This window comes from Rhodococcus jostii RHA1, assembly GCF_000014565.1.
In the GTDB taxonomy this organism is placed as follows: domain Bacteria; phylum Actinomycetota; class Actinomycetes; order Mycobacteriales; family Mycobacteriaceae; genus Rhodococcus_F; species Rhodococcus_F jostii_A.
Genome location: NC_008268.1, coordinates 4878511 through 4934688 on the forward strand (window position 1 = coordinate 4878511; position 56178 = coordinate 4934688).

Annotated in this window: 55 protein-coding genes (2 of these 55 cut by a window edge); 28 read left to right on the forward strand and 27 right to left on the reverse strand. The window is 67.7% G+C overall.

The window, feature by feature from the left end:
• Positions 1-576: the 3' portion of a TetR/AcrR family transcriptional regulator gene (locus RHA1_RS22580; RefSeq protein WP_009477700.1), read on the forward strand. Its footprint begins 9 nt before the window's first position; the window shows 576 of its 585 coding nt (coding positions 10-585); its start codon lies beyond the left edge, outside the window; it ends in the stop codon at positions 574-576.
• A 75-nt stretch (positions 577-651) separates the two neighbouring features.
• Positions 652-1434, forward strand: coding sequence for a class II aldolase/adducin family protein (locus tag RHA1_RS22585; protein WP_011596987.1), 783 nt, complete (start codon positions 652-654; stop codon positions 1432-1434).
• A 24-nt stretch (positions 1435-1458) separates the two neighbouring features.
• On the opposite strand, the gene RHA1_RS22590 is transcribed toward RHA1_RS22585, so the two are convergent.
• Genes RHA1_RS22590 through RHA1_RS22600 form a run of 3 tightly spaced genes read right to left on the reverse strand, consistent with a single transcriptional unit; the run spans position 1459 to position 4568 of the window.
• A complete protein-coding gene (locus RHA1_RS22590; RefSeq protein ID WP_011596988.1) occupies positions 1459-2418 on the reverse strand; it encodes a C-terminal binding protein in 960 nt (319 codons plus the stop codon).
• Positions 2415-3050, reverse strand: a complete 636-nt coding sequence (locus RHA1_RS22595; protein WP_050787361.1) for a TetR/AcrR family transcriptional regulator — start codon at positions 3048-3050, stop codon at positions 2415-2417. The genes RHA1_RS22590 and RHA1_RS22595 overlap by 4 nt, the downstream gene beginning before the upstream one ends.
• A gap of 42 nt (positions 3051-3092) precedes the next feature.
• Positions 3093-4568 (reverse strand): sodium:solute symporter family protein, encoded by a 1476-nt coding sequence (locus tag RHA1_RS22600; RefSeq protein ID WP_011596990.1) that lies wholly within the window; start codon positions 4566-4568, stop codon positions 3093-3095.
• A gap of 205 nt (positions 4569-4773) precedes the next feature.
• Between RHA1_RS22600 and RHA1_RS22605 the strand changes: the two genes are divergently transcribed.
• Entirely contained in the window at positions 4774-5664 is an 891-nt protein-coding gene (locus RHA1_RS22605; protein ID WP_011596991.1) for a LysR family transcriptional regulator, read from the forward strand.
• Positions 5665-5671: 7 nt separating this feature from the next.
• Here RHA1_RS22605 and RHA1_RS22610 read toward each other — a convergent pair whose 3' ends face one another.
• Genes RHA1_RS22610 through RHA1_RS22620 form a run of 3 tightly spaced genes read right to left on the reverse strand, consistent with a single transcriptional unit; the run spans position 5672 to position 8683 of the window.
• Complete coding sequence (locus RHA1_RS22610; protein WP_009477706.1) at positions 5672-6334, reverse strand: IclR family transcriptional regulator; 663 nt, start codon at positions 6332-6334, stop codon at positions 5672-5674.
• Between the two features lie 37 nt (positions 6335-6371).
• Complete coding sequence (locus RHA1_RS22615; RefSeq protein WP_011596993.1) at positions 6372-7520, reverse strand: CaiB/BaiF CoA transferase family protein; 1149 nt, start codon at positions 7518-7520, stop codon at positions 6372-6374.
• Between the two features lie 11 nt (positions 7521-7531).
• Positions 7532-8683 carry an acyl-CoA dehydrogenase family protein gene (locus RHA1_RS22620; RefSeq protein ID WP_011596994.1) on the reverse strand — a complete coding sequence of 384 codons (1152 nt, stop codon included), beginning with the start codon at positions 8681-8683 and terminating at the stop codon, positions 7532-7534.
• Positions 8684-8866: 183 nt separating this feature from the next.
• On the opposite strand from RHA1_RS22620, the gene RHA1_RS22625 reads away from it, so the two are divergent.
• Complete coding sequence (locus RHA1_RS22625) at positions 8867-9241, forward strand: hypothetical protein (protein WP_011596995.1); 375 nt, start codon at positions 8867-8869, stop codon at positions 9239-9241.
• Positions 9242-9339: 98 nt separating this feature from the next.
• Here the strand turns inward: RHA1_RS22625 and cspE are convergent, their stop codons facing one another.
• Positions 9340-9543: a transcription antiterminator/RNA stability regulator CspE gene (gene cspE, locus RHA1_RS22630; protein WP_005244612.1), complete on the reverse strand. Its 204-nt coding sequence runs from the start codon at positions 9541-9543 to the stop codon at positions 9340-9342.
• Positions 9544-9775: 232 nt separating this feature from the next.
• Between cspE and RHA1_RS22635 the strand changes: the two genes are divergently transcribed.
• The gene (locus tag RHA1_RS22635) at positions 9776-10609 is read left to right on the forward strand and encodes an alpha/beta fold hydrolase (RefSeq protein ID WP_011596996.1); all 834 of its coding nucleotides are present in this window, start codon (positions 9776-9778) and stop codon (positions 10607-10609) included.
• A gap of 21 nt (positions 10610-10630) precedes the next feature.
• On the opposite strand, the gene hutG is transcribed toward RHA1_RS22635, so the two are convergent.
• Genes hutG through RHA1_RS22655 form a run of 4 tightly spaced genes read right to left on the reverse strand, consistent with a single transcriptional unit; the run spans position 10631 to position 16033 of the window.
• Positions 10631-11593, reverse strand: coding sequence for a formimidoylglutamase (gene hutG, locus RHA1_RS22640; RefSeq protein WP_009477711.1), 963 nt, complete (start codon positions 11591-11593; stop codon positions 10631-10633).
• Positions 11590-12813: an imidazolonepropionase gene (gene hutI, locus RHA1_RS22645; RefSeq protein ID WP_011596997.1), complete on the reverse strand. Its 1224-nt coding sequence runs from the start codon at positions 12811-12813 to the stop codon at positions 11590-11592. Before hutI ends, hutG begins: the two co-directional genes overlap by 4 nt.
• Positions 12814-12860: 47 nt before the next feature.
• Complete coding sequence (gene hutU / locus RHA1_RS22650; protein WP_009477713.1) at positions 12861-14537, reverse strand: urocanate hydratase; 1677 nt, start codon at positions 14535-14537, stop codon at positions 12861-12863.
• Positions 14538-14596: 59 nt separating this feature from the next.
• Positions 14597-16033 (reverse strand): purine-cytosine permease family protein, encoded by a 1437-nt coding sequence (locus RHA1_RS22655; RefSeq protein ID WP_009477714.1) that lies wholly within the window; start codon positions 16031-16033, stop codon positions 14597-14599.
• Positions 16034-16263: 230 nt separating this feature from the next.
• Here RHA1_RS22655 and RHA1_RS22660 point away from each other — a divergent pair, with 230 nt between their 5' ends.
• Positions 16264-20958: an NAD-glutamate dehydrogenase gene (locus RHA1_RS22660; RefSeq protein ID WP_041811874.1), complete on the forward strand. Its 4695-nt coding sequence runs from the start codon at positions 16264-16266 to the stop codon at positions 20956-20958.
• Positions 20959-21057: 99 nt separating this feature from the next.
• The gene (gene hutC, locus RHA1_RS22665; protein WP_011596999.1) at positions 21058-21825 is read left to right on the forward strand and encodes a histidine utilization transcriptional repressor HutC; all 768 of its coding nucleotides are present in this window, start codon (positions 21058-21060) and stop codon (positions 21823-21825) included.
• Between the two features lie 24 nt (positions 21826-21849).
• Here the strand turns inward: hutC and RHA1_RS22670 are convergent, their stop codons facing one another.
• Complete coding sequence (locus tag RHA1_RS22670; protein WP_011597000.1) at positions 21850-22443, reverse strand: PadR family transcriptional regulator; 594 nt, start codon at positions 22441-22443, stop codon at positions 21850-21852.
• A 137-nt stretch (positions 22444-22580) separates the two neighbouring features.
• Between RHA1_RS22670 and RHA1_RS22675 the strand changes: the two genes are divergently transcribed.
• Positions 22581-23807 (forward strand): glycosyltransferase family 87 protein, encoded by a 1227-nt coding sequence (locus RHA1_RS22675; protein WP_011597001.1) that lies wholly within the window; start codon positions 22581-22583, stop codon positions 23805-23807.
• 116 nt (positions 23808-23923) lie between these two features.
• A complete protein-coding gene (locus RHA1_RS22680) occupies positions 23924-24205 on the forward strand; it encodes a DUF2277 domain-containing protein (protein ID WP_011597002.1) in 282 nt (93 codons plus the stop codon).
• Positions 24206-24311: 106 nt separating this feature from the next.
• On the opposite strand, the gene ipdC is transcribed toward RHA1_RS22680, so the two are convergent.
• The 4 genes from ipdC to echA20 are packed head-to-tail and all read right to left on the reverse strand — an operon-like array spanning position 24312 to position 27800.
• Positions 24312-25373, reverse strand: a complete 1062-nt coding sequence (gene ipdC / locus RHA1_RS22685) for a (3aS,4S,5R,7aS)-5-hydroxy-7a-methyl-1-oxo-octahydro-1H-indene-4-carboxyl-CoA dehydrogenase (RefSeq protein ID WP_011597003.1) — start codon at positions 25371-25373, stop codon at positions 24312-24314.
• A complete protein-coding gene (ipdB, locus tag RHA1_RS22690; protein WP_011597004.1) occupies positions 25370-26131 on the reverse strand; it encodes a cholesterol ring-cleaving hydrolase subunit IpdB in 762 nt (253 codons plus the stop codon). The genes ipdC and ipdB overlap by 4 nt, the downstream gene beginning before the upstream one ends.
• Positions 26128-27018 carry a cholesterol ring-cleaving hydrolase subunit IpdA gene (gene ipdA / locus RHA1_RS22695; protein ID WP_011597005.1) on the reverse strand — a complete coding sequence of 297 codons (891 nt, stop codon included), beginning with the start codon at positions 27016-27018 and terminating at the stop codon, positions 26128-26130. The genes ipdB and ipdA overlap by 4 nt, the downstream gene beginning before the upstream one ends.
• Positions 27019-27023: 5 nt before the next feature.
• A complete protein-coding gene (gene echA20 / locus RHA1_RS22700) occupies positions 27024-27800 on the reverse strand; it encodes a (7aS)-7a-methyl-1,5-dioxo-2,3,5,6,7,7a-hexahydro-1H-indene-carboxyl-CoA hydrolase (RefSeq protein ID WP_007300903.1) in 777 nt (258 codons plus the stop codon).
• 114 nt (positions 27801-27914) lie between these two features.
• Here echA20 and RHA1_RS22705 point away from each other — a divergent pair, with 114 nt between their 5' ends.
• From RHA1_RS22705 to RHA1_RS22730, 6 genes are all read left to right on the forward strand, one after another.
• Positions 27915-28697: an SDR family oxidoreductase gene (locus RHA1_RS22705; protein WP_011597006.1), complete on the forward strand. Its 783-nt coding sequence runs from the start codon at positions 27915-27917 to the stop codon at positions 28695-28697.
• Positions 28694-29608, forward strand: a complete 915-nt coding sequence (locus RHA1_RS22710) for an SDR family oxidoreductase (RefSeq protein WP_011597007.1) — start codon at positions 28694-28696, stop codon at positions 29606-29608. Before RHA1_RS22705 ends, RHA1_RS22710 begins: the two co-directional genes overlap by 4 nt.
• Positions 29609-29753: 145 nt before the next feature.
• Positions 29754-30617 carry an LLM class F420-dependent oxidoreductase gene (locus RHA1_RS22715; protein ID WP_009477723.1) on the forward strand — a complete coding sequence of 288 codons (864 nt, stop codon included), beginning with the start codon at positions 29754-29756 and terminating at the stop codon, positions 30615-30617.
• Positions 30618-30706: 89 nt separating this feature from the next.
• Complete coding sequence (locus RHA1_RS22720; protein WP_011597009.1) at positions 30707-31954, forward strand: glycosyltransferase family 4 protein; 1248 nt, start codon at positions 30707-30709, stop codon at positions 31952-31954.
• Positions 31948-32688 (forward strand): class I SAM-dependent methyltransferase, encoded by a 741-nt coding sequence (locus tag RHA1_RS22725; protein WP_011597010.1) that lies wholly within the window; start codon positions 31948-31950, stop codon positions 32686-32688. Before RHA1_RS22720 ends, RHA1_RS22725 begins: the two co-directional genes overlap by 7 nt.
• The gene (locus tag RHA1_RS22730) at positions 32685-33773 is read left to right on the forward strand and encodes a prenyltransferase/squalene oxidase repeat-containing protein (RefSeq protein WP_011597011.1); all 1089 of its coding nucleotides are present in this window, start codon (positions 32685-32687) and stop codon (positions 33771-33773) included. Before RHA1_RS22725 ends, RHA1_RS22730 begins: the two co-directional genes overlap by 4 nt.
• Here the strand turns inward: RHA1_RS22730 and RHA1_RS22735 are convergent.
• From RHA1_RS22735 to RHA1_RS22755, 5 genes are read right to left on the reverse strand one after another with little or no spacing between them, the layout of a single operon-like run.
• Positions 33749-34411, reverse strand: coding sequence for a class I SAM-dependent methyltransferase (locus RHA1_RS22735; protein ID WP_009477727.1), 663 nt, complete (start codon positions 34409-34411; stop codon positions 33749-33751). The two genes, RHA1_RS22730 and RHA1_RS22735, sit on opposite strands and share 25 nt — an antisense overlap.
• A complete protein-coding gene (locus tag RHA1_RS22740) occupies positions 34408-34800 on the reverse strand; it encodes a carboxymuconolactone decarboxylase family protein (protein ID WP_005244588.1) in 393 nt (130 codons plus the stop codon). The genes RHA1_RS22735 and RHA1_RS22740 overlap by 4 nt, the downstream gene beginning before the upstream one ends.
• Entirely contained in the window at positions 34797-35672 is an 876-nt protein-coding gene (locus RHA1_RS22745; RefSeq protein WP_011597012.1) for an NAD(P)-dependent oxidoreductase, read from the reverse strand. Before RHA1_RS22745 ends, RHA1_RS22740 begins: the two co-directional genes overlap by 4 nt.
• Positions 35669-36421, reverse strand: coding sequence for an SDR family oxidoreductase (locus tag RHA1_RS22750; protein WP_009477729.1), 753 nt, complete (start codon positions 36419-36421; stop codon positions 35669-35671). The genes RHA1_RS22745 and RHA1_RS22750 overlap by 4 nt, the downstream gene beginning before the upstream one ends.
• A 16-nt stretch (positions 36422-36437) precedes the next feature.
• Positions 36438-37907, reverse strand: a complete 1470-nt coding sequence (locus RHA1_RS22755) for an aldehyde dehydrogenase (RefSeq protein WP_011597013.1) — start codon at positions 37905-37907, stop codon at positions 36438-36440.
• 113 nt (positions 37908-38020) lie between these two features.
• Here RHA1_RS22755 and RHA1_RS22760 point away from each other — a divergent pair, with 113 nt between their 5' ends.
• Both RHA1_RS22760 and RHA1_RS22765 read left to right on the forward strand, forming a co-directional pair.
• Positions 38021-38911 (forward strand): SDR family NAD(P)-dependent oxidoreductase, encoded by an 891-nt coding sequence (locus RHA1_RS22760; protein WP_011597014.1) that lies wholly within the window; start codon positions 38021-38023, stop codon positions 38909-38911.
• A gap of 547 nt (positions 38912-39458) precedes the next feature.
• Positions 39459-39923: a PAS domain-containing protein gene (locus RHA1_RS22765; protein ID WP_237727021.1), complete on the forward strand. Its 465-nt coding sequence runs from the start codon at positions 39459-39461 to the stop codon at positions 39921-39923.
• A gap of 278 nt (positions 39924-40201) precedes the next feature.
• Here the strand turns inward: RHA1_RS22765 and RHA1_RS22770 are convergent, their stop codons facing one another.
• On the reverse strand, positions 40202-40804 hold the full coding sequence (locus tag RHA1_RS22770) for a TetR/AcrR family transcriptional regulator (RefSeq protein ID WP_011597016.1): 603 nt from the start codon (positions 40802-40804) through the stop codon (positions 40202-40204).
• An 84-nt stretch (positions 40805-40888) separates the two neighbouring features.
• Here RHA1_RS22770 and RHA1_RS22775 point away from each other — a divergent pair, with 84 nt between their 5' ends.
• The 9 genes from RHA1_RS22775 (at position 40889) to RHA1_RS22815 (ending at position 49759) form a co-directional block, all read left to right on the forward strand.
• Positions 40889-42106, forward strand: coding sequence for a cytochrome P450 (locus RHA1_RS22775; protein WP_011597017.1), 1218 nt, complete (start codon positions 40889-40891; stop codon positions 42104-42106).
• 63 nt (positions 42107-42169) lie between these two features.
• The gene (locus RHA1_RS22780) at positions 42170-42730 is read left to right on the forward strand and encodes a TetR/AcrR family transcriptional regulator (RefSeq protein ID WP_011597018.1); all 561 of its coding nucleotides are present in this window, start codon (positions 42170-42172) and stop codon (positions 42728-42730) included.
• A gap of 5 nt (positions 42731-42735) precedes the next feature.
• Positions 42736-43962: a cytochrome P450 gene (locus RHA1_RS22785; protein WP_009477737.1), complete on the forward strand. Its 1227-nt coding sequence runs from the start codon at positions 42736-42738 to the stop codon at positions 43960-43962.
• Positions 43955-44737, forward strand: coding sequence for an SDR family oxidoreductase (locus tag RHA1_RS22790; protein ID WP_011597019.1), 783 nt, complete (start codon positions 43955-43957; stop codon positions 44735-44737). The genes RHA1_RS22785 and RHA1_RS22790 overlap by 8 nt, the downstream gene beginning before the upstream one ends.
• The gene (gene cyp51 / locus RHA1_RS22795) at positions 44737-46089 is read left to right on the forward strand and encodes a lanosterol 14-alpha demethylase (RefSeq protein ID WP_005244575.1); all 1353 of its coding nucleotides are present in this window, start codon (positions 44737-44739) and stop codon (positions 46087-46089) included. Before RHA1_RS22790 ends, cyp51 begins: the two co-directional genes overlap by 1 nt.
• Entirely contained in the window at positions 46089-46304 is a 216-nt protein-coding gene (locus tag RHA1_RS22800) for a ferredoxin (protein ID WP_005244574.1), read from the forward strand. Before cyp51 ends, RHA1_RS22800 begins: the two co-directional genes overlap by 1 nt.
• Positions 46304-46882 (forward strand): hypothetical protein, encoded by a 579-nt coding sequence (locus tag RHA1_RS22805; RefSeq protein WP_011597020.1) that lies wholly within the window; start codon positions 46304-46306, stop codon positions 46880-46882. Before RHA1_RS22800 ends, RHA1_RS22805 begins: the two co-directional genes overlap by 1 nt.
• Positions 46876-48132 (forward strand): hypothetical protein, encoded by a 1257-nt coding sequence (locus tag RHA1_RS22810; RefSeq protein WP_041811879.1) that lies wholly within the window; start codon positions 46876-46878, stop codon positions 48130-48132. Before RHA1_RS22805 ends, RHA1_RS22810 begins: the two co-directional genes overlap by 7 nt.
• Before the next feature lie 16 nt (positions 48133-48148).
• Positions 48149-49759: an acyl-CoA synthetase gene (locus tag RHA1_RS22815; protein WP_011597022.1), complete on the forward strand. Its 1611-nt coding sequence runs from the start codon at positions 48149-48151 to the stop codon at positions 49757-49759.
• Between the two features lie 43 nt (positions 49760-49802).
• Here RHA1_RS22815 and RHA1_RS22820 read toward each other — a convergent pair whose 3' ends face one another.
• The 3 genes from RHA1_RS22820 to RHA1_RS22830 form a co-directional block, all read right to left on the reverse strand.
• Positions 49803-50468: a GNAT family N-acetyltransferase gene (locus tag RHA1_RS22820; RefSeq protein WP_011597023.1), complete on the reverse strand. Its 666-nt coding sequence runs from the start codon at positions 50466-50468 to the stop codon at positions 49803-49805.
• A 102-nt stretch (positions 50469-50570) separates the two neighbouring features.
• Positions 50571-51056, reverse strand: a complete 486-nt coding sequence (locus RHA1_RS22825; protein WP_011597024.1) for a nitroreductase family deazaflavin-dependent oxidoreductase — start codon at positions 51054-51056, stop codon at positions 50571-50573.
• A gap of 9 nt (positions 51057-51065) precedes the next feature.
• Entirely contained in the window at positions 51066-52229 is a 1164-nt protein-coding gene (locus RHA1_RS22830; RefSeq protein WP_011597025.1) for a steroid 3-ketoacyl-CoA thiolase, read from the reverse strand.
• Positions 52230-52389: 160 nt separating this feature from the next.
• Between RHA1_RS22830 and RHA1_RS22835 the strand changes: the two genes are divergently transcribed.
• Positions 52390-53646 carry a cytochrome P450 gene (locus RHA1_RS22835; RefSeq protein ID WP_009477746.1) on the forward strand — a complete coding sequence of 419 codons (1257 nt, stop codon included), beginning with the start codon at positions 52390-52392 and terminating at the stop codon, positions 53644-53646.
• Between the two features lie 86 nt (positions 53647-53732).
• Complete coding sequence (locus RHA1_RS22840) at positions 53733-54989, forward strand: erythromycin esterase family protein (protein ID WP_011597027.1); 1257 nt, start codon at positions 53733-53735, stop codon at positions 54987-54989.
• Positions 54990-54999: 10 nt separating this feature from the next.
• On the opposite strand, the gene RHA1_RS22845 is transcribed toward RHA1_RS22840, so the two are convergent.
• Together RHA1_RS22845 and RHA1_RS22850 are read right to left on the reverse strand one after the other, a co-directional pair.
• Positions 55000-55413: a nuclear transport factor 2 family protein gene (locus RHA1_RS22845; RefSeq protein ID WP_011597028.1), complete on the reverse strand. Its 414-nt coding sequence runs from the start codon at positions 55411-55413 to the stop codon at positions 55000-55002.
• 10 nt (positions 55414-55423) lie between these two features.
• Positions 55424-56178 carry the 3' portion of a TIGR03619 family F420-dependent LLM class oxidoreductase gene (locus RHA1_RS22850; protein WP_011597029.1) on the reverse strand. Its footprint extends 109 nt past the window's final position, so 755 of the gene's 864 nt are visible here — the last part of the coding sequence; the start codon falls outside the window, past its right edge; its stop codon occupies positions 55424-55426.

Consider the following 56178-nt stretch of genomic DNA (forward strand, 5'->3'; position numbering starts at 1 on the left):
GCCCGCCGACGACTCGCCCCGGAACAGCGGCGCGCGCAGTTGCTCGACATCGGCGCGCGGCTGTTCGCGGACCGCCCCTACGAGGACGTGTGGATCGAGGAGGTAGCCGAACTCGCCGAGGTGTCGCGCGGATTGATGTACCACTATTTCCCGACGAAGCGGGATTTCTTCGCCGCGATCGTCGAACGCGAATCCGAACGACTGCTCGACGTGACGGCCCCCGACTCCACTCTCCCCGTCGAGGAACAGGTCGCGGCCGGCCTCGACGCGTACTTCGAGCACGTCGCGAGCCACCGGCACGGAGTCCGGGCCATCAACCACGGCGCGCTGTCGGCCGACGCCGACATCCGGGCCATCGTCGAGCGGGAACTCGACGCCCAGCAGCGCCGCATAGTCGACGCGCTCGATCCCCCCGACGGTGAGCGGGAACTCGTCGGCGTCGCGGTGCGCGGATGGATCGCCTTCGTCCGTGCCGTCTGCATGGACTGGCTCGACCACCCGTCGATCGCCGAGGGCGAGCTACGTGAACTCTGCCTGCGCTCGCTGCGGGGCATGCTGGGTGGGCGGCTCGACTGATCCGAGGGCTGGCACTTAAATAAATCGCTTGATATATTTAAGCCGAAATCCCTTCGGTGATCAAGGAGATCCCGCATGAGTGCACCCACCGTTACGTCGCAGGGCCGAACGAGCCCGGCGAAGACCGAGGCGGAACTGCGTCGTGAACTGGCGGCGGTGTACCGCCTGCTCGCGCATTTCAAGATGACCGACCTCATCTTCACGCACGTCTCGGTCCGGATTCCCGGGCCCGAACATCATTTCCTCATCAACCCGTACGGCCTGCTCTTCGAGGAGATCACCGCCTCCAGCCTGGTGAAGATCGGTCTCGACGGCGAACTCGTCGAACCGTCCGAATATCACGTCAACCCTGCGGGATTCGTGATCCACGGCGCGATTCACGAGGCCCGGCCGGACGCGCAGTGCGTGCTGCACACCCACACGAAGGCCGGGTGTGCAGTGGCCGCGCAGGAGCAGGGACTGCTGCCGCTGAACCAGATCTCGATGGAGTTCTACAACCGGGTCGGCTACCACGACTACGAGGGCATCGCCCTCAACACGGCCGAACGCGTGCGGTTGGTCGAGGATCTCCGCGACCACCCCGCGATGATCCTGCGCAATCACGGACTGCTCACCGTGGGTGAATCCGCCGCCGAGGCGTTTCTGCGAATGTTCTATCTGGAGAAGGCGTGTGACATCCAGATCGCCGCCCAGGCGTCGGGTGAACTGCGCGTTCCGTCGCCCGAGATCGCCGAGCACACCGCGCGGCAGTTCGCCGGCGAGGCCACGGACGACTACGCCGACGATCAGGCTTACGAGATGGCGTGGGCGGCGCTTCTGCGGATGCTGGACCGCACCGCCCCCGACTACAAGGACTGACAGCGGCTTTACAAGGACGGGCGATCACATCCCCGGTGCGGCGACGACGCCCACCGGTGATGCGCCCGTCAGGACCGCCGCGACATTGCGGGCCGACTGCTGCGCCAGGGTGCGCGCGACCTGCGGTGAGTACCACGCGGCGTGCGGGGTGATCACGAGGTTCGGGATCTGCAGGATCGGATCGTCCTGTGCGGGCGGTTCGTTCGGAAGAACATCGACGGCCGCACCGGCGAGGTGTCCACTGCGCAGCGCGGCGCCGAGCGCGTCGTGATCGACGAGCCCGCCGCGGGAGACGTTCACCAGATATCCGCCGCGCTTCATCGCGGCCAGCGCACGCTCGCCGATCAGACCCCGCGTCTCGGAAGTCAGGGGGACGTGCAGGCTCAGCACGTCGGAGCGGCGCAGCAGTTCCTCGAACCCGACCACCTCGATGCCCTCGGCCGCCAGTTCCCCGGCGCGGTCGCCCAGCCCGCGGCCGCTGACGAGGACGGTCATCCCGAGGGCTCGGGCGCGCAGAGCAAAAGCGCCGGCGATCCGGCCGAATCCGTAGAGGCCCAGCACGGTTCCCGCGATCCGCCGCGGCGGCGCGGCGGTGACGTCCCACCCGCCGGCATGCACGGAGCGGTCGAGGGCGTGGGTGGATCGAAGCAGTCCGAGGGTGAGCGTGAGCGCGTGATCCGCGACCTCCTCGGTGCAGTAGTCCACCGCCCGCGTGACCCAGAGGCCGCGTTCGTGGGCCGCCGACACCGGCAGGTGGTCGTACCCGGCGGACGTGGCCGACAGCAGTCGCAGGTCCGGGAGATCCGCCAGGTGACGGGGCCCCAGGCCGGTGTTCTCCGGGCCCACGAGCAGGGCGATGACGCCCGGGCCGGACGGGAACTCGGACTGGTGCACGACGTCCGCGGAAATACCCGCGGCGGCAAGCGAATCGGACAGCGCTTCGGCCGGAATGAAGTCGTCGAGGACGACGACGCGGTCGGTCATCTACCTACTGCTCCCGCTTCTTCGGTGGTCCGTCGCACGGCGGCGTCCACGCAGCGCGCGGCCGCGTCCTCCGCGCTGATCGCCTTCATGACAACGGGATCCAGGATGGCCTGCAATGCAAGACCGTCGGTCAGTGCCACCAGCGCGACGGTGACGGCGTCCGCGTCGAGGTCGGTGGAGACGGTGCCCTCCCGCTGTGCGGCGACGACCGACTCGCGCACGACGCCCCGCCAGCGGGCGAGGAAGGCCGCGATCTCACCGCGCGCCGTTTCCTCGGCCGCACCCTCCGCGTAGAAGAACAGGAACACGCGGGTCATCGCCAGTCGGCGTTCGTCGAGCGGCAGGATGCTGGCGGTGATGTTCCGCAGCTTCTCGATCGGGCCGGCGCCCTCCTCGTCGAGGATCGTGCGGTACCGGTCGCCCTGGATGTCGCCGGCCCGGCGCAGCGCCGCGAGGAGCAGTTCGTGCCGGGATCCGAAGTAGTGGTTCAACACTCCGGTCGACCACCCGCTCTCCTCCGCCACCGCTCGCGTGGTGACGGCGGAGATCCCCTCCCGGGCGATCAACGCGAGAACGGCGTCGGCGAGCGCCCGTCTCCGCTCGTCGTGGTCGACGATCTTCGGCACGATCATTCCTCCCGTTCGTGCGCACTCACTTTCGTGCGCTGATGCCACTCAGGCTATCGGTGCCGGGACCGGAACCGGGTCTTCCTCGTCCTTTCCCGACACTCGCGCGTTCCACACGGACATCACATTCGCCGGGGTGGGTTCGGTGATCAGGCTGGTGGCCACGAACACCACCAGAGCGCTGACGAGTCCGACGTACACCGGTTCGTTCGCCATGACGTCACCGACGACGAACATCGTCGCGATGGTCGCCACGGTACCCACCGCCATGGCCGCCATGGCCGCGGTTCCGGTGGCGCGCTTCCAGACCAGGCCACCGAGGATCGGGACGAGGAGCCCGCCGACCAGGATGTCGTAGGCGATCGTGAGCGCGGAGACGATGTCGTTGATGAGCGCGGCGATCACGATGCTGACGAGGCCGATCACGATCACGTAGAGGCGGTTGCCGCGCACGTCGGCTTCCGGATCGGACGTGTCCAGCTCGGGGCGGGTGCGGCCGAAGATCTGGGCGACCAGCGGAAGGACGTCCTGCCGGGCGACGGTGGCGGTGGCGATCAGTGCGCCGGACGCGGTCGACATCATCGCGGCCACCGCGGCGGCGAGGACGATGCCGCTGAGGCCGACGGGCAGGACGTGGACGGCGACGTCGGCGTACACGTCGTCGGACGACCCGATGTCGGGCATGAGGGCCGACGCGGCCAGGCCGATCAGTGCGCCCGCGACGCCGTACAGCAGGCAGTAGATGCCGGCGGTGACGCCGCCCCACCGTGCGACCTCCGGCGACTTCGCGGTGAACACCCGCTGCCAGATGTCCTGTCCGATGAGGATGCCGAGCGTATAGACGACGAAGAACGTGATGATGGTGCCGGTGCCGATGGTGCCGAGCCCGAGTGCCTGTTCGCCCACGCGCTCCTTGATGCCGGCGTACCCGCCCGCCTTGCTCCACGTGAACGGGAGGAGCAGGACGAAGACGCCGATGGTCTTGATGACGAACTGGACGACGTCGGTGAGCGTGATCGACCACATGCCGCCCATGGCGGAGTAGGCCACGACGATGAGGCCGCCGAGGACCACCGACAGGGTCCGGTCGAAGCCGAACAGCACGTTGAAGATGGTGGCGTAGGCGATCGTGGAGGTGACGGTGAGCATGAGGGTGTAGGCCATCATCACGAGACCGGACGCGCCGGTGGCGTCGATGCCGTACCGGAGTTTCAGCATCCCGGAGACGGTGTAGACCTTCAGGCGCTGGATCCGCGCGGCGAAGAGCAGGCTGAGCAGGAGAACGCCGGCGGCGATCGACACGACCAGCCACATTCCGGAGATGCCGTACGTGTAGCCGAGGCCGACGCCGCCGACGGTGGAGGCGCCGCCGATGACGACCGCCGCCATCGTGCTGGTGTAGAGGAATCCGCCGAGGCGGCGGCCGGCGACGAGGTATTCGCTGGAGTTGCTCGCCCGGCGTTTGCCCCACCAGCCGAACGCGAGCATCGCGCCCAGGTAGATCAGGATGATGGTGATGTCCATGGTGCGTCCTTCACGTGTCCTAGCGGATCGGTGATGACGGGCGCGGTGGTCCCGTCGGTGCCGGTCTCGTCAGACCGTTGCCCTAGACGGTAGGAGAACATTGACGTGAAATAAATCACTTGATACAAATAATCACTTCAGAAAATCGTGAAGTAATGGTGCGAGCCAGCTCACACCCTGTTTTCGACCCCGCCGGAGGAGTGCGATGCGCAGCTCGCTGCCCGATCTGAAGCTCCTCCAGATCTTCGCGGCCGTCGTCCGTCACCAGGGGTTCGCGCCCGCGCAGCAGGAACTCGGACTGTCCGCCTCCGCGATCAGCACCTACATGAGCCAGCTCGAACGGCACCTCGGCATCGTCCTGTGTCACCGCGGCCGGGCCGGATTCGGTCTCACCAGCAAGGGCGAGCTCTACCACAAGGAATGCCTGCGCATCCTCGGCGAACTCGAGGGCTTCGAACGCTACGGCGCCGCGCTGCAGGGGGAGCTCCGGGGAACCCTCACCATCGGCGTTCTCGATTCCACCGTCACCGACGCCACGCTGCCGCTCGCCGACGTGATCGGCGTGTTCAGCAAGGACCACCCCGCCGTCTACCTCGACCTGAAGATCCAGACCCCGCACGAATTGCAGGTCGGCGTGCTCGACGACCGGATCGACGTCGCGGTCGGCGCGTTCGCCTCACCGATGAACGGTCTCGTCTCCCAGGCGCTGCACCGGGAGCAGCACTGGCTGTACTGCAGCGACAAGCATCCGCTGTTCGGCAGGAAGCGGGTGCCGCCGGAGGTCATCACGCAACAGCGGATGGTGACCCGCGGCTACTGGTCCGAGCAGGAACTCGCCCGCCAGGGGTTCCCCCAACCCTCGGCGACGGTGGAGAACATGGAGGCGCAGCTCATCCTCGTGCTGTCCGGCGCGTACATCGGATACCTGCCCGAGCACTACGCGGAGTACTGGGTGGACCGGAACCGGCTCCGCCCGATCCTGCCGGCATCGTTCGGCTATCAAGCGCCGTTTTCGCTGATCTACCGGCGGGGCCGGGCCCGCGAACCGATGGTCCTCACGTTCCGCGAGTTCGTCCGGACCAGCATGAGTAGCTGACCGCCGCTCACCGGGTCGGGGAGCCCAGTTCGGCCGACAGCGCACGGCAACGCTCGACGAGAACCTGACCGTGCTGGGCGCAGAGTGCGTCGTCGAGGCGGAACGTCGGCCCGATGATGCTGAGCGCGCCCACGATCCGCCCCACCGCGTCGTAGATCGGGGCCGCCACACCCGTCGACTGGTCCTCGATGGTGTCGTGGGCGATCGCGTATCCCTCGCTCTGCAGGTCGCCCCGCAGCGCGGCGCCGACGGCCGTGCCCTCGAGCGGCACCGTCTGCCCCACCCATCCCATGTGCCGGATCGCGTGGGTGCCCTCGATCTGCGCGAGATACAGGGCTGTGCCCTTCGGGCCGTGGGTCGACAGGTACGTGGATTCGCGGGTTCCCTCCGCGATCGCGACCATCGCGGGCCGGGCCCGGGACAGCAGCTGGTTGTCGCTGATCGCCCGGGCGCCGATCTGGAGAAGTCGCGGCCCGGCCCGGTAGACGTTGTCGTCGCCGCGGACCAGGAATTCGCTCTGCTCCATGCTGCGGATCAGGCGGAGTGCGGTACTCGTGGCGAGGCCGGCGGCTTTCGCGGCGTCGCCGAGCGTCAAGCCGCCCTGCTCGGTGATCGCGCCGAGCAGTTCGAAGGTGCGGCTCGCGCTGCGGGTCACATCTCCGGGGGCCATGGGTTCTCTCCTGACGGTCGCGGGTGTCGGCGTGAATCTACCGCGACGCGATCTCGGACAGCAGGGGCTGCCGGTGTTCGTCGAGCAGCGGGCTGCGGCGGACCCCGGGGCGCGCGCTGTCGCCGAACACGACCGGCTGCCGGACGTAGTCGATCGTTCCCGCGACCGGATGATCGAACGACTCCACGAGTCCCCGGTGTCTGCTCTGCTCGGACGACAACGCCTGTTCCACGTTCCAGATCTCGGAGCTCGCCAGTCCGGCCGCGCCGAGGACGGCGACCACCTCGGCGACCGTCTTGTCCTTCGCCCAGATCTCGATCTCCGCGCGCAGGGCCGGTTCGTGATCGGTGCGGGACGTGTCGTCGGCGAAACGGTTGTCGCCGAGAAGGTCTGCGCGATCCATGGTGCGGGCGAGCTTCTCGAATCCGGACTGGCTGGCGACGGCCAGGACGAACAGGCCGTCCGACGCCCGGTACGTGTCGAACGGGGTGGAGACGGGATGGCGATTGCCCACTCCCACCGGTGCGACCCCCGACGCCTGCAACTGGCTGTGCGCGGTGGGGAGCATGGCCAGCATGCTGTCGAACATGGCGACGTCGAGGTGTTGCCCCACACCCGACTCCCGCGTACCGACCAGGGCGGAGCTGATGCCCCACGCCGCGAACAGTCCCGCGACGAGGTCGCCGAACGATTCGCCGAGCCGGGTCGGCCCGGATTCGGGGGAACCGGTGATGCTCATGATCCCCGACATCGCCTGCACGACGAGGTCGTAGGCGGCCGAACCCGCGAGCGGCCCGTCCTGCCCGAAACCGGAAATGGACGCGTAGACGAGCCGGGGGTTGCGGGTGTGGACGGTGTCGTAGTCGATGCCGAGGCGGGCGGTCACGCCGGGCCGGAAATTCTCGACGAGAACATCCGCCGTGTCGAGCAGGTCGAACAGCACCTTCCGGTCCGAGTCGTCCTTGAGATTCAGTGCCAGCGAGCGTTTTCCGCGGTTCAGCACGTTGAAATAGATGCTCTCGCCGTCGCGGAACGGGCCCAGGTGCCGCGAGTCCTCGCCGGCAGCGGGCTCGATCTTGACGACGTCGGCGCCGGCGTCTGCGAGCAGCGCCGTGCAATACGGTCCGGCGAGGACGCGGGAGAGATCGACGACGCGGACGCCGTCCAGGGGAGGCAGGGGAGGCATGACAGGCCCTCTCAGAATTCGGTCGAGCGCGGGGACGGCGCGTTGGAGGCGATGGTGAGCAGCTGGATCTGCGAGGTGCCCTCGAAGATCCGGAGGATCCGGCAGTCGCGGTAGAGGCGTTCGATCTCGGATTCGCGCATGAAACCGGCGCCGCCGTGAATCTGCACGGTCTGGTCGACGATCGAGAAGCAGGCCTCCGTGGCCACGTACTTCGACACGGACGCGGCGCGGCGCAGGTCGGCCCCGGCATCCTTCACGTCCGCCGCCCAGTCCGCGGTGACGCGGGAGGCGACGAGCTGCGCGTCGCACGCGCCCAGCAGCAGCTGAATCGCCTGGAATTCGGCGATGGGGTGTCCGAACTGCTTGCGCTCGGCCGCGTAGGAGCGTCCCAGTTCCCAAGCGCGCAGGGCGATTCCGTTGGCCATCGCGGCCACGTCGATGCGGGCGCGGTTGAGGGCGGTGAGCGCGATGTTGCCGCCGCGGCCCTCCGTTCCCACCACGGCGTCGGGGGGAAGCACCACGTCGTCGAGGAAGACGGTGTAGGTGGGGGCGGACCGGATGCCCAGCTTGTCCTGGGGCTCGGAGTAACTCACGCCGGGGGTGCCCTGGGGGAGGACGAAGGCGGTGATGCCGCGGAAGCCAGCGGACGGATCGGTCTTGGCGAAGAGGACGACCAGGTCGGCCTCCTTGGCGTTGGAGATGTACGTCTTCGAACCGGACAGGTGCCACCCGTCGTCCTCGCGCCGCGCCGTCGTGCGCATCGAGGCGATGTCGGAGCCGGCGTCCGGTTCGGTGAGGGCGAACCCGGCGAGCAGCTCACCGGACGCGAGCCGGGGCAGCCACCGGCGCTTCTGCTCCTCGGTTCCGCCGACGAGGATCGGCTCGAGCCCCAGGTAGTGCGCGGTGTATATCGAGGCGAGGGCGGCGTCGGTGCGGGCTACCTCTTCGATCGCGATCAGCTGTGTCTTGGTGGACAGGCCCAGTCCGCCGAACTCCTCGGGCACCGAGATGCCCATCAGGTCCTGTTCGCCCAGTCGCTTCACCAACTCCGCCGGGAACTCCCGCGTCTCGTCACGGAACGCCGCGCCGGGGTGGATCTCACGGTTGGCGAATGCACGCACTGCGCCGCGGAACTCGGCGGAGTCGAGCAGCTGATCGGTCACGGAAACTCCTGTCGGAAGATCGAGATTGCCACCTAATGAAATGGCAATGCCACTTGGTGGCATATCGACTATGAAGGAGACCGGCGAATTTGTCCAGGGGTGCCGGTGTCCACGGCACGGAAGCGGGTACTCGACCACGGACGCACAGCGCACACTCCGTGCGGCACGGCAGAGGGAGGCTTCATGCGCACGATCACACGAGGGATCGTCACCGCGGGAACGATGATCGGCGCGGTTTTCGCCGGCGCGGGGACGGGCGTGGCGGAACCCGCCGTGCCGTCCGGCACGTATCAGGGAACGACCACCGCGCCGGCGGGTGAGTTGATCTGGAAGGGCAAGACGTTCCAGGGCGGCACGGTCGTCAACAACTTCGCGTTCGGTCTGACCGGTCTCGCGGGCACGACCTCGCAGGACGGGAACGGAAACACCGTCATCGACTACAGCCCATCGGGTCTGGGGTTCCTGACCGACAGGATGTCCCCCAACGCAGACGGGACCTACACCGGGGCCGTGTACGTGGGCGGCAACCAGGTGGGAAGCTTCGGCCTCGCGAGATAGCTGTCCCGGGGCCTGTCACGACAACGAGGCCGCACCGCTCGGGTGCGACCTCGTCACAGTGTCATCTGCGACCTCGTCGCAGTGTCATGGGGCGTCGGTCAGACGGCCCGGACATTCTGGGCCTGCGGGCCCTTCTGGCCCTGTCCGACCTCGAATTCCACCCGCTGGTTCTCCTCCAGCGACTTGTAGCCGCTGCCCGAGATCTCGGAGTAGTGAACGAACACGTCCGCGCTGCCGTCGTCCGGCGCTATGAATCCGAAGCCCTTCTCGCTGTTGAACCACTTCACAACACCCTGCGCCATACCGTTCACTCCCTGCAGTTGCCGCCCGGGACCTCACATCGAGATCCCGTTCGCGTGGATATCATCCTGTCATCAAGGCGCGCGTGCTTCCAGTGGTACGCCCACGATTCCTGCGAATCCTGGGCGCTGTACCAGGTCTGCGGAAGAAATTTCCCCCCTCGACCGATGATTCTGCCCCTCGGGGGCGGTCCTACCTGCGACCGAGAATCACCATCCCGAACGAGGAGAACCGATGAATTCCACATCGACCGCCACCGCCGACGCCCGGATCCTCGACGTCCCCGGTGCCGGGCTGTACTACGAAGTGCGGGGCACGGGTCCCGTCGTGGTGCTCGTCGGCGCCCCGATGGACGCCGACTCCTTCGCGCCCGCGGCGGATCTGCTCTCGTCCGACTACACCGTGCTCACGACGGACCCGCGGGGCATCCACCGCAGCCCGGTCGACGACCGGGATCGCGATTCGACCCCGGAGATGCGCGCGGACGACCTCGCCCGGCTCCTGATGCACCTCGACGCGGGCCCTGCCGTGGTGTCAGGCTCCAGCGGCGGCGCCGTCAGTGCGCTCGCGCTGGTGCAGGCGCACCCCGAGCTGGTCCACACCGTGATCGCCCACGAGCCGCCGCTGGACGAGTTACTCGACGACCGCGAGCAGCTGCGCGTGAAGACCGACGAGATCATCGACACCCACCTGACCGGGGATGTCGTGGGGGCGTGGAGGAAGTTCCTGGCCCTGGCGAACATCCACCTGCCCGAGGAAGCGTTCCAGCAGATGTTCGCGGGCGAACGGGATGCGCAGACGGAGGCGGACGACTACTTCCAGCACGCGCACATGCTGCGCCCCACCACCCGCTGGTGCCCGGACGTCACCGCCCTGAGCTCGGCGCCCACCCGCGTCGTGGTCGGGATCGGCGAGGAGTCGGGTGGCCAACTCTGCGACCGTACGTCGCGGGCGCTCGCCGCCGAACTGGGCGTCGAGCCTACCATGTTCCCCGGCGACCACATCGGCTTCGCCCACGACCCCGCCGCGTTCGTCACCCGTCTGCGCGCAGTGCTGGGGGAGGTCTGAGCGGACGCTCCCCGGGTGACCTCACACCGCGATCGGGATGCGTTTCGTGACGATCCGATGGATCAACCGGGCGGCGGTGCGGGCCGTGCGGTTGTCGATGTCGAACGACGGATTGAGCTCGGCCACATCGCACACCGCGAGTTTTCCGCTGGCGGCGACGGCGTCGCACACGAATTGGATCGTCTCCGCCGGAACGCCGTACGCGGCGGGAGCGCTCACTCCCGGCGCGACCGCGGCGGGAAGGACGTCGAGGTCGATGGTGAGGTAGACGAGATCGACGTCCGACAGGAACTCGCTGACGAAGACGGCCACCCGGTGCCGGTCGGAGACCGAGCAGTCGTCGTCCAGGAGGTAGCGGACGTCGTATCCGCGTGCGGTGTCGAACAGTGCGGTGGTGTTGCTCGGCTGGCTGATGCCGAGCACGGAGTACTGCAGGGCGGTGCCCGACGCATGCTCCTGTTCGAGGATCTGCCGGAACGGTGTGCCCGAACTCGGGACCGGATCGGACCGCAGGTCGAAGTGGGCGTCCAGGTTCAGGATCCCGATCCGCCGCTTGGGTGTGCGGACGGCGGCCTGTGCCAGACCGAGATACGTCCCGTAGGCCACCTCGTGGCCGCCGCCGAGGACCACCGGGAACTGGCCGGCGTCGAGCGTCGCGGCGACCACGGAGCCGAGCGCCATCTGCCCGGCCTCGAGACGATTGTCGGTGACCGCGACGGTGCCGGCGTCGTAGACGCGGAGCGGCTCGGCGAGCGCCATCGACGACAGCGCGCCCCGCAGCGCGTCCGGGCCGCGCGCCGCCCCGCGGCGTCCCTTGTTCCGCTCCACGCCCTCGTCGCTCGAGAAACCGATCAGCACGCAGGCGCCGGGCTCGGCGCCGTCGTGAAGAGGCGTCACGGCCTGGTGCCAGCGGAGGTGGTGACTCGACGTGCCGTCCACCCTGCCGACCCAGGGGGGCGGGGGAATCAGCAGGTTCTCCATCATCGCAGGGCCCTCGCTTTCTCGTGACCGGTGTGCGCGGACCAGGCGAGTTCGCCGCCCCGCCACACATCGCTGACCAGGGGGACGCCGGGCCGGTAGGCCAAGTGTAGGTACGACGGCGCGTCCAGCGCGAGGACATCGGCCCGCGCGCCGGGACGCAGGACCCCGACGTCGGCACGTTGCAGCGCGCGGGCACCGCCCGCCGTGGCCGCCCAGATGGCTTCGTCCGGGGTCATGTGCATGTCCCGCACCGCGATCGCGATGCAGAACGGCAGGCTGGTGGTGTAGCTGGTGCCGGGGTTGCAATCCGCACCGAGCGCCACCGTGACACCCGCGTCGAGCAGGGCCCGGGCGTCCGGGTACTTGTTGCGGGTCGAGAAATCCGCGCCGGGCAGGAGAGTGGCCACCGTCGAACTCTGCGCCAGCGCATCGATGTCGGCCTGCGTGGTGTAGCAGACGTGGTCGACGGACGCGGCCCCCAGTTCGACGGCGAGCTGGACCCCGGGGCCCTCGCGGAGCTGATTGCCGTGGACGCGGGGGATCAGGCCCTTCGCCATCCCGGCGGTGAGAACGGCGTGTGCCTGATCGCGGTCGAACGCGCCGGTCTCGCAGAACACGTCGATCCATTTCGCCTGCGGTGCACAGGCGTCGATCATCTCAGAGCACACCATGGCGACGTAGTCGTCGGCCCGCCCCGCGTATTCCGGCGGCGGAACGTGAGCGGCGAGCAGCGTCACCTCATCGGTGAGGGACGCTGCGATCCTCGTGCTGCGCAGTTCGTGCGCGACCGTCTGCCCGTACCCGGTCTTGCACTCCACGGTGGTGCTGCCCGACCGCAGGGACTCGTCCAGCAGTCGCCGCGTGTTCGCCTGCAGTTGTTCGTCGGTCGCGTTCCGTGTCGCCTCGATCGTGTTGCGGATGCCACCCGCCGCGTACGGCTGTCCCGCCATCCGCGCCGCGAATTCCTCCGCCCGTTCCCCGCCGAACACGAGATGCGAGTGGCTCTCCACGAAGCCCGGCAGCACCGCCCGGCCGTCGAGATCGTGCCCGACGTCCCCGGCCGGCGCCGAGTCGGCGCTGCCGACCCAGGCCACCACGCCGCCGTCGAAGACGACGGCGGCGTCGCGGATCAGCCCGAGCGGACCTTCCCCCACTGTCGGGTCGTTGGTCACCAGGGTGCCGATGCCGGTCAGCACTGTGGAGCGGGAGGTGTTCGCTGTCACTGCTGTTCCTTCCAGTGGTTCGAAAATACGGTCGCTCGGGCCTGCGATCATCCTTCGGACATCGGCACGCGCACGCCGCGCTCCTTGGCGACGTCGATCGCGTGGTCGTATCCGGCGTCGACGTGCCGGATGACGCCCATGCCGGGATCGTTGGTCAGAACCCGCTCCAGCTTCTCGGCGGCCAGGTCGGTGCCGTCCGCGATGCACACCTGACCGGCATGGATGGACCGTCCCATGCCGACGCCGCCGCCCTGGTGGATGGACACCCACGACGCCCCCGACGCGGTGTTGACGAGTGCGTTGAGCAACGGCCAGTCGGCGATCGCGTCGGAGCCGTCGAGCATCGACTCGGTCTCGCGGTACGGGGAGGCGACGGATCCGGAATCGAGGTGATCGCGGCCGATGGCGACGGGCGCGGACAGCTCGCCGGACGCCACCATCTCGTTGAACTTCAGGCCGGCCTTGTGCCGTTCGCCGTAGCCGAGCCAGCAGATCCGGGCCGGCAGACCCTCGAACGCCACCTTCTCGCCCGCCATCGTGATCCAGCGCTTCAGGTGCTCGTTCTCGGGGAACAGTTCGAGGATCGCCTTGTCGGTGGCGGCGATGTCCTTCGGGTCACCCGACAACGCGGCCCAGCGGAACGGGCCGAGGCCCTCCTCGAACAGCGGACGGATGTAGGCGGGCACGAATCCGGGGAAGTCGAACGCGCGGTAGTAGCCGGCCTTGCGGGCCTCGTCACGGATGGAGTTGCCGTAGTCGAACACCTCGGCGCCCTTGTCGAGGAAGCCGACCATCGCGGCGACGTGCCGTGCCATCGATGCGCGGGAGTCCTCGGTGAACTTCACGGGGTCCTTGTCGGCCATCGCCTTCATGTCGGCGAAATCGATCCCGAGCGGCAGGTACGACAGCGGGTCGTGTGCCGACGTCTGGTCGGTGACGATGTCGATGGGTGCGTTCATGGCGAGCAGTTCGGGGAAGATCTCCGCGGCGTTGCCTTCGAGGCCGATCGACAGCGGGCGCTTCGCGTCGCGGGCCTCGATCGCGAGACGCAGGGCGTCGTGGATGTCGGTGGCCTTGGTGTCGAGGTACTTGTGCGCGATCCGGCGGTCGATGCGGGTGACGTCGCAGTCGACGCAGATCGCGACGCCGTCGTTCATCGTCACGGCGAGGGGCTGGGCGCCGCCCATGCCGCCGAGTCCGGCCGTCAGCGTGATGGTGCCTGCGAGCGAGCCGCCGAAGCGCTTGCGGGCGACCGCGCCGAACGTCTCGTACGTGCCCTGCAGGATGCCCTGCGTGCCGATGTAGATCCACGACCCGGCCGTCATCTGCCCGTACATGATCAGGCCGAGGGCGTCGAGCTTGCGGAACTCCTCCCAGTTGGCCCAGTCGCCCACCAGGTTCGAGTTCGCGAGGAGGACGCGGGGCGCCCACTCGCTGGTGCGGAACACGCCGACCGGCTTCCCGGACTGCACCAGCATCGTCTCGTCCGACTTCAGGGTCTTCAACGTCCGGACCATCGCGTCGAACGCCTCCCAGCTGCGCGCGGCCTTGCCGGTGCCGCCGTAGACGACGAGGGAGTCGGGATGCTCGGCGACCTCGGGGTCGAGGTTGTTCATCAGCATGCGCAGGGCGCCTTCTTGCTGCCAGCCGAGTGTCGTCAGTTCGGTGCCGCGGGGCGCCGACACGTGGCGGGGTCCGGAAACCGGAGGCGTCGTGGTGGTCATGTCGTGTACTCCTTGATGGTCGAACGAGGAAGAGGGAATAGTCTGGGTGTCAGCGTGATTCACAGTCGCGAATCCGCCATCGCGGTATTCGCCGGATAGATCATCGACGGGGGCGGGTTGCTGCTGCGCCGCGCGAGCGGGTAGTAGATGGCGCCGGTGAAGACGATGCCGACGATCCACGAGATGTCCGCGCCGCCCAGCATTTCCGTGACGGGCCCGGTGTAGAGCTTCTGGGCGAGGAACGGGATCTGCGCGAGAACGCCGACGGTGTAACAGATCATCGCCGTCTTGTTCCAGCGGCCGTAGCGGCCCGCCGGGTCGTACAGCGCCGGTATGTCCACGCGCTCCTTGGAGATGAGGTAGTAGTCGATCAGGTTGATGGCGCTCCAGGGGGTGAAGACCATCAGCAGCACGAGGACGAAGTTCTTGAAGTTGTTGAGGAAGTCGGCGCTGGCGCCGATCGCGATCAGCATCGAGATGGCGACGAACCCGATGATGTACAGGGTGCGGGCCCGGGACGAGATACGTGACTGTCCGTTGAAAGCGGTCACCGTGGTGAGGATCGACATGAATCCGCCGTAGGCGTTGAGGCAGTTGACGGTGAGCTTCCCGACCAGGATCACCAGGTAGATCATCAGGGCGATCGCGGCGGGTCCGGCGAGTTCGCCGATGAAGCCGACCTGGTCGCTGAGGAAGGCATCCCCGGCCACGGCGGCGACGAGTGCGCCCAGCGTCATCGACCACTGCGAGCCGATCACGCTGCCCGCGAACGTCGACCAGAACGTCGTCCGCTCGCTCGTCGAGCGCGGCAGGTAGCGGGAGTAGTCCGCGACGTACGGTCCGAACGTCAGCTGCCAGCCGGCGCCGAGCGAGATCGCGAGAAGGAACGTGACGATGTCGAAGTCCTTGTTCCCGACGAACGCGGCCACGTCGTACTCGGCGAACAAGCGGATCGCGAGGTAGGTGAATCCGAGGATGCCGACGACGGTCGCGATCTTGCCGACCACGTGGATGAGTTTGTATCCGGTCACCGCCACGAACGCGGTCATCGCGCCGAAGATGAGGATGCCGACCGTCGGGCTGTCGATGTGGAGGATCTCGTTCACAGCCTGACCTGCGAGGACGCTGCCGGTGGCGGCGAAACCGAGGTACATCAGGACGACGAGAACCAGCGGGAGCACGGCGCCCAGAACGCCGAACTGGGCCCGGCTCGAGATCATCTGGGGCAGGCCGAGACGCGGTCCCTGGGCGGAGTGCAGCGCCATGACGGCACCGCCGAAGACATTGCCGATCAGCAGGCCCACGATGGCCCACAGTGCGTCGGCGCCGAAGACGACCGCGAGGGCGCCGTCGACGATCGCGGTGATCTGCATGTTGGCGCCGAACCAGAGCGTGAACTGGCTGCGCGGAGATCCGTGACGCTCGTCGTCCGGAACGACGTCGATGGTGCGACGCTCCGGCGCGAGGCTGATCTCGGGAGGTCCCTCGTGTGTCATAGGCCTGTTTGTCTCTCTGTGACGAGTCCGGCGCTGCTGGGTCGGTCCCGGGTGCTCTGTCCCATGTCCTGAATCCAGTGTGCTCTGACTCACGTTTTTTATCGCCTTAGATGTATAGTCCTGTATAGACAACCCCCTGTCAAGCGTTCTCCAAGGACCCAGCCGAGAGGCGTGCCGGCCCGCCACTGCACCAGTCGGGAGTGTCGATGCTTCCGACGGAAGGTACTGACATGAGAGTAATTTCGACGTCCTCACATTCGCGCGAGCGCGATGAACAGCAGTTTTCCGCTCCGGAAGCGCCCGAGCGTTTCCGCGACCTCTACCTCCGCACCGCCGGCCATCCCTCCGCCGACGGCGCAGATCCGCAGGCGCGTGATCGCATCGCGAACACACACCTCGAGACCGGGTGGAACCGGAACCCCGGGACCGCGGTGGTGCGCGGAATCGACGCCGCAGACCCCAGCGGGATCGGGCCCGCGGTGCAGATCGTCACCGACGACATGGCCCTGCTCGTCGAATCGGTACTGCTGACCGCGGCCAGGGTCGGCGCCCCGATCGAGGAGGCGCTGCATCCGGTCCTCGTCGCCCGCCGCTCGGAGTCGGGCACCCTCACCGACCTTCTCCCGATCTCCGACTCCGGGACGGCGGAGTCGTGGATTCACGCGGGTCTGCGCTCCGACACGCCGGACTCGGTCGTCACCGCACTGGTCGAGGCGTTGAACAACGTCCTCGCCGACGTACGCCGGGTGGACCGCGATCTGGCGCGCATGCGCGAACTGCAGATCCAGGTCTCCGACCGACTCGACTCGCAGACCGGGCAGGATTCGCTGTCCGAAGAACTCCGCGAGGCCGCCGACTTCCTGCGCTGGTGCGAGGCGGGCAACTTCACCGTCCTCGGGTACGCGCGGTACGGCGCCGACGGCGCACCCGAGGAGAGTCTCGGCGTGCTCCACGACCGGGAGGGCGATCGGGCGCCGGCCCCGGAACCCGGCCCCGTCCTCGCGATCGGGCAGGCGGCGCTTCCGGTGTCCGTGCACCGGTCGTCGTACCCGTCGGTGGTCGGAGTTCGGGCCGGAGGAGTGGAGCACCGCTTCGTCGGCGCGTTCACCCCCGCGGGAAGGCACGAGAACGTCCTGGACATCCCGGGCGCGGGACGCAGGGTGCGGGCCCTGCTCGACCGGGCCGGTTTCGACATCGACTCGTTCTCCGGGCAGGCCGTGCTGCAGGTCGTGCAGGCGCTGCCGCTGACCGAGTTGTTCGCGGCGAGCCCGGACTCGCTGCACTCGGCCCTCACCGAGGTCGCCGGCATCACCGCGCGCGAGCACATTCACCTCTTCCTGCGCACGGACGTCCCGGGCGAGAGCATGTCGGCGCTGGTGTTCATTCCCCGCGATCGGTACAACACCCGGACGCGCCTGGCGGCCCAGCGCGTCCTGCTGGACGAACTGGACGGCACCGCAGTCGAATACACCACGAACGTGTCGGAGTACCCGCTCGCGATGGTGCACTTCACGATGCGGGTCCCGGTGGACACCGAGGTGACGGACACCCGGCGACTGGAGATTCAGCGTCGAATCTCCCGGGCCTGCCGGACCTGGGACGACCGGTTCCGCGACGAACTCGACACCGCCGAACGTGATCTCCTCGCACACTATTCGGAGCATTTCCCGGAGGTGTACAAGCACGATTTCGACGCCCGGCGAGCCCATGCCGATCTGATGGTGTTCGAGAGACTGACGGACGGCGCGATCGACACGCGGCTCGACGCGAACGCGGCGGAGTGGCGCTTCACCTTCTTCGTCGGCGGTGCACCCGCCTCGCTCAGCGATGTACTCCCGATCCTGCAGAGCATGGGTGTCGCGGTCCTCGACGAGCGCCCGTACACGGTCGCGAACAGTCGCGGAACGGTGTGCTGGATGTACGAGTTCGGGATCCGCTACGCGTCGCCGGGGCCGGTGGACGACGCGCTGCCGCGTCGTTTCACGGAGACGTTCGCCGCGGCCTGGGCGTCCCGCGCCGAGACGGACAGCTTCAACGAACTCGTGCTCCGCGCGGGCCTGGACTGGCGTGAGGTGGAGGTGCTGCGGGCATACGCGCGTTACCTGCGGCAGGGTGGATTCCCGTACAGCCAGAACCACATCGCCACGGTCCTCGGTGATCATCCGGAGATCTCCCAGGCACTGATCCGGCTGTTCGCCGCGAGGTTCGATCCGGACGGCACGGATCCGGACGGCGCTGAGGAGTGCGGCGAACTGATCGCGTCGCTGGAAACGGCGATCGGCGACGTCCTCGGCCTGGACGCCGACCGCATCCTGCGCGCCTACCTGAACGTGGTGCTGGCGACGCTGCGCACCAACCGCTACGCCCGCCCGGGCCGGGAACGACAGGTCCTGTCGTTCAAGTTCGATCCGCAGCGGATCCCGGAACTGCCACAACCGCGGCCCCGCTTCGAGATCTACGTCTACTCGCCGTGGGTCGAGGGCGTGCACATGCGGTTCGGCGCGGTGGCGCGGGGAGGGCTGCGGTGGTCCGACCGCAAGGAGGACTTCCGCACCGAGGTGCTCGGCCTGGTGAAGGCGCAGGCGGTCAAGAACTCGGTGATCGTGCCTGTCGGCGCGAAGGGCGGGTTCGTCGTCGCGCGCCCGCCCGCTCCCACCGGCGACCCGCTGCGCGATCGGGACGCCCAGCGCGCTGAGGGTGTTCGCTGCTACCGCAGCTTCATCAGCGGACTGCTGGACGTCACCGACAACGTGGACCTCGCGACCGGTGCCGTGATCCCGGCGCCGCGGGTGGTGCGGCACGACGGCGACGACACGTACCTCGTCGTCGCCGCGGACAAGGGCACCGCGACGTTCTCCGACATCGCCAACGACGTTGCGGCACGGTACGGGTTCTGGCTGGGTGACGCGTTCGCGTCGGGCGGATCCGTCGGGTACGACCACAAGGCGCTCGGCATCACCGCCCGCGGCGCGTGGGAGAGCGTGAAGCGGCACTTCCGGGAAATGGGGATCGACACCCAGTCGCAGGAGTTCACGGCCGTCGGGATCGGCGACATGAGCGGCGACGTGTTCGGCAACGGAATGCTTGCGAGCCCGCACATCCGGCTCGTCGCCGCGTTCGACCACCGGCACGTGTTCCTCGACCCGAACCCCGACGCGGCCACATCCTTCGCGGAGCGGGAACGGCTCTTCGCGCTGCCGAGGTCGTCGTGGGCGGACTATGCGCCCGGTCTGATCAGCGCCGGCGGCGGTGTGTGGGAACGATCGAGGAAGAGTGTTCCGATCAGCGAGGAGGCGCGGCGCGCTCTCGGACTGAACCCCGGGACCACCGAACTGTCCCCACCCGACCTCGTCCGCGCGATCTTGCGGGCACCGGTGGATCTGCTGTGGAACGGCGGCATCGGGACATACGTGAAGGCGGGCACCGAAACCCACCTCGACGTGGGGGACAAGAGCAACGACGGCGTCCGCGTCGACGGCGCCGACGTGCGGGCCCGGGTGGTCGGTGAGGGCGGCAACCTCGGCTTCACCCAGTTGGGACGCATCGAATTCTCCCGCTCCGGAGGGCGAATCAACACGGACGCTCTCGACAACTCGGCGGGCGTGGACTGCTCCGACCACGAGGTCAACATCAAGGTCCTGCTCGACGCCCTGGTCAGCGGCGGCCGTCTCCCCGCCGACGACCGCGCCGGTCTGCTCGCCGAGATGTCCGGGGAGGTGTCGCGACTCGTACTCTCCGACAACGTCGCCCAGAACGACGTGCTGGGCACGAGCCGGGCCGACGCCGCCGCGTCCCTCACGGTGCACGGACGGCTCATCGGCCATCTGGAAGGGCGCTACGGTCTGGACCGCGCCATCGAGGTGCTGCCGTCCAGAAAGGAGATCGCCGCCCGGGAGCGCGCGGAGACGGGTCTCACCTCGCCCGAACTCGCGACCCTCATGGCGCACGTCAAGCTGGCGCTGAAGTCGGACCTGCTGGCCGGCGACCTCCCCGACAGTCCGGCATTCTCGGACGCCCTCGCCGGGTATTTCCCGCGCAGGCTCCGGGAGTCCTTCGGCGACGCCATCGGCGACCATCCGCTGCGCAGGGAGATCGTCGCGACGGTCCTCACCAACGACGTCGTCGACAACGGCGGCATCACCTACGCCTTCCGGTTGGGCGAGGAGGCCGGGGCGAGCAGCGCCGACGCCGTGCGGGCCTTCGCGGTGGTGTCGGCCGTGTTCGACCTGCCGTCGCTCCGGCGCGACATCCGCGACGCCGACCTCGACGCCGCGCTCTCGGACGACCTCACGCTGTTCACCCGGCGGCTGCTCGACCGGGCGTCGCGCTGGATGCTGACCCGCAGGCCCCAGCCGCTCGCGGTCGGGGCGGAGATCGCCCGATTCCGTGACCGCGTCGCGGACCTGACACCGCACGTCGCGGGCTGGCTCTGCGGTGAGGACGCGGAGAATCTCCGGAGTCGAACGGCCGCGCTGGTGGCCCGCGGTGTCCCCGCGGACCTGGCCGGACGTGTGCAACTGCTCCTGGACCGGTTCGCGCTGCTGGACATCGTCGAGATCGCCGACATCACCCAACGCGATCCCCGCGAAGTGGCCGAGGTGTACTACCGGCTCGGGGAGTGCCTCGGGTTGGTGCACCTCCTGGTGGGGGTCTCGCAGCTGGGACGGGGAACCCGGTGGAACGCGCTGGCCCGGTTGTCGTTGCGCGACGAGTTGTACGACACTGTCCGGGCCCTGTGCCTCGACGTGATCTCGGGCAGCGAAGTGGTCGACACCGCGGAACAGAAGATCGGGGAGTGGGAGGACCGCAATGCCGCCCGGCTGGCGCGCGCCCGGCACACGCTCGACGCCGTCACGGAATCGGGGGAGCACGACCTCGCCGCCCTCTCCGTCGCGACCAGGCAACTGCGCAGCATGGTGAGGTGACACGAGGCGCACCGCGCGATGAGGGCTTACCCGTGCAGTCGGCCGATAGACTGCAACGGCCGACTGCACGGGAAGTTCATCGGTGTTGCAGAGGGATGGGTGTCAGTGGTGGAGATCGCAGTAATCGACGCGGAGCTTGCTGCGTTGTACAACGGACCGGGGACGGAGTCGGCCCCGGCGTACGAACGCGTCAAGCAGCTGATCGTGTCGCAGATCAACGCCGGCCGCTGGCAGGAGGGCGATCAGCTGCCCTCGGAGAATCAGCTCGTGGGCGCTCTCGGCCTCTCCCGCATGACCATCAACCGCGCGCTGCGCGAACTCAGCGCCGAGGGTCTCGTGGTGCGCCTGATGGGTGTGGGGACGTTCGTCGCGGCCACGAAGACAGCGTCGTCCCTGTTCGAGGTCAAGAACATCGCGGACGAGATCCAGCAACGCGGACACCGCCATCGAACCGAAGTGGTGTACGTGCGTGAGGAAGACGCCGATCCGGCGAACGCCTTCATCCGGGATTCGATCCGCGGCAAGGTGTTCCACTCGCTGATGATCCACTACGAGGACGACACACCGATCCAGCTCGAAGACCGGTTCGTCAATCCCGCCGAGGCGCCCGGGTACCTCGATCAGGACTTCACCCAGCAGACGCCCAATCACTATCTGAGCGTGGAAGCTCCCCTGACGAGGGGCGAGCACGTCGTCGAAGCGATCCTCGCGTCACCCGAGGAATGCCGGCTCCTCCACATCGAGCGCGCCGAACCGTGCCTGATGATCCGGCGCCGCACGTGGTCCTCGCGGGGGCTCGTCAGCGCCGCGCGTCTCGTCCATCCCGGTTCGCGGAACCGGCTCGAAGGGACGTTCGGAACAGCCTGACCGGGGTAGCTGCGGACAGGAGACTCACGGCTGCACATCCTTCGTCTGCGGGGCGGGCCACGTGAGGTGGCCCGCGTGTATGTCGGAGATCGTCGACGCGATCCAGGCGAGTTCGCCCCGCGCCGCGTGGAGTGCGTAATCCGCTTCGACGACGAACAGCGCGGGCACTCCGTCGTCGAGCGCTCGGGTGAGCCGTTCCTGGTCGGATTCGATTCTCGCGGTGAGTCGTTCGGCGCGCTCGGTCAGCGCGTCGACGGCGCCCTCGCGTCCCAGCGCGCCGAGGTAGCTGATCGCCGCGAAGAACGGTGAGAACTCTCGTGCGGCACTGCGGATCTGGAGGTCGAGTCGCCTCACGAGTTCCGCGTGCCCGGCCTCGGTGAGGGCGTAGACGGTGCGGGCGGGCCGACCTTCCCGTTGCGCACGTTCGTGTTCCTCGATCCAGCCCGCCGCGGCGAGGGCCGCGACCACATTGTTCAGCGAACCGCGATTGAGCGGCCACTGGCCCTCCTCGCTGCGCTCGCGCAACGTGACCTCCAACTGGTACGGGTGCATCGGCGATTCGAGGAGCAGGCCGAGCACCGGCAGGACGAGAGGATTGTCGAGGGCGCGCGCAGGCATGGTTGAAAAATATCAGTCTAAATAGACTATGACGAAGCGCGCGGTTCGGGCACCGCGACCTCGCCTTTGTCACGATTGGGTCACGGCCCGCTACGGTGGATCGTTGACCACGACGCCGATCATGAAAGAACAAATTCTTGTTACAGAGTGAATCGAAGTTCAGGGCTTGTCGTCTCCACGCCGTCGCGCTCCTCGTGGGCGTCCTCTCCTTGGGGGCGGTGGCCTACCGAGAGTTCGATGCGGCGACGGGCTACCTGATGGACCTCTCCGTGTTCCGCGACGCCGGCTACGCCTTCGTCAGCGGGCTGCCGCTCTACTCCGCGGACTTCCCGAGCAGTTCCGGGTTCAGGTTCATCTACGCACCCTTCGCGGCCATCCTCTTCGCGCCGATGGCGGAGATCGACCCCGCGGTCCTGCAGGCGTTGTGGTGCGCCCTCAACCTCGTGCTCGTGTGGTGGATGGTCAAGGCGGCGCTGTCGAAGCTCGACGTCGCACGCCCCGAACTTCTCGCTCTGCTGTCGATGGGCCCGGTGCTTCTCCTCGAGCCGATGCGCTCGAACTTCGACTTCGGTCAGATCAACATCATCCTGATGGCACTGGTGGTCGCCGACTGCACCGGTGCGATCCCGAAGCGGTTCCGCGGAGTCGCGATCGGCCTCGCCGCGGCCGTCAAGATCACCCCGGCAGCCTTTCTCCTGGTCCTGCTCGTCCGCCGCGACTTCCGCTCGATCGGACGATCCCTCGCCACCATCCTGGTGACCGTCGGCCTCGGGTTCTGGCTCCTGCCGCAGTCGTCGGTGTGGTTCTGGACCACCGAGTTCTTCGCCACCGGCCGTGCGGGCGCGCCCGACTTCTTCCGCAACCAGGCCGTCACCGGCGTCATCGCGCGACTCGGGGCGGAGGGCCGGCTGGCCAGCGTGCTGTGGGTGCTCAGCGCAGCCGTCATCGTGTCCGCCGCGGCGTGGTCGGCGTACCGCTTCACCCGGTCCGGTGAGCACCTGATCGCGCTGTCGATCGTGGCCCTGGCATCCCTGCTCGCCGCGCCGTTCGCCGTCACCCACCACTGGGCGTACAGCATCCTGCTGATCCCGATCCTGATCGCACCGCAGTACCGCAGCTGGCGACCCCTGATCGGCGCCGCCACCCTCATCTTCCTGATCGGCCCGAACTTCGTGCTGCAGTCCTCGTCGTCCGGCTGGGTGGAAGCGGCCGTGCGTGAGGTGATCGGAAGCTCGCAGTGCCTCATCGCGCTGGTCCTGCTCGGCGCGGCCGTCGTGGCCGCGCGGTCCCGCACCCCACTCCCGGACGTCGAGACGGACGCCGTGCCCGCGGACGAAGACGCGCTGGAGCCCGCCCGCAGCTGAGGCCGCGCTACCCCCGGCGGGCGAATGTACCTTCCGGCGCCTCAGGTGCGCCGAAAGGTACATTCGCCCAGTGCCGAGGAGCCGCGCAGAGGGCCGGGCGGCGCTATCGTCGAGTCATGTGCCGAAACATCACCGAGCTGCGCGGACTCGAACCGGCGGCCACCGCGGAGGAGATCGAGGCGGCGGCGCGTCAGTACGTCCGGAAGGTCAGCGGAATCCAGAAGCTGTCGGACGCCAACCGAGAGCCCTTCGAGGAGGCGGTAGCCGTCGTCACCGAGGCCACCACGAAGCTGCTCGCGGCACTGCCGCCGCGGAAGCAGCCGCCGCAGACGATGCCCCCGCTGCGACGGCCGGAGGTCCGGGCGCGCATCGCGGCGGAGGCCGCGTCATCCAGCTGAGCGCGGCGAAGGCCGCGTCATCCAGCTGAGCGCGGCGGAGGCCGCCACCGCCTAGCCGGACGAACGGGACGCTCGTTGCGTCCGATCGAACGAGCGTCCCGTTGGTTCAGGCGCGGAGGGCGCCGAGTGCGTCGATGCGTTTGATGGCGTCGGCGACGATGCCGTCGATGAGGTCTTTGCATGTGGGCAGGTCGTCGAGCAGCCCGACGACCTGTCCGGAGGCGAGGACGCCGGCGTGGGTGTTGCCTTCGACGAGCCCGGCCTTGAGCAGCATCGGGGTGTTGGCGGCCATGATGATCTGCTGCCAGGTGCGGTCGCTGGACTTCTTCATGGCGAGGCCGTCCTTGACGAGCGTCGACCATTTCATGCCGGTCATGGCCTTGAACTTCGATGCGTTGCGGGCGGCGGCGACCAGGCCGCGCATGTTGCCGGAGTGTTCGAGGCTGTTGACGAGGTCGGTGTTGAGGACCCGGTGGGGCATGCCGTCGACCTTGCGGGAGACGGTGGTGTCTTGCAGTCCCCGGGCGAGGTATTCGTGTTTGACGGAGTCGGGGACCGTCGATTCCTGGGTGAGCAGGAAGCGGGTGCCCATCGCGACGCCTGCGGCGCCGTAGGCGAGGGCGGCGGCGAGTCCGCGTCCGTCGTAGAAGCCGCCCGCTGCGACGACGGGGATGTCGACGGCGTCGAGCACCGAGGGCAGCAGCAGTGTGGTGGCCACGGGGCCGGTGTGCCCGCCGCCCTCGCCGCCCTGCACGATCACCGCGTCGGCGCCCCACGACGCCACCTTCTTGGCGTGTTTGGCGGCGCCGATCGACGGGATGACCACCACGCCGGCGGCTTTCAGCTTCGCGATCAGTTCCTGCTTCGGTGCCAGCGCGAACGACGCGACGCGCACGCTCTCCCGGATGAGCAGGTCGATGCGGTGCGGGGCGTCGGACGCGTCGGCGCGGATGTTGACGCCGAACGGTTTGTCGGTGAGGGTCTTCGTCTTCGTGATCGCCGATTCGAGTTCGGTGTATGTCATCGTCGCCGATGCCAGGATGCCGAGACCGCCGGCGTTGGCGGTGCCCGCGACGAGCCGCGGTCCGGCCACCCAGCCCATCCCGGTCTGGACCACCGGGTGCTGCACGCCGACCAGCTCGGTCAGCGCGGTGCGGAGCGTGCTCATACCGAGACCTCCCGGTCGCGCAGGCTGCGGGGGTCGAGGACCTCGCGGATCAGCCGCAGTTCTTCGTCGGTGGGTTCGCGGGTCACGCCGGCGTCGGCGAGCCCTGCGACCTCGAACGAGGTGTTGTCGGCTACCTGGTCGGCGGTGACGCCGGGGTGCAGCGACAGCGCCCGGAACGTGTGGTCGGGTCCGCCGAAGTCGAACACCCCGAGGTTGCTCACTACCCGGTGCAGGTGGTGGAAGCGGTAGGCGGGGTTCTCCGGGTCGATCTGGTCGTAGCCGACGCCCGAGACGATGTCGACCGTGTCGCAGAACACCCGCGAGGTGTGCTTGCCCACCCAGTAGCTGGTGGGGTGGTTGATCGTGTTGCCGGGTGCGCCGCGGACGCCGAACATCTGACGCGTCGGCTGCTGCAGCGGACCGAACGCCGACAGGTTCTGGTTGCCGTGCCGGTCGATCTGGTTGGCGCCCATCACCACGTGCCGCCGGCCGGAGGCGACGACGTCGAATACCTTCCGGAACGGCATCCAGCCCTCGATCGGGGCCTTCGCGCCGACGGCGGGGGTGTCCGCGAAGATCAGGGCCTCACCGTCGGTGATCAGCAGGTCGGGTTCGGTGGTCAGTCGCGCGAGCCGGGCGCCGATCAGGGGCAGGGTGGCCATCGGGCTGGCCATGATCTCGCCTGCCCCGGAGAAGATGTCGGCGCACGCGATCGCGCAGTACTCCGCGCGGGTGACTTCGGTGATCGTCTCGCTCATGCCTGCTCCTCTGCAAATTTCTTCACGGCGGCCTGGTAGTCGTCCTCGCTGCCGGACAGGTAGGTGGCGACGAACTGCTGCCACGCCTGGGGGGTCTTCGCCGATTCGGCGTAGTGGCGCTGGAACTTCTCGTCGCGTCCGTAGCTGTCTCCGGCGAGGGTGAAGTGGGCGCCGTTCGGGGCCTCCACCACGCCGTCGACCATCATGCGGTTGAGGATGAGATTCTGCAGTGGAACGGTTTTCACCAGTTCCTCGGTTTCCACCACGCGTTCGACGGAGACGAACCGCTTCTCGGCGGCCGCGCAGTACAGGTCGTCGAAGTAGGGGTCGACTCCGGTGTAGGCGGCGTTGCCGTGCTTGTCGCCGAGGTTCAGATGGACCAGGGCCGCATCGAGATTCAGCGCCGGCATCGCGATCAGCGTCTCCGACTTGCCGGATGCGTCGGGGTAGGGGGAGGTGACGGTGCGCAGTTCGTCGCCCCAGAATCTCCGGACGTCGGAGCCGAGCCCGGCGCGGATCGGCAGGAACGGCAGCCGGGCGGCGGCGGCCTCGAGGCCGCACTTGACCATGCCCTCGTCCATTTCGCGGACCGCGATCTCACCCGCGGTCCGCGCCTTCGCGAACCACGGGTCGTAGAACGGGGCCGAATCGAGGGACACGAAACCGTAGTAGGCCTTCGTGACCTTGCCCGCCGAGCACAGCAACCCCAGGTCGGGGCCGCCGTAGGTGACGACGGTGAGGTCGGTGACATCCGAACGCAGCAGCGCCCGCACCAGCGCCATCGGCTTGCGGCGCGAACCCCACCCGCCGATGCCGATGGTCATTCCGCTGCGCAGTTCCCCGACCGCGTCGTCGAGCGAGATCCTCTTGTCGCGCTTGCTCACCATCGATGTCAGCCTTTCCTGTTGTTCGAGTGGGAGCGGGGCTTGCCGGTCTCGACGAACTCGTCGCGGTGCTCGTCCGAGACACCGGCCAGGTTGAGTTCGAACGTGTAGCCCTGCTCGAGGCGGTAACTGGTCTTCACGTCGACGGGGTCGATGCCGTTGATGGCTTCCTTGGCGCAGCGGATGACCCGGGTGTCCTTGGCGGCGATCTTGGCGGCGATGTCGCGGGCGGTGTCGTCGAGTTTCTCGCGCGGCACCACCTCGTACACCGATCCGAAGTGCTGGAGTTGCTGGGCGGTGACGTTCTGCGCCGTGTAGTACAGCGTGCGCATCATGTGCTGGGGGACGAGTCGGGCGAGGTGGGTGGCGGCGCCGAGTGCGCCGCGGTCGACCTCGGGCAGTCCGAAGACGGCGTCGTCGGACGCGACGATCACGTCGGCGTTCCCGACCAGGCCGATGCCGCCACCGACGCAGAATCCGTTGACCGCGACCACCACGGGCACGGCGCAGTCGTAGACGGCGGCGAACGCGGCCGCGCAACCCCGGTTGGCGTCGACCAGCGCGCCGTAACCGTCGGTGGCCTGCATTTCCTTGATGTCGACGCCGGCGTTGAACCCGCGTCCCTCCGCTCTCAGGATCACCACGTGGGTGTCCGGATTCCGGCCCGCATCGAGTACGGCGTCGGCCAACTCGAACCAGCCCCGCGACGGGATGGCGTTCACGGGCGGGTAGTCGACGGTGACCGTGGTGATGCCGTCTCCGTCGGTGGTGGAGGTGATGCCCATGGCATGTTCCTAACGTCTTGTACCGAACCAAGCGATTGCTTGGTAAGTTAGCACATATGCGGGCCCGACAGCTCTGAGCTGGGCCTGCCGGAACATGCAACAGCGGAGGTATTCGTGGATTCAGGTCTGAACGGGGCGATCGTGCTCGTGACCGGCGGCGTTCGCGGGGTGGGCGCAGGCATCAGCCGCACCTTCCTGCGGGCGGGCGCAACGGTGGTGGCCTGCGCCCGCCGGCCGGGGGAAGCGCCGGTGGAGGTGGACGGCCGGGCGATCGAATTCCTGCCCTGCGACATCCGTGACCCGGAGCAGGTGCAGGGTCTCGTCGATCGGATCGTGGAACGGCACGGACGGCTGGACGTCCTGGTCAACAACGCCGGTGGCGCACCGTTCGCGCTCGCCGCGGATGCGAGTCCGAAGTTCCACTCCAAGATCGTCGAGCTGAATCTGCTCGCCCCGCTGCTGGTGTCGCAGACCGCGAATGCGGTGATGCAGAAGCAGGATTCGGGCGGTGCGATCGTGAACATCTCCAGCGTCAGCGGCTCGCGACCGTCGCCCGGCACCGCGGCATACGGTGCGGCTAAGGCGGGGGTCGACAGTCTCACCGGCAGTCTCGCGGTCGAGTGGGCACCCAAGGTGCGGGTCAACTCGGTGGTCGTCGGCCTGGTCCGCACCGAACTCGCGCATCTGCACTACGGCGACGAGGCGGGGATCGCGGCGGTCGGGGACACCGTCCCGCTGGGCCGGATGGCCTGTCCCGAGGACATCGGCAACTGCGCGGTGTTCCTGGCTTCACCGCTGGCGGCGTACGTCAGCGGTTCGACACTGACCGTCCACGGCGGCGGAGAACGTCCCGCCTTCCTGGCGGCAGCTACAGCATCGACAGAGGAGAAGGCATGAGTGGAGTGGTCGACGGTCGCGTCGTCATCGTGACGGGCGCCGGACGCGGAATCGGACGCGCCCATGCGCTGGCGTTCGCCGCCGAGGGCGCCAGGGTCGTGGTCAACGACATCGGAGCCGGCATCGACGGTTCCGCCACCGGGGAGAGCCCGGCCGAACAGGTGGTCGCGGAGATCGTCGCCGCGGGCGGCGAGGCCGTCGTGAACGGCGACGACGTCGCGGACTGGGCCGGCGCCGAGAACCTGATCAACACCGCCATTCACACGTACGGACGCCTGGACGTGCTGGTGAACAATGCCGGGTTCCTGCGCGACCGCATGCTCGTCGGGATGAGCGAGCAGGAGTGGGACGCCGTCGTGCGCGTCCATCTGAAGGGACACTTCGCGACGCTGCGTCACGCCGCCGCGTACTGGCGCGCCGAGGCGAAGGCGGGCAACCCGGTCGACGCCCGGATCGTCAACACCAGTTCCGGTGCCGGACTGCAGGGTTCGATCGGCCAGGGCAATTACGCCGCCGCGAAGGCGGGGATCGCGGAGATGACCATTCAGGCGGCCGCGGAACTGAAGAACTACGGCGTCACCGTCAACGCGATCGCCCCGGCCGCACGCACCCGGATGACCGTCGGCGCCGGCGGTGCGATGGCGGAGGCGATGGCCGCGCCCGAGGACGGGTTCGACGCGATGGCGCCGGAGAACATCTCCCCGCTCGTCGTGTGGCTGGGCAGCACCGAGTCGAAGGACGTCACCGGACGCGTGTTCGAGGTGGAGGGAGGCAAGATCACCGTCGCCGAGGGCTGGCGGCACGGCCCCACCCAGGACAAGGGTGCGCGCTGGGAACCGAAGGAGATCGGACCCGTCGTCGCCGACCTGCTCGCGAAGGCCGAAACCCCGGTCCCGGTGTACGGCGCCTGAGCAGGTGAGTGGCGAAGTGTGCTGGGGCACGCATTGCCACTCACCTGCTGCGCGGAGAAACTGGAGAGTTGTTTGGACACATTGATAAACAGGTGTCCAGAAGTTAGTGTGCAAGAAGGAAAAGGCTCACGGCCAAGGAGAATTCGTGAAATTCGGCATTACGTTGTTTACGAGTGACCGCGGGATCGGGCCGGCCTCGGCTGCGAGGGGTGCAGAGGCCAACGGGTTCGACTCGTTCTACGTGCCCGAGCACACGCACATTCCGGTGAAACGCGATGCGGCGCATCCTCAGACGGGCGACGCTTCGCTGCCCGACGACCGCTACATGCGCACCCTCGACCCGTGGGTGGCGCTGGCGTCGGCGTCGGCGGTCACGGAGCGGATCGAACTGGGGACGTCGGTGGCGCTGCCGGTGGAGCACGACCCGATCACGCTGGCCAAGACGATCGCCTCGCTCGACCACCTCAGCGGCGGGCGGGTGACCCTCGGCGTGGGGTATGGGTGGAATCTGGACGAGCTCACCGATCACAACGTTCCGCCCGGACGGCGCCGGACGATGCTGCGCGAGTACCTCGAGGCGATGCGTGCGCTGTGGACGCAGGACGAGGCGTCCTACGACGGCGAGTTCGTGAGCTTCGGTCCGAGCTGGGCGTGGCCCAAGCCGTCCCGGGTGCCTCCGGTGATCGTCGGCGCCGCCGGCAACGACAAGAACTTCCGATGGATCGTGAAATCGGCCGACGGGTGGATGACCACTCCGATCGAGCAGGACATCGACGACCGCGTTGCGACGCTACGACGGATGTGGCGTGAGGCCGGCCGGGCCGGCGAACCGCGGATCGTGGTGCTCGACGGCAAGCCGGACGTGGACAAACTGCGGCGGTGGAAGGACCTCGGCGTCACCGAGGTCGTGTACGGACTGCCCGACCGCAGTGAGGAAGAGGTCTTGGCGTACCTGGGCCGTCTGTCCGGAAAACTCGAGGGATTGCGCGAGTCGACCGCGGTGGGATGAGTGAGTGCGGTTGGATGGGATGAGGGCACACCCGAGTAGGAACGTGTTCTAGTATTGCTTGCCAACTGCTCGAGGAGAGGCCGAAGTCCGTGCGCATCGCACTCTTGTCGTATCGAAGCAAGCCCCACTGTGGTGGGCAGGGTGTGTACGTACGCCATCTCAGCCGTGAGCTGGTCGAACTCGGCCATCAGGTCGAGGTGTTCTCGGGGCAGCCGTACCCGGACGTCGACCCGCGGGTGACGCTGACGAAGGTCCCCAGCCTCGACCTGTATCGCGAGCCGGATCCGTTCAGAACGCCGCACCCACGCGAGTTCCGCGACGCCGTCGACGTGCTCGAGGTCGCGACCATGTGGACGGCCGGGTTCCCGGAGCCGCTCACGTTCAGCCTCCGCGCCGCGCGACTGCTGAAGCAGCGCGCCGACGAGTTCGACGTGGTGCACGACAATCAGTGCCTCGGCTACGGGCTGCTACAACTCCAGAAGGCCGGACTCCCCGTCGTCGCCACCATCCACCACCCGATCACCCGCGACCGGGAACTGGACCTGGCGTCGGCGAAGTGGTGGCGCCAGGTGACGGTCCGGCGCTGGTACGGATTCCTGCGGATGCAGAAGCGGGTGGCGCGTGCCATCCCCGCGCTGCTGACGGTGTCGCAGTCCTCCGCCGACGACATCAGCGCGGCCTTCGACGTTCCCGCCGACAACCTGCGGACCGTCCCGTTGGGCGTCGACACCGAGATCTTCCGGCCCCCGGCCGCCGCACGGGTCCCGGGCCGCGTCGTGTGCGTCGCCAGCGCCGACATGCCCCTCAAGGGGGTGTCGACGCTCCTCGAGGCGGTGGCGAAGGTGCACACCGAGCGCGCCGTCGAACTGGTGCTGGTCACCAAACTCGCGCCCGGCGGAGTGACGGAGAAGCTCATCGAGGAGCTGGCTATCGGCGACGTCGTCCGGACGGTGTCGGGTATCGACGACGCCGAACTGGCGTCGCTGCTGGCGTCGGCCGACGTCGCGTGCGTCCCGTCGCTGTACGAGGGCTTCTCGTTGCCCGCCGTCGAGGCGATGGCGTGCGGCACCCCGCTGGTGGCGAGCCGCGCCGGTGCCATTCCCGAGGTGGTGGGAACGGACGAGGAGGCGTGTGTGCTGGTGACGCCGGGCGACCCCCAGGAACTCGCGGACGTGCTGGGCGCGTTACTCGACGATCCGCAGCGCCGGGCCCGGCTCGGCGACGGTGGCCGTCGGCGCGTGCTCGAGCGCTACAGCTGGGCCGCCGTGGCCGCGAAAACCGCGCAGACCTATGCCGAAGCGATAGCGCAGACCCGTCAAGGAGGCCGACCGTGCTGACCGTGGACTTCGACCGGCTGGGTGTGAAGCCCGGCGACAAGGTGATCGACATCGGGGCGGGCGCCGGGCGGCACTCGTTCGAGCTGTATCGACGCGGCGCCGACGTCATCGCCTTCGACCAGAACGCCGACGAACTTGCGGATGTCGAGAAGATGTTCGTGGCGATGGCCGAGGTCGGTGAGGTCCCGGCGGGAGCCTCGGCTCGGGTGGAGGTCGGCGACGCGCTGAACCTGCCGTACGAGGATGCGACGTTCGACGTGGTTCTCATCTCCGAGGTCCTCGAACACGTGCCGCGCGACGGCCGGGCCATCGCCGAGCTGACCCGCATTCTCAAGCCGGGTGGTGTTGCGGCGGTGACGGTTCCGCGGTGGCTGCCGGAGAAGATCTGCTGGGCGCTGTCCGACGCGTACCACGAGGTGGAGGGTGGCCACGTCCGCATCTACCGCGCCGACGAGCTGGCGGAGAAGCTGACGGCCGCCGGCCTGGAGGTCCGGGGCCGGGATCACGCCCACGCCCTCCATTCGCCGTACTGGTGGCTCAAGTGTGCGGTGGGGGTGGAAAACAACGACAACCCCCTCGCGAAGGCGTACCACCAGGTTCTGGTGTGGGACATGATGAAAGCCCCCTGGCTCACGCGCACCGCAGAGAAGGTCCTCAACCCCGTGGTCGGCAAGAGCGTCGTGTTCTACCTCGAGAAGCCGAGGGAACCGAGCGTGGTGAAGGCGCCGCGGTGAGAGCCGCCGGCGTCCCGTCGGTTCCGAACGTGTTGTCGGAGAGCCAGGTCAGGCAGACGGCACGGTCGATCGCGGCAGCGCAGGAGTCGTCGGGGGCGCTGCCGTGGTTTCCCGGTGGGCACACCGACCCGTGGGATCACGTCGAGTCTGCCATGGCACTCACCGTCGCCGGCCTGATCGACGAGGCGGAGGGCGCGTACGAGTGGTCGCGGCGCGCACAACGACCGGACGGTTCGTGGCCGATGAAGTTCCGTGACGGGGCCGTGGAGAATCACGATTCCGACAGCAACTTCTGCGCCTATCTCGCGGTGGGGGTGTGGCACCACTACCTGATCACCGGTAACCGGGATTTCGTCGACACCCTGTGGCCGTCCGTGCAGGGCGGTCTCGATTTCGTCGTCGACATGCAGTCGTCGAGCGGCGAAATCTGGTGGGCCCGCGGCGAGAACGGTCAGGACTGCCCCGAGGCGCTGCTGACCGGGAACTCCAGCATTCACCACAGCCTGCACTGCGGGCTGCTCCTCGCCCGGCTGGTCGACGACCCGCAGCCGGAATGGGAGTTCGCGAAATACACACTGGGTCACGCGATCAGGCAGCACCCGGACGCGTTCGCGATCAAGGACGAATACTCGATGGACTGGTACTACCCGATCCTCGGGGGCGCCGTCCGTGGTGAGGTCGCGTCGGACCGCATCGCGTCGCGGTGGGACGACTTCGTGGTCGAGGGACTCGGCATCCGCTGCGTTGACCACCGGCCATGGGTGACCGGCGCCGAAACATGCGAACTGGTGCTGGCGCTCGACGCGATGGGGGAACACAGCCGCGCGCTCGCACAGTTCACCGCCATGCAGCATCTGCGGGATCCGGACGGCTCGTACTGGACGGGGCTCGTCTACAGCGACGGCAAGCGGTGGCCGGTCGAGCAGACCACGTGGACGGGCGGGGCGATGATCCTCGCCGCGGACGCGTTGTCCCGCACCACGCCCGGACACGGGATCTTCCGGGACGCGGCGCTGCCCGTGGGACTACCGATCGGCCTCGACCGCTGCGGCGACTACTGTCACGCCAGCGGTTCGCCTGTCTGACCGCCCACCCGCTCGAGGACGCGAAGCGACCCGGTGACGGACGTTTCCTTGAATTGTCCTGTCGCCAGCGCCCGTTCGTAGATCTCGAACGGCGGGCGTCCGCCGTCCGCCGGGTCGGGGAACACGTCGTGGATCACCAGGGCGCCGCCGACGTTCACCCACGGCGCCCACCCCTCGAGATCCGCCGACGCCGCCTCCGACGTGTGGCCGCCGTCGATGAACACGAAGTGCACGGGAGTGCGCCAGAACGTCGCGACCGTCGACGACCGGCCCAGCACACCCACGACGTAGTCCTCGAGCCCCGAGTCGGCCATCGTGTGCCGGAACCGGCCGACCGTGTCGAGCAGACCGGTGTGCGGGTCGACGAACGCCGGTTCGTGATATTCCCAGCCGGGCTGATGCTCCTCGGAACCGTGGTGGTGATCGATCGTGACGATGCGGGCGGCCCGCGCCTTTGCCGCCGCCCCGAGATAGATCGTCGAACGACCGCAGTACGTGCCGATCTCGACGCCTACCCCGCCGGGGGGCAGGTACTGCATCGCGGCCTCGTGCAGGGCCGTCCCCTCGTCCTCCGGCATGAAGCCGGGCGTGGAGTCGGCGAGTCGGAGAAGCTCTGGTGTCAGGTGTTCGGTGCTCATGTGGCCTCTGCATCCGGGGCGGCCGCTCTGGCCGCTTTCTTCCGCTTGTGTAGCACCCCGCCGATCATCGAGTCGAGTTTCGTCCCCAACGGCCAGCCCACGTAGTGGCACAGGAACAGCGCGATCTCCCGGAGTTGGTCCTCGTCCAGTTCCTCGTTGTGCAGGGCCGCCCCCACCTGGATCTCGGCGACGTCGACGAGCCCCTGCGCGGTGAGCGCACCGAGGAGGAGAAGCCGGCGGTCGCGGATGCTCAGCCCGGGCCGCGACCAGATGTCGGCGAACAGGTGGTCGGCGGTGACGGCGAAATGCGCGCCGGGCCCGTCCTGCATCTCGAATCCGTAGACCTTCTCCATCATGGCCAGGCCGCGGGTGCGGGTGTCGTCGGTCATGGTTGCTCCTTCTTGTCCACGGTGCTGTCGACGCCGAGTCCAGGACCCAGGCCCGTGAGCGCGAGCCGGGCGAGCGGCAGCGCGACGTCGAGTCGTTCGCCGAGCCCGATCGCCAGCGACAGGTCCTTCTCCCCGAGGTCCCGGACGTGGGTCATGATCGGGTACCAGTTGTCGGTCTCGTCGAGAGCGTCGGTGGTGTCGCGGAGCATGATCGCGCCGGCGCCACCGGTGATCGCGTCGGTGTGCCGGACAACCTTGCCGAGTTCGGTGATGTCGAGACCGGCGGCCTCGGCGAGCCGCTGCGCCTCGGCGGCAGCCGTGAACGAGATGAAATGCAGCAGGTTGCGGGCCAGCTTCATCCGCGTTCCCGCGCCCACATCTCCGGCGTGCACGACGAGTTCGGCCCAGTGCCCGAACGGCTCCCGCACCTTCTCGAACGCGTCGTCGCTCGCCCCGACCATCACCGCGAGCTTCCCCTCGAGCGCGCCGGGGGCGCCGCCGCTGACGGGCGCGTCGATCAGGTCGACGCCGTGCGCCCGGCAACGGTCGGCGAGTTCGACGGCGGTGACGTCGCTGATGGTGGAGTGCACTGCCACGACGGTGCCCGGCCGCGCGGTGTCGAGGATCTGTGTGACGACCGCGCGCACCTGCTCGTCGTTCAGCACGGTCACCGAGATGACGTCCGCGTTCTCCGCCACCTCCCGCGGGCTCGACGTCACCCTCGCGCCCGCCTTGCCGAACGGTTCCAGCGCCTCCGGCCGGGTGTCGCACACGATGAGTCCGCCGGGGCGGTCCAGCAGCCGCTTGGCCATGGGCGCACCCATGTTGCCGAGGCCGATGTAGCCGACGGATACCTGTTCGGTCGTGGTCATGACCGAAAAATCTGTCCGCCGTCGACGTTGAAGATCTGCCCGGTTATCCAGCCGGCCTCGTCGGAGAGCAGGAACAGGCAGGCGCCGACGAGGTCGTCGGGGGTGCCCATCCGCTTCAGCGGCAACGTCTTGACCATGTCTGCCACCATATTTCCCGGCGTGACGGTGCGGGTGGCTTCGGTGTCGATCGGTCCGGGCGCGATGGCGTTGACCCGGATGTTCATGCCGCCCACCTCGTGGGCGAGCTGCTGGGTGAGGCCGTTGATCCCGACTTTCGCGAGTCCGTAGAAACCGGAGTACAGCCAGGCGGCCGTGGACGACTGGTTGACGATCGATCCGCCACCGCCGCTGTTCATGTGCGGCCACACCGCGCGGGTCACGTTGAGGGCGCCGTCGAAGTTCACGGCCATGAACTTCTTGTAGTAGTCCCACGGCACGGTGATGAGGAGGTCGAGTTTCATGCCGCCGTAGATCGCGGCGTTGTTCACGAGATGGTCGATGCCGCCGAACTTCTCGACCGTGAAATCGGCGAGGTGCTTCGCCGAGTCCTCGTCGGCGACGTCGACGTCCTTGAACACCGCGATCCCGCCGTCCGCGCTGATCTGCTTGGCCACGGTCTCACCGAGCTCCGCATTGAGATCGGCCACCACCACGTTCGCACCCTCGCGGGCGAGGGCGCGCGCGTAGCCCTCGCCGATGCCCTGGGCGGCGCCGGTGACGATGGCGGTCTTCCCGTCGAAACGTCCCATATCGATTGACTCCCTCTTACTGGGCCGGTTCCGCGACCAGCTTGGTTTCCAGGTATTCCTCGAAGCCGGCCACACCCATCTCGCGGCCGATTCCGGACTGCTTGTAACCGCCGAACGGGGCATCGGCGGAATACCAGACGCCGCCGTTGACGCTGAGCGTTCCGGTGCGCACGCCGTCGACCACTCGCTTCACGCGTGCGGGGTCCGCGCCCCACACCGACCCGGACAGCCCGTACGGCGAGTCGTTGGCAATGCTGATCGCGTCCTCGTCGCCGTCGTGGGGAATGATCACCAGCACGGGTCCGAAGATCTCTTCCCGCGCCACCCGCGCGGTGTTGTCGAGGCCGGCGATCAGAGTGGGTTCGACGAAGAATCCGCGGTCCCGATCGGCCGGGCGGCCACCCCCGACCACGATCGTGCCACCCTCTTCACGCGCGAGCCGCAGGTAGTCCTCGACGCGGGCGCGTTGCCGCGCGGAGATGAGGGGACCGCAGATGGTGCCGGGCTTCGCAGGATCATCCGCGTGCAATCCGCGGAGTGTCCGGGCCGTGGCCTCGACCGCCTCGTCGTACTTCTCGCGGGGAACGAGCAGCCGGGTGGTGATGGCACAGCCCTGCCCCGCATGGGTGGACACGGTGAACGCGGCGACCCCGCACGCACCGGCGAGGTCGGCGTCGTCGAGCACGATGAACGCCGATTTGCCGCCGAGTTCGAGGAACACCTTCTTCAGCGAATCGGACGCGGCCGCCATCACGGCTTTGCCCGTCGTGGTCGATCCGGTGAACGACACGAGGTCGACGCGGGGGTCGGTGGAGAGCTGAGCGCCGAGGGAGTGGTCGCTCGACGTGACGATGTTGACGACACCGGCCGGGAGGTCGGTCTCCTCGGCGATCAGATGCCCGACGAGGGCGGCGCACCACGGAGTGTCGGGGGCGGGCTTGAGGACCACCGTGTTGCCGGCCGCCAGCGCGGGGCCGATCTTGGCGAAGTTGATCTGGTGCGGGAAGTTCCACGGTGTGATGGCCCCGACGACGCCGACGGCCTCCTTGAGGACGCGTCGGCGGGTCTTGATGCCCATCGGTGTGGCGATGCCCAGATCCTGTTCCCAGGAATAGCTTTCGGCGAGGTCCGCGAAGTACCCGAGGTCGGCGACCGGGCCTTCGAGTTGCGGTCCGTTGGTGAGGAAGGCGGGGGCGCCGACCTCGGCGATGGTGATGTCGCGCAGTTCCTCGATGTGGGACTGCAATACGTCGCGCAGCTGCCGCAGGCAGCGGGCGCGGAAGGCGTGGTCGCGGGACCACGTGGTGTCGTCGAAGGCCCGCCGGGCCGCTGCGATCGCGGCGTCCATGTCGGACGTGTTGGCGTCGGCGGCCCTCCCCAGTACCTCCTCGGTGGCCGGGTTGATCACCTCGAACGTGCCGCCGGAACCGGGAATCAGTTTGCCGTCGATCAGGAGAGCGGAGCTGTCGGTGGGGCGCAGAGTCATGGATTTTCGCTTCCGAATCGGGTGGGTGTCACAGCGATCTCTGAAAACTGGACATGTGTCTGGACTATAGTTTGAACAACTGGATGCCGCAATGACGAGTTGCCGGAGGTGCGATGAATTCACGCGACGAGAGACGGCTGGACGGGCGAGGCGCCGTCGTCACCGGCTCGAGCCGGGGGATCGGCCGGGCGGTCGCGCACGCGCTCGCGGCGGAGGGAGCCGGCGTGGTGGTCAACGGTCGTGATCCCGATGCGGCGGAGAAGGTCGCCGAGGAGATCGTGCTCGGCGGTGGCCGGGCGATCGCGGTGGCTGGTTCGGCCGCCGTCGACGGCGTCGCGGAGGCGCTGGTCGACGCCGCGGAATGTGCATTCGGCCAGGTGGACGTGCTGATCAACTGCGCCGGCGTCGCGGAGCCTGCCGGGTCGTCCATCCTCACCGTCACCGACGAACAGTGGCGCGAACTCGTCGATGCGCACCTGACGGCGACGTTCCGTACGTGCCGGGCCGCGGCGCCCCTGATGGCGGAACGGGGGCGCGGAGCCATCGTGAACACGAGTTCGTTCGCGTTCCTCGGCGATTACGGCGGAACCGGATATCCCGCCGGCAAGGGGGCGGTCAACAGCCTGACCCTCGCCATCGCGGCCGAACTGGCCGAGTCCGGCGTCCGCGCCAACGTCGTGTGCCCCGGTGCGAAGACCCGGTTGTCGGTGGGAGCGGAGTACGAGCGGCACATCGAGGAACTGCACAGACGCGGGATGCTCGACGACGCAACGCGCTACGGCTCGCTGCATCCGGCACCCGCCGACTACGTCGCCCAGCTGTACGCGTTCCTGGCCACCGACCTCGCCGCCGGAATCACCGGCGGGATCTTCGCCGGATCAGGGTGCTTTGTCGGCAGATTCGACCGGCCGACGCCGACGGCGCTGGCCTACCGCGACCACGAGACCGAACCGCCGTGGTCGCTCGACGAGTTGGCGGACTTGGTGGGTTCCGCCTCACGGTGAGCGGTGATTGAATGGTCCGGCATCACATGGGCCACGACTTCGTCGTAGGCGGCCGGCCGCGACGTGTCCCGGAATGATCAGCCCTACGTCCCGTAGGGATAAGTCTTTCGACCCCGTGCCACTACTATGGAATGCATCACGCCGCGGGAACTCGACGCCTACATCGGCAGAACCCGCGTCCCGCACGGGCGAGTGAAATCGTCCCGCAGTACGCGGCGGGCGACGCCGCGTACGAATCAAGGTCGAAAATAGCACGAGCGCAAATACTCTCGGTGATCACGTCGCTCTGGCGGCGGATAGCGGCTCGTGGAATCGACTTGTGCCTGGGCGAAAGCGGCCCAATGAAGCTGACGCAGAGGCCCGCGGATAGCCGAGCACTTGGTGTCGGAATTACGCACGGAGAGAATGTATGTTGTTTTGCACCAAAATTGTTCGACAGTGTCCTCCCGGTGAATGTGCGGGTGACGGACGATCGCAGGCAACGATAATTCCACGATCTGGCCGACGATCGACGTTGCCTCCACTGTTCGGTCTGGCACGGTTCGATGTGTTGGTCCGCTGGGTGAGACGGAGGTGGGCGTCGGCAGGGCCGGGTAGGGACAGGCGACGGTCGGACCCGAACACCGCGCTGTGCTATTTGGAGCAGCTTCCGGCGCTGAGGTTGCTCGAGCGGCTTCCGGTTCCCGCCCTCGCTGTCGATGAAGAGGGGGTGATTGTGCATGCCAACCCGGCACTCGAGCGGATGCTGGGGTATCCCGAGCACTGGTTTGCCGGGTGTTCGGTCGCGGACGTGGTCGTTTCGGCGTCGTCGCCGGGCGGCCCCGCATCGGTGGCGTTGCTGCGGGACTTTGCGGGGAAGGTAATCGAACTCGCCCATCGCGAAGGTTTCGTTGTGCGTGCAGCGGTGAGCAGGTCGGTGTTGCGCCGGAAGGATGACCCCGTCACGTTCGTGTGTTTCCAGGACCTCACAGAGCAGTTGTGGGGCGGTGGGCGGGCCCCCGAATTCGAGTGATGTCGTCGCCCGGTTTCCTCGCAGTACCGAGGGTGAGCCTGCGCGGCCAGCTCACCGCCAGTGTCGTCTCTCCACGCGCCGGCGGGCTAGGGGACGAGGTGATCTCCTCCGACGTGCCGACCACCCGGGCGCGCGAGGGATTCGCGGCAACCGAACGGTGTCGCCGGCTGTTGCGTGGGCCCGGGTGTCGGCGAACGTGATCGCCGCGATCTCGACGTGGCGGCCGAACCCTTCTGACGCCTGGGCCTGAGAACGGCAACAATTGGGGTAATGGCCTTTCAGGACGGGGTGTGCGTTCGCTCCGGCCACCCGACGCTGGACAGTGCTCCGCGCAGCACCGATTCGTAGATCGAGTCCAGGTCGAGTTCGTCGCCGAGGAAATCGGTGTTCACCAGCATGACGAAACCGTGCATGGCGGCGAAGATGCTGACGGCCGCGTCGAGGGTGTCCTCGGGCGGCAGTCCGCACGACGCCAGCATCGTGCGCAGCGCCGTGTTCGCATCGAGTGCCGCGGAGATGAAGGCGTCGCGGTCCACCGGGCTGGTGGTCAGCGTCTGGTACCGGTGCGGATGCTGGGTGGCCCAGGCGCGGTGCGCGTCGACGAGGGCGCGGAGGCCGTCGGGACCGGTTCGGCCCATGGCGATTTCGCGCAGGTGCGCGCCGAGTTCCGTCATGGTGCGCACCTGTACGGCGCCGCGGATGTCGTCGAGGTTGCGGACGTGGTTGTACAGCGAGGCGGTGACGACGTTCAGCCGCGCCGAGAGGCTCGTCATCGACAGTTGCTCCCAGCCGTGCTCGTCGATGATCTCGATTGCGGCATCGACGACCTTGTCGCGGGTGAGGGTGCGCCGTCGGATCGGTGCGTTCTGTCCTTTCGCCATGGCCTCAGCATACGGTCTTCCATTCTAAATGAAAGTGTGTAGTTTAAGACGCATCCCATTCGTTTGTCGATCGAGGAGCAGTGAATGACCGCATCTCGGATTGATCTGAAATGCCCCGACGTCTACACCGAGGGGGTGCCCTACGCATTCTTCGACCACCTGCGGTCGAGTGAACCCGTCTACTGGCAACCCGAGGAGAACGGCACCGGATTCTGGGCGGTGACCAGGCACGCCGACGTCGTCGCCGTGTCCCGCGACAGCGTGACGTTCTCGTCGGCGGTGGGCACCACCCAGATCGACGACTTCGACGAGCAGACCCGCGCGAAGCAGGCCGCCATGCTCGTCAACCTCGACCCACCCGACCACACCCGGTTGCGGCAACTGGTCAGTCGCGGATTCACCCCGCGCACGGTGAAGGTGCTCGAGGGGCACATCCGCGACATCTGTACCCGGATCGTCGATCGACTCCTCGAGGCGCGCGACGTCGACTTCGTCCCCGAGGCGGCGGCGCCGCTACCGCTGGAGGTCATCGCGGCACTGCTGGGGGCGCCGCCCGGGGACGTCGACAGGCTGTACGACTGGTCCAACCGGATGATCGGTTTCGACGATCCCGAGTACGGCACCACCCAGGCCGACGGCGAGCTGGCCGCCGCCGAGATCTTCCTGTACGCGAACGAGCTTGCCGCGCAACGCCGCATCGAGCCGCGGGACGACATCGTCACCAAGCTCGTGCAGCCGGACGAGAACGGCGACACGCTCACCGAGATGGAATTCAACATGTTCTTCGTCCTGCTCGTGGTGGCGGGGAACGAGACGACGCGCAACGCGACCGCCGGCGGGATGCAGGCGTTCATCGATCATCCCGATCAGTGGCGGCGACTGCAGTCGGAGCCCGACCTGGCCTCGAGCGCGGTGGAGGAGATCCTGCGGTGGGTGACCCCGGTGATGGATTTTCGGCGCACGGCCACCCGGGACGCGTACATCGGCGACCAGTTGGTCCGGGCCGGCGACAAGGTGGTGATCTACTACCCGAGCGCGAACCGGGACGAGGCGGTGTTCGACGAACCGTACCGGTTCGACATCGGCCGGAGTCCCAACCCGCAGATCGCGTTCGGCGGTAGCGGGGTGCACTTCTGCCTCGGCGCGCACCTGGCGCGGCTCGAACTGAGGATCCTGTTCGAGACCCTCGCCGCGCGAATCGACCGCGTGGAATCCACCGGGCCGGTGGCCCGGCTGCGGTCGAATTTCATCAGCGGCATCAAGACGATGCCGGTGCGGATTCATCCGCGCAGTCCGGTGTGAGGCCCCGATTTTCGTTGCCAGCGGCCGGTAACTGTAGTAGCGTCCAGACACGTGTCCAGTAGTATGAATTTCGAGTCCACCCGCCGCCGTCTGACCGAGAAGCAGGCCGACACCGTCGACCGCCTCACCAGGGCGGCCGTCGAAGTACTGCGTGAAGAGGGATTCGCCGGGCTCACCGTCCGTTCGGTGGCCGGGATCGCCGGTGTCGCGCCCGCGACGGCATACACGTACTTCTCGTCGAAGGAGCACCTCGTCGCCGAGGTCTTCTGGCGGCGTCTCGCCGGCTCACCGCAGCCGGCGGACGACGGACTCGATCGCACCGGACGCGTGGTCGCCGTGCTCCGCCACATCGCTCTCCTGGTGGCGGACGAACCCGAACTCGCCGGAGCCGTCACCAACGCACTGCTCGGCCGCGACCCCGACGTGGAACACCTCCGAGCCCGCATTGGGCTGGAGATCCGCGACCGCCTCGCCACCGCACTGGGCGAGGGCCACGATCCCGACGTCCTCGAGGCGCTGGAGCTGTTGTACGCCGGCGGCCTGGTTCGCGCCGGAATGGGATACGGGTCCTACGCCCAATTCGCCGATCGACTCGAAACTTCCGCCAAGCTGATTCTGGAGTAGATGCCATGACCGCAGCCTCGATGCCCGGGGTGTCACACAATCCGGTGACGTTCAACCCGTACGACTATGGCTTCCATGAAGATCCGTACGTCACGTATCGAAGACTGCGGGAAGAAGCGCCGCTCTACTACAACGAGGAACTCGACTTCTGGGCGTTGTCCCGGCACGAGGACGTCGTCGCGGCGTTCCGCGACAACCAGCGCCTGTCGAGCGCGAACGGGGTGTCGCTCGACCCGGCGGCCTACGGTCCGCACGCCCACAAGACGATGTCCTTTCTGGCGCTGGACGATCCGCGGCACATGCGGATGCGGCAGCTGGTGTCCCGCGGCTTCACCCCGCGGCGGGTGAACGAACTGGAGGGGCGGATCCTGGATCTGACGCGACAGTACCTCGACCCGGCGCTCGCGGCGGGTGAGTTCGACTGGATCGGCGAGTTCGCCGGCAAGCTCCCGATGGACGTGATCTCGGAACTGATGGGGGTGCCGGAGGCCGACCGCGTCGAACTCCGGCGCCTCGCCGACCTGGTGGTGCACCGCGAGGAGGGCGTCCTCGACGTGCCCCACGCCGCGATGGAGGCGTCGCTCTACCTCGTCGGCTACTACGCCGACATGCTGGCCGAGCGGCGCAGGAAACCGACCGAGGACCTCACGTCCGCCCTGCTCGAGGCGGAGATCGACGGCGACCGGCTCACCGACGACGAGATCATCGCCTTCATGTTCCTGATGGTCGTGGCGGGCAACGAGACCACCACCAAACTCCTCGGCAATGCGCTGTACTGGGGTTTCCGCTATCCGGGCCAGGCTCGGAACGTGTTCGAGGATGCGAGTCGGGTGCCGGAGTGGGTGGAGGAGACCCTGCGCTTCGACACGTCCAGCCAGATGGTCGCGCGGACGGCGTCCGTCGACCTGGACTTCCACGATCGGACGATTCCCGCCGGCGACAAGGTGCTGATCCTCATCGGCTCCGCGAACCGCGACTCGGCGGTGTTCGAGGACGCCGATGAATACCGGATCGGCCGGGACACGTCCAACAAGCTCGCGAGCTTCGGCGGCGGCACCCACTTCTGCCTGGGCGCCCACATGGCGCGGCTCGAAGCGCGGATCGCGCTCACCGAACTCGTCTCCCGCATCGACGACTACGACATCGACGAGGCGAACAGTGTGCGCGTCCACTCGACCAACGTGCGCGGTTTCGCCACCCTCCCCATGAAAGTGCAGGTCCGCGATGCCTAGGTTCGAGCCCAACCCGCAGCGTCGCCCGTCGATCGTCGCCGGGGCGTCGTCGGGAATCGGCACGGCGACCGCCTACGCGCTGGCCGAGGCCGGTCACCCCGTCGCGCTCGGTGCCCGCCGGGTGGCCGACTGTGAGGAGATCGCGGAGAAGATCCGCAGCAACGGGGGAGAGGCGTTCGCGCACTACCTCGACGTCACCGACACCGCATCCGTCGACGAATTCGTCACCGCGGCGGAAGAGGTGCTCGGTCCCACCGAGATCGCGTTGTCGGGGGCCGGCGACCTGGAGTTCTCCGTCGCGCACGAGATGGACCCGGACCAGTTCCTGGGACAGGTCGACGTCCACCTGGTCGGTGCGCAGCGTCTCGCGCACCGCATCCTTCCCGGCATGATCGAACGCAGGCGCGGAGACTTCGTCCTGATCGGATCCGATTGCGCCGACACCCCCCGGCCCCGGATGGGCGCCTACAACGCCGCGAAGGCCGGTGTCGAGATGATGGGCCGGCAGATGCGAATGGAACTGGAAGGCACCGGCGTCCGGGCGTCGGTCGTGCGTCCGGGACCCACGCAGACGTCCATGGGGATGAACACCACCGAGGAGGTCATCGGACCCGTCCTCGAAGACTGGGCGAAATGGGGATTCGCCCGGCACTCGTACTTCCTGCGCGCCTCCGCGATCGCGGACGCCGTCGTCGCCGCCGTCAGTGCGCCCCGCGGTGCACACATGGTGCTGATCGAGGTGCAGCCCGAGGCGCCCCTGCGAAAGGACGGATAATGAACCTGGCTACCCCGCAACGTGTGTCCGGCGGTGAGCACGAGCACGGACATCTCGAAGAATTGCGCACCGACCCGATCGCGCTGATGCGGCGTGTCCGGGAGGAGTGCGGCAACGTCGGCGTGTTCCAGCTCGCCGACAAGAAGGTGGTGCTGCTGTCCGGCGCCGAGGCCAACGAATTCTTCTTCCGCTCCACCGACGAGGATCTCGACCAGCAGGCCGCCTACCCGTTCATGAAGCCGATCTTCGGCGAGGGGGTCGTCTTCGACGCGAGCCCCGAGCGTCGCAAGGAGATGCTGCACAACCAGGCGTTGCGCGGCGAGCAGATGAAGGGCCACGCCGCGACGATCGCGCACGAGGTCGACCGCATGGTGGCGCAGTGGGGCGATGAGGGGGAGATCGATCTCCTCGAATTCTTCGCGGAGCTGACCATTTACACGTCCTCGGCCTGCCTGATCGGTAAGAAGTTCCGGGAGCAACTCGACGGCCGGTTCGCGCACCTCTACCACGAGCTCGAGCAGGGCACCGACCCCATCGCGTACGTCGACGCCTACGCCCCGATCGAGAGCTTCCGCCGGCGGGACGAGGCGAGGGTGCAGTTGGTGGCCCTCGTCCAGGAGATCATGAACGGGCGCATCGAGAACCCTCCTCAGGGCAAGGAGGATCGGGACATGCTCGACGTGCTCGTCTCGATCAAGGACGAGGACGGCAACGAGCGCTTCACGGCGGACGAGATCACCGGCATGTTCATCTCGATGATGTTCGCTGGGCACCACACCACGTCCGGCACCGCGGCCTGGACCCTGATCGAGTTGCTGCGGCACCCGGACTACGCGAAGCAGGTGGTCGCCGAACTCGACGACCTCTATTCGGACGGCTCCGACATCAGCTTCGGGGCGCTCCGGCAGATCCCGAAACTCGAAGCGGTGCTGAAGGAGACGCTGCGGTTGCACCCGCCGCTGATCATCCTGCTGCGCGTCGCGCGGGGCGAGTTCGAAGTCGGGGGCTACCGGATCGCCGAGAACGACCTGGTGGCAGCCACACCGGCGATATCCAACCGGATCGCGGAGGACTTCCCGAACCCCGACACGTTCGATCCCGAGCGTTACATCGACCCCAACCAGGAAGACATCGTCAACCGCTGGACGTGGATTCCGTTCGGCGCGGGCAGGCACCGCTGCGTCGGGGCCGCGTTCGCGCTGATGCAGTTGAAGGCGATCTTCTCGATTCTTCTGCAGGACTGGGAGTTCGAGATGGCACAACCCTCCGAGACGTACCGCAACGATCACAGCAAGATGGTGGTGCAGCTGCAGCAGCCGTGCACCGTGAGGTACCGGAAGCGAAGCACGTGATGAAGGTCGAAGCCGATCTCGACCTGTGCCAGGGTCATGCCGTGTGCGAGATGGAGGCACCCGACGTCTTCGTCGTCCCGAAGCACGGCAAGGTCGAGATCCTCGACACCGACCCACCCGAGAACCTGCGCGCGGAAGTCGAGAGCGCCGTGCGTTTCTGCCCGACCCAGGCCCTGCGGATCCTCGCGGACGACGACTCTGAAGGAGACAGCTGATGGTGCAGTTCGATCGAAGGATCGGCCCGGAGGTGCAGTTCGATCGTGCGGAGCTCGATGAGATGGTGCAGCGTTGGGTGGACGAGAACAAGCGGTGCGAATCGCTCGGCGACTGGAAGCCGCTGGCCGAGATGTACACCGAGGACGCCACGTACGGATGGAACTACGGGCCGAAGGACGACTTCATGGCCGTCGGCCGGGACGAGATCCGCGACCTTGCACTCGGGCAGGAAATGGACGGGCTCGAGGGCTGGGAGTACCCGTACCAGCAGTTCGTCATCGACGACCGCAGCGGCGACGTCATCGGATTCTGGAAGCAGGTGTCCGAACGCACCCGCGACGACGGCACGCACTATCAGGTGACGGGAATCGGCGGCAGCTGGTTTCGGTACGGCGGAAACTTCCAATGGTCCTGGCAGCGTGACTTCTTCGACTTCGGTAACGTCTCGAGCCTGTTCCTCGAGATGATCACGAACAACGCGATGTCCGACGGCATGAACGCGCGGATCGAGCGCGCGACGTCCGGTCGGCTGCCGGGGTGGTATCCGGTCGGCAAGGCCCCGGTCCCGCTGTGGTGAGTACGGTGAAGGTTCCGTCGTCGTTCGCCGATCTGTCCCGCGAGGATCTCGCGATTCTCGTTCCGGAACTGCTCCTGTGCGGTCATCTCATCGACCGCTCCGGTATGCCGCACCTGATCGGGGCGTTCGGTCGCGAGGGCATGACGCAGGTCGCGATCGAGGAGTGGATGGCGTCGAGCCCCCTCTACACGCGGCGGATGCAACGCGCGCTGGGATTCGAGGGCGACGGCGTCGTGACGATCTTCAAGGGTCTGCAACTCGACATCGGTGCGCCGCCCCAGTTCATGGACTTCCGGTACCACGTCACCGATCACGATCACGGCGAGTTCTGGCTGGATCACTGCGGGGCGTTGATGGACGTCGAACCGATGGGCGACGAGTACGTCACGGCGATGTGCCACGACATCGAGGACCCGACGTTCGACGCCACTGCACTGGCCACCAACCCGCACGCGCAGGTGCGTCCCGTGCACCGTCCGCCCCGCAGACCTGCGGACCGGACACCGCACTGCCTCTGGACGGTCACCATCGACGACACAAACGTGCCACCTCCGATTCCGGAAGGGCTGGTGACGGTGGGGAAGTCGCGGGCGGCGACGGTCGAGTTGTCGCCGATCGTCACCGGCGGGCCGGGACAGCACGACTACGCGGGTGCGCTCCTCGACGACCTGCGGTTCCCGGACTTCTCCCATTCGGCTCTGACCCGGATCGCGGAGGAGGTGTGCCTGCAGCAGCACCTGCTGACCCTCGGTTTCCTGCTCGCGGTGCGGGCCCGCACCGATGCCGAAGCCGCACTCGACATCGCGCGCAAGCAACTCACCGGCATCGCCGGCCTCACGTCGGAACGGATCCGGAACGCGCTCGGGCTGCCCGCTGATCTCGAGGGTCTCGCCGTCGTCCTCGCCGTGCATCCGGCGTTCAATCCCCGTCAGTACGTGGACGTCACGATCACCCTCGGCGACCGCACGCTGCTGACCCTCGGCCGGAACTGCGGAGCCGGGGAGGACGGCGCGTGGCCGTCCATGATCGACGCCGAGCACCTCGGGCCGTTGACTGCGCTCGTGCGCGGGGTGTCGCCGCGGTTCGCGGTGCAGGTGGTCGAGGAGACGGAAGCGGTGCTGACCGTGGAGATCGTGATCGGTGAGCCGCCCGCGAAGGAAGCACCCGAGGTGGCGCTCACCCGGTTCAGCACGGGAGCCGACTTCGCGTTCACCGATCGAGGAATACCCCTACCACTCACAGTCGTCTGAGAGAGGACGCCCCCCCGTGGCTTACAACCTTGCAGACCTCTTCGAGCATTCCGTCGACGCGATGCCGGAACGGGTGGCGCTGATCTGCGGCGCCCGACGCGTCACCTACCGCGAGCTGGAGGACCGCGCCAACAGGCTGGCCCACCACTTCCTGGAGGTCGGGCTGACCGCCGGCTCGCACATCGGCGTGCATCTGCACAACTCCATCGAGACCATGGAGACGTTGCTGGCGGCGTACAAGATTCGTGCGGTCCCGGTCAACATCAACTACCGCTACACCAGCGACGAACTCGCCTACGTCTACGGCAACGCGGAACTCGACGCCGTGGTCCATCATCGGCTCTATTCGCCGCGCATCGCGGAGGTCCTGCCTTCGCTGCCGAGGATCCGGCACACTGTTGTCGTCGAGGACGATCTCGGCGGCGCCGGTGTGCCCAGCGACTCGGTGCCGTACGAGGAGGCGCTGTCCGGCAGTGGCGACCGGGACTTCGGCGAACGCAGCTCCGAAGACCTGTTCATCATGTACACCGGCGGCACCACCGGACGTCCGAAGGGTGTGGTGTGGACGCACGAGGCGATCTGGCGCGTCCTCGCGGGCGGTCTCGACTTCTACACCGGTGAGGCGATCGAGGACGAGTACCAGCAGTCGCGGGTCGGGTCGCAGGGTGAGCCGACCCTGTGGTTCGCGTTGCCGCCGCTGATCCACGCGGCCGCGATGATGCCGACGCTGACCGCGCTGTTCAGTGGAAACACCGTGCTGCTGGAATCGAAGTTCGACGCCGACCGGACGTGGGAACTCGTCGAGCGGCACAAGGTACAGATCCTCATCATCACCGGCGACGCGATGGGACGGCCGCTGATCGAGGCGCATCAGCCGTCGCGCACCGACACGTCGAGCCTGGGTGTCGTGGCATCCGGGGCCGCGCTGTTCTCACCGGTGATCAAGGACGCCTTCCTCGACGCGTTCCCGGGACTGCTGGTGTCCGATTCGATCGGCGCGTCGGAAACAGGCTTCGGCGGAATCGGTTTCGCGACCAAGGGGGAGAAACAGGTGGGTGGTCCCCGGGTACCTGCCGGCCGGTACGCCCTGGTGATCGACGAGGACGACGTTCCCGTCGAGCCGGGGTCGGGGAAGGACGGCTGGTTCGCGAAGGGCGGGTACGTCCCGCTGGGTTACTACAACGACCCGGAGAAGACCCGGGAGATCTTCCGGGAAGTCGACGGGCGACCGGTCGTCGTCACCGGCGACCGCGCGCGGGTCGAGGCCGACGGATCGATCACCCTGCTCGGCCGCGGCAACATGGTGATCAACACCGGCGGCGAGAAGGTGTTCGCCGAAGAGGTCGAGAGTGCGGTGAAGGCGTACCGCGACGTCTACGACGCCATCGTGGTCGGCGTCCCCGACGAACGGTGGGGGCACCGGGTCTCCGCGGTCGTGCAGGCGCGCGACGGTCGGGGCGTCGACTTCGCCGGACTCGAGGAATACGTGCGGCAGAGCCTGGCCGGCTACAAGATTCCGCGGCTGGTGTGGGTGGAAGACACCGTCCAGCGCACACCGAGCGGCAAGCCCGACTACCGCTGGGCTCAGGGCGTCACCAAACAGCGCGACCCCGACCACCGCACGTGAGTGGCGAAGCGTGCTCCCGCACGCTTCGCCACTCACGTGCGGGTCAGGCGGGAGCGCGGACGACCAGGACCGTTCCCGGGAACTCCGCGGCAAGCTCCTGACGGCTGTGCTTCACGGCCGCGGTGCCGTAGCCCTTCTTCCGGGCGTCGGGGGCGATCCAGATGGCCACGTCGACCTCGCGTCCCGACAGTTCACCGAATACCATGCCGACGGCCGTGTTCTCCGCGGTGTCCTCGCACACGAACCATGCGGCGGACTCGTCGTCGACTCGGCTCAGGCCTTCCGTGCGTTCCTTCTCGACCCGATCCTCGGACCACTGCGCGCCCGCGTCGTCGACCTGCTCGCCGCAGCGGCGCCGGAACAGTTCGGCGTCTTCCTCGGTGTCGGTGAACGGCCGGAGGCGGAAGTTCCGCCCGGTGCTCGCCGGCCGGTCCGTCGACGTCCATTCGAGGGTGGCGTCGAGGTCCTTCAGTTCCGTCTGGATGCGGAGCCGTTCGACCTTGGTGAGGCGGCGGAACGTCAGGTTGAGGACGGCTTCCGCGTACGCCTCGGAGGTGTCGAGGAGCCCGGCGACGGTGGTGAGGGCCTCGGCGTGGTCCTCGCTGTCGACGATGGCGTCGAGCACCTCGTGGCGCTGCTCGAGTGCACGCAGCAGGACCGCGGTGAGCTCTCGACGGTCGTGTATCCGATCTTGAACCTGTGTACTCATGTCTGCAATTCCTCGCCCTCGGCCGTCGTACAAGTCCGTACGCGTCAATACTGCAAGAAGTCCCCCGACATGGCACCCGTTACTCGGCGGTACATACAAACGCTATCGGGGAGTGCAGACCACGACGGGGATCGTGCGGTCGGTCCAGGCCTGGTAGTTGTCGAAATCCGGATACATGGCGACGAGCCGCGGCCACAGGCGCGCGCGTTCCTCGGGGTCCGCCACGTGGGCGGTCATCGGCCGGACCCGCGACTTCACCTGGACGGTCACGTCGGGGTTCGCGCGCAGGTTGAGGTACCACATCGGGTGCTTCGGGAGGCCGCCCTGCGAGGCGACGAGGATGATGCGGTCGCCGTCCTCGAGGAACAGCAGCGGGCTGATCCGCGGCTCGCCGCTCTTCCGTCCCGTGGTGGTGAGCAGGCAGACGGGCAACCCGCGGGGGAAGGCGCTGCCCACCCGCCACTTGCTGCCCAGGCGCCCGCCCGTCCGCCGGTAGAGCACGACGTTGATCTTCGACATCCACTTGATGAAGGAGACCGTCCACTTCGAGTCGAGGCCGGGCGGTCGGGCGGGTGCGGGTGCATTCATCGGGAAATCCTAGATCCGCTCGATGATGGTGCCGGTGGCGAGTGCGCCGCCGGCGCACATCGTGATCAGTGCCGTCGACCCGTCGGTGCGCTCGAGTTCGTGCAGCGCGGTGGTGATGAGCCGAGAGCCGGTGCTGCCCACGGGATGTCCGAGTGCGAGCGCACCGCCGTTGACGTTGACCCTGTCCATGTCGGGCTCGTGCACCGACGCCCACGACAGCAGCACCGACGCGAACGCTTCGTTCACCTCGAACAAGTCGAGGTCGCCGATCTTCATGCCGCTGCGTTCGAGGACGCGCGCCGTGGCCTGGACGGGACCGTCGAGGTGGAATTCGGGTTCGGAGCCGACGAGCGCCTGGGAGATGATGCGGGCCCGGGGCTCCAGACCGAGGGCGCGCGCCCTGGCCTCGTCCATCAGCATGACGGCGGCGGCGCCGTCGGAGATCTGCGAGGACGTGCCCGCCGTGTGGATGCCGCCCTCGAGTACGGGCTTCAGCTTGGCGAGCGACTCCGCGGTGGTGTCGCGCAGACCCTGATCGCGCGTCACGACCCGGGTCTCACCGGTGAGGTTGCCGTCCTTGTCGACGACGGGTGCGGTCACCTGCAGCACTTCCCGGTCGAAACGCCCTTCGTCCCAGGCCTGCTTGGCGCGCGCCTGCGAACGGACTCCGAGCGCCTCGACGTCGGCGCGGGTGATTCCGCGGCGACGGGCGATGCGTTCGGCCGCCTCGAACTGGTTGGGCATGTCGATGTCCCAGTCGGCGGGCCTGCGCGGTCCGGCGTTCTCGCCGACGTTCGCGCCGAGCGGCACCTGGCTCATCGCTTCGATGCCGCAGGCGATTCCGACGTCGATCGCGTCGGTGGCGATCAGACCGGCGACGAGGTGGTTGGCCTGCTGCGCGGAGCCGCACTGGCAGTCGATCGTGGTGGCGCCGACCTGCCAGGGCAGTCCGGCATGCAGCCACGCTGTCCGGGTGATGTTGTTCGACTGCGCACCGGCCTGGGTGACGCAACCACCGATCACCTGCTCCACCAGTTCGGGATCGATGCCGGAGCGGTCGAGGATGCCCCGCTGAGCGGCGCCGAGGATCTCGGCGGCGTGCAATCCGGACAGCCAGCCACCGCGCTTTCCGATCGGGGTGCGTACTGCCTCGACGATTACTGGTGTGCCCACGGTGGGCTCCTTTCCTTGTCCTCAGAAAATAGAACAGGTTCTGCTGTCCGGGCAAGGTCTGAATGAGCTTTCCTTTGCTAGTCGCCCGGCTTGTGCTTCAATGCTAGTAGAACGTGTTCCACATCACGGAGTGGTGTATGGCTTAGGGCAGGAGACAGCAGTGGCGCAGCCCAATCTTCCAGAGGGTTTCGACTTCACCGACCCGGACGTCTACGCAGAGCGCATCCCCTACCAGGAATTCGCCGAACTGCGGAAGACTGCCCCGATCTGGTGGAACCCGCAGCCGCCGGAGATCGGTGGCTTCCACGACGACGGCTACTGGGTCGTCAGCAAGCTCGAGGACGTCAAGGAGGTGTCGCGGCGCAGCGACGTCTTCTCCACACACGAGAACACCGCGATCGTGCGCTTCGCCGACGACATTCCGCGCGAGAACATCGAGATGCAGCGGTTCATCCTCATCAACAAGGACGCTCCCGAGCACACCAAGCTCCGCAAACTCGTCTCCCGCGGCTTCACGCCCCGCGCGATCAACAGCCTGCGCGAAGAACTCACCGAACGCGCCGAGAAGATCGTGAAGGAGGCCGCCGAATCGGGGGCAGGCGACTTCGTCACCCAGGTGGCGTGTGAACTTCCGCTGCAGGCGATCGCCGAACTGCTCGGTGTGCCGCAGGAGGATCGCCTGAAGGTCTTCGACTGGTCGAACCAGATGACGGGCTACGACGACCCCGAGCTGGACATCGACCCGCAGGCCGCGTCGATGGAGATCCTCGGCTACGCGTACCAGATGGCGGACGAGCGCAAGAAGTGCCCCGCCGACGACATCGTCACGACGCTGATCGAAGCGGATATCGATGGAAATGAGCTTTCTCCCGAGGAATTCGGTTTCTTCGTGATCCTGCTGGCGGTCGCAGGCAACGAGACCACCCGCAATGCCATCACACACGGGATGATGGCGTTCCTGGACCATCCCGATCAGTGGGAGCTCTATAAGAAGGAGCGCCCCAAGACGACGGCGGACGAGATCGTCCGGTGGGCGACCCCGGTCAACTCGTTCCAGCGCACCGCACTGGAAGACACCGAACTCGGCGGAGTGCAGATCAAGAAGGGGCAGCGAGTCGTAATGCTGTACGGCTCCGCGAACTTCGACGAGGACGCGTTCGAGAACCCGGAGAAGTTCGACATCATGCGGGAGAACAACCCGCACGTCGGATTCGGCGGAACGGGCGCACACTTCTGCCTCGGCGCCAATCTGGCGCGACTCGAGATCGACCTGATCTTCAATGCGATTGCGGATCACCTGCCCGATATCAGTAAGCTGGGAGATCCGCGGCGGTTGCGCTCGGGCTGGCTCAACGGTATCAAGGAGTTTCAGGTCGATTACAAGACTGCGTCAGGCGGTTGCCCGGTCAGACACTGACCCCCTGATTCAGCGGCGTCGGAGGGCACCCTCATCCTCTCCGGCGCCGCTGTTCTCCTTCTGTCCGAGGAAGGTGGGAGTAGGTCGTGACTGTGCGGTCCATCGTCCACGACCTGGGTGGCATGTTCTCGGCGCCGGGAGACCCGAGCGTCACCGCTGCCATCGGCGCATTCCTCCGCCGCCTGGACCCCGCGCCCCGTCTCCTCGGGTTCGGCGAGCCCATGCACGGGGAGGAGAGCTTCGTACTGCTCCGCAATCAGGTGTTCCGGTTCCTCGTCGAACACGAGGGCTATCGCTCCATCGCGATCGAAAGCAGTTGCCTGAAGGGGATACTCGTCGACTCCTTCGTGCGGGGTGCGGACCATCGGTCGCTCGACGACGTCATGCAGCACGGTTTCAGCCACGGCTTCGGTGAGTCCCGGGCGAACCGCGACCTGATCGAGTGGATGGCCGAATACAACCGTCGACGCGAACCGGACGAGCAACTCCGATTCTTCGGATTCGACGCCCCCATCGAGATGACGTCCGCGGACAGCCCGAGGCAGGCCCTGACCTTCCTCGACACCTACCTGCGGACCCACCTCGACGAGCAGGATCTGCCCTGCACTCCGGACAGGATCTCCGCGCTGATCGGCGACGACGACCGCTGGAGCAACCCGGCCGTCGCCATGGACCCGGCCCAGGCCGTCGGTGCCACCCACGAGGCCGTCGAGTTGCGTCTCGTCGCCGACGACCTGATGACGCTGCTCGCGTCGCAGGCGCCTCGCCTCGTCGACGAAGGCACGCGAGACGAAGTGTGGGAGGCCGAGCTTCACGGTCGCGTCGCCACCCGCCTGCTCAGTTATCACGCGGGAATGGCCGAGAACTCTCCACGCCGCATCACGAGGCTCCTGGGAATCCGCGACACCCTCATGGCGGACAACCTGTCCGCGCTGGTGCAGCGGGAGGCCGACCGAGGCCCGACGTTCGTCTTCGCTCACAACGGCCATCTGTCGAAAGGCGAAACCCACTGGGATCTCGCCGGACTGCATCTGCACTGGTGGTGCGCCGGTGCCCACCTGGGCCTGCGGCTCGGCGATGCGTACACGGTCATCGGTGGGGCCGTCGGGGAGGCGCCCGGACACGACATCGGGACGCCGCCACCCGACTCCGTCGAGGGCCGGCTCTTCGCCGTGGGGGAGAGCTGTCTCGTACCTGCCGCGCCGGTGGCCCGCAGGATCGGCGACGTGGAGAAGCGTGCCGATCCGTCGGGCAACTCCACGTACTTCCCGCTGGACCCCGCCGGCCTCGGCGAACTCGACGCGATCCTCTTCGTCCGGCGCCTCGACGACGCCGGCACGTGATTCGGGGCATTCAGGCCTTGCGCAGTGTCTTCATCGCCCGCTCGACCTCCCAGAAGGCCCGCAGGGACGTGATCTTGCCGTCCTCGTTCACGCGGTAGATGAACACGCCCTCGGCGTCGATCCGAGATCCCGCCACCGTGGACCGGATGGTCCCGATGTTCACGTTCTCGTTCCCGCACACCAGTGAATCGGAGATGAGGAACTCGAGCGATTCGGTGGTCGCGATCGTCATGTCGTAGAACCGCGAGATCGCGTCGAGGCCGCGGTGACCCTTGCCTTCGGGATCGAAACCCGAAGGGCCGACCGGGTCTTCGACAACAGCGTCCTCGGCGAACAGGGCCAGCCACTCGTCCTTGCGCCTGCCGCTCGCCGCCTCGCGGGAAGCCTGCCCGGCGAGGCGGGCAGGATGGTCCGTCGTCGTCATGTCCACACCCCTATCCGATGTACTGGTCGGCGAACTTGCGCAGCGAGTCCTGCTTGGCCTCGAGTGGTCCGTCGAAGCCGATGCCGTCGAAAACCCACGGGACGACGATCGTGTCGGTCACTCCGGCGTCCGCCAATTCGGCGTAGCCGTCCTTGCCGAAACGGTCGATGCACACGGTCTGGATCTCGTAGGGCAGATCGGCTCGGCCGTACTCCTCCCGGAGTTCCCGCAATCGCGCGATGACCTGGACGAGATCGTCGAACTTGATCATCGCGGACGTCCAGCCGTCGCCCACCCGGGCGGCGCGCCGCAGCGCGACATCGGTGTGCCCGCCGACGTAGAACGGCACCGGCTTCGTCGGCGCCGGGCTCATCTGCAGGCGGTCGAAGTCGAAGAACTCGCCGTGGTACTCGACCATGCCGCCGCCGAGGATCAGCTTGATGACGTCGATCATCTCGTCGACGCGCGCACCACGCTTCTTGTACGGCACTCCGCACCATTCGAATTCTTCGGGTGCCCAGCCGATCCCGACGCCGAAACCGAAACGGTTACCGATGAGGTTGGCGACCGAACCCACCTGGCGGGCGAGGAGCACCGGGTTGCGGGAGCCCAGTTTGAGGACCTGGGTGTAGAACTCGATCTTCGACGTCACCGCGCCCATCGCGGCCGCCGCGATCAGCGGATCCACCCACGGGGTTTCCTCGTTCCACATCCGCGAGCCGTCCGGTGTGTACGGGTAGTCGGCGCTCTGCTTCTCCATGAAGA

Bases quoted from the DNA above. Each gene is read 5' to 3' on its own strand.
- RHA1_RS22585 (WP_011596987.1), top strand. From the start codon at position 652: ATGAGTGCACCCACCGTTACGTCGCAGGGCCGAACGAGCCCGGCGAAG.
- RHA1_RS22590 (WP_011596988.1), bottom strand. From the start codon at position 2,418: ATGACCGACCGCGTCGTCGTCCTCGACGACTTCATTCCGGCCGAAGCG.
- RHA1_RS22595 (WP_050787361.1), bottom strand. From the start codon at position 3,050: ATGATCGTGCCGAAGATCGTCGACCACGACGAGCGGAGACGGGCGCTC.
- RHA1_RS22600 (WP_011596990.1), bottom strand. From the start codon at position 4,568: ATGGACATCACCATCATCCTGATCTACCTGGGCGCGATGCTCGCGTTC.
- RHA1_RS22605 (WP_011596991.1), top strand. From the start codon at position 4,774: ATGCGCAGCTCGCTGCCCGATCTGAAGCTCCTCCAGATCTTCGCGGCC.
- RHA1_RS22610 (WP_009477706.1), bottom strand. From the start codon at position 6,334: ATGGCCCCCGGAGATGTGACCCGCAGCGCGAGCCGCACCTTCGAACTG.
- RHA1_RS22615 (WP_011596993.1), bottom strand. From the start codon at position 7,520: ATGCCTCCCCTGCCTCCCCTGGACGGCGTCCGCGTCGTCGATCTCTCC.
- RHA1_RS22625 (WP_011596995.1), top strand. From the start codon at position 8,867: ATGCGCACGATCACACGAGGGATCGTCACCGCGGGAACGATGATCGGC.
- cspE (WP_005244612.1), bottom strand. From the start codon at position 9,543: ATGGCGCAGGGTGTTGTGAAGTGGTTCAACAGCGAGAAGGGCTTCGGA.
- RHA1_RS22635 (WP_011596996.1), top strand. From the start codon at position 9,776: ATGAATTCCACATCGACCGCCACCGCCGACGCCCGGATCCTCGACGTC.
- hutG (WP_009477711.1), bottom strand. From the start codon at position 11,593: ATGATGGAGAACCTGCTGATTCCCCCGCCCCCCTGGGTCGGCAGGGTG.
- hutU (WP_009477713.1), bottom strand. From the start codon at position 14,537: ATGACCACCACGACGCCTCCGGTTTCCGGACCCCGCCACGTGTCGGCG.
- RHA1_RS22655 (WP_009477714.1), bottom strand. From the start codon at position 16,033: ATGACACACGAGGGACCTCCCGAGATCAGCCTCGCGCCGGAGCGTCGC.
- RHA1_RS22660 (WP_041811874.1), top strand. From the start codon at position 16,264: ATGAGAGTAATTTCGACGTCCTCACATTCGCGCGAGCGCGATGAACAG.
- RHA1_RS22670 (WP_011597000.1), bottom strand. From the start codon at position 22,443: ATGCCTGCGCGCGCCCTCGACAATCCTCTCGTCCTGCCGGTGCTCGGC.
- RHA1_RS22680 (WP_011597002.1), top strand. From the start codon at position 23,924: ATGTGCCGAAACATCACCGAGCTGCGCGGACTCGAACCGGCGGCCACC.
- ipdC (WP_011597003.1), bottom strand. From the start codon at position 25,373: ATGAGCACGCTCCGCACCGCGCTGACCGAGCTGGTCGGCGTGCAGCAC.
- ipdB (WP_011597004.1), bottom strand. From the start codon at position 26,131: ATGAGCGAGACGATCACCGAAGTCACCCGCGCGGAGTACTGCGCGATC.
- ipdA (WP_011597005.1), bottom strand. From the start codon at position 27,018: ATGGTGAGCAAGCGCGACAAGAGGATCTCGCTCGACGACGCGGTCGGG.
- echA20 (WP_007300903.1), bottom strand. From the start codon at position 27,800: ATGGGCATCACCTCCACCACCGACGGAGACGGCATCACCACGGTCACC.
- RHA1_RS22710 (WP_011597007.1), top strand. From the start codon at position 28,694: ATGAGTGGAGTGGTCGACGGTCGCGTCGTCATCGTGACGGGCGCCGGA.
- RHA1_RS22735 (WP_009477727.1), bottom strand. From the start codon at position 34,411: ATGAGCACCGAACACCTGACACCAGAGCTTCTCCGACTCGCCGACTCC.
- RHA1_RS22740 (WP_005244588.1), bottom strand. From the start codon at position 34,800: ATGACCGACGACACCCGCACCCGCGGCCTGGCCATGATGGAGAAGGTC.
- RHA1_RS22745 (WP_011597012.1), bottom strand. From the start codon at position 35,672: ATGACCACGACCGAACAGGTATCCGTCGGCTACATCGGCCTCGGCAAC.
- RHA1_RS22750 (WP_009477729.1), bottom strand. From the start codon at position 36,421: ATGGGACGTTTCGACGGGAAGACCGCCATCGTCACCGGCGCCGCCCAG.
- RHA1_RS22755 (WP_011597013.1), bottom strand. From the start codon at position 37,907: ATGACTCTGCGCCCCACCGACAGCTCCGCTCTCCTGATCGACGGCAAA.
- RHA1_RS22760 (WP_011597014.1), top strand. From the start codon at position 38,021: ATGAATTCACGCGACGAGAGACGGCTGGACGGGCGAGGCGCCGTCGTC.
- RHA1_RS22770 (WP_011597016.1), bottom strand. From the start codon at position 40,804: ATGGCGAAAGGACAGAACGCACCGATCCGACGGCGCACCCTCACCCGC.
- RHA1_RS22775 (WP_011597017.1), top strand. From the start codon at position 40,889: ATGACCGCATCTCGGATTGATCTGAAATGCCCCGACGTCTACACCGAG.
- RHA1_RS22780 (WP_011597018.1), top strand. From the start codon at position 42,170: ATGAATTTCGAGTCCACCCGCCGCCGTCTGACCGAGAAGCAGGCCGAC.
- RHA1_RS22785 (WP_009477737.1), top strand. From the start codon at position 42,736: ATGACCGCAGCCTCGATGCCCGGGGTGTCACACAATCCGGTGACGTTC.
- RHA1_RS22790 (WP_011597019.1), top strand. From the start codon at position 43,955: ATGCCTAGGTTCGAGCCCAACCCGCAGCGTCGCCCGTCGATCGTCGCC.
- cyp51 (WP_005244575.1), top strand. From the start codon at position 44,737: ATGAACCTGGCTACCCCGCAACGTGTGTCCGGCGGTGAGCACGAGCAC.
- RHA1_RS22800 (WP_005244574.1), top strand. From the start codon at position 46,089: ATGAAGGTCGAAGCCGATCTCGACCTGTGCCAGGGTCATGCCGTGTGC.
- RHA1_RS22805 (WP_011597020.1), top strand. From the start codon at position 46,304: ATGGTGCAGTTCGATCGAAGGATCGGCCCGGAGGTGCAGTTCGATCGT.
- RHA1_RS22820 (WP_011597023.1), bottom strand. From the start codon at position 50,468: ATGAGTACACAGGTTCAAGATCGGATACACGACCGTCGAGAGCTCACC.
- RHA1_RS22825 (WP_011597024.1), bottom strand. From the start codon at position 51,056: ATGAATGCACCCGCACCCGCCCGACCGCCCGGCCTCGACTCGAAGTGG.
- RHA1_RS22845 (WP_011597028.1), bottom strand. From the start codon at position 55,413: ATGACGACGACGGACCATCCTGCCCGCCTCGCCGGGCAGGCTTCCCGC.